Origin of the sequence: Pseudomonas syringae, assembly GCF_021606685.1 — a bacterium.
In the GTDB taxonomy this organism is placed as follows: Bacteria; Pseudomonadota; Gammaproteobacteria; order Pseudomonadales; family Pseudomonadaceae; genus Aquipseudomonas; species Aquipseudomonas syringae_R.
This window is the reverse complement of the sequence record NZ_WKCB01000023.1, coordinates 1-53927: the sequence shown is the minus strand read 5'-3', so window position 1 is coordinate 53927 and position 53927 is coordinate 1. Positions and strand designations below refer to the sequence as shown.

Annotated in this window: 62 protein-coding genes, 2 tRNA genes and 1 pseudogene (1 of these 65 running past the window's edge); 31 read left to right on the top strand and 34 right to left on the bottom strand. The window is 59.3% G+C overall.

Going from position 1 to position 53927, the window contains the following annotated elements; translation table 11 throughout:
- From GIW02_RS11750 to GIW02_RS11740, 3 genes are all read left to right on the top strand, one after another.
- Positions 1-169, top strand: partial view of a hypothetical protein gene (locus tag GIW02_RS11750; RefSeq protein WP_236416258.1) — the 3' end only. Its footprint begins 716 nt before the window's first position; 169 of the gene's 885 nt are visible here — the last part of the coding sequence; its start codon lies off the left edge, out of view; it ends in the stop codon at positions 167-169.
- A gap of 228 nt (positions 170-397) precedes the next feature.
- Positions 398-700 carry a type II toxin-antitoxin system HigB family toxin gene (locus GIW02_RS11745; RefSeq protein WP_236416261.1) on the top strand — a complete coding sequence of 101 codons (303 nt, stop codon included), beginning with the start codon at positions 398-400 and terminating at the stop codon, positions 698-700.
- A gap of 3 nt (positions 701-703) precedes the next feature.
- Positions 704-1075 (top strand): transcriptional regulator, encoded by a 372-nt coding sequence (locus GIW02_RS11740; RefSeq protein WP_236416263.1) that lies wholly within the window; start codon positions 704-706, stop codon positions 1073-1075.
- 14 nt (positions 1076-1089) lie between these two features.
- Here GIW02_RS11740 and GIW02_RS11735 read toward each other — a convergent pair whose 3' ends face one another.
- From GIW02_RS11735 to dapA, 9 genes are all read right to left on the bottom strand, one after another.
- Complete coding sequence (locus tag GIW02_RS11735) at positions 1090-2715, bottom strand: methyl-accepting chemotaxis protein (protein ID WP_236416266.1); 1626 nt, start codon at positions 2713-2715, stop codon at positions 1090-1092.
- A 186-nt stretch (positions 2716-2901) separates the two neighbouring features.
- Positions 2902-3150 (bottom strand): hypothetical protein, encoded by a 249-nt coding sequence (locus GIW02_RS11730; RefSeq protein ID WP_236416269.1) that lies wholly within the window; start codon positions 3148-3150, stop codon positions 2902-2904.
- 587 nt (positions 3151-3737) lie between these two features.
- Complete coding sequence (locus tag GIW02_RS11725; protein WP_236416271.1) at positions 3738-4466, bottom strand: DUF4225 domain-containing protein; 729 nt, start codon at positions 4464-4466, stop codon at positions 3738-3740.
- Positions 4466-4951 (bottom strand): Hcp family type VI secretion system effector, encoded by a 486-nt coding sequence (locus GIW02_RS11720; protein ID WP_236416273.1) that lies wholly within the window; start codon positions 4949-4951, stop codon positions 4466-4468. The genes GIW02_RS11725 and GIW02_RS11720 overlap by 1 nt, the downstream gene beginning before the upstream one ends.
- Before the next feature lie 399 nt (positions 4952-5350).
- A tRNA-Ser gene (locus GIW02_RS11715) sits at positions 5351-5440 on the bottom strand.
- Positions 5441-5523: 83 nt separating this feature from the next.
- The gene (gene purC, locus GIW02_RS11710; protein WP_003172493.1) at positions 5524-6237 is read right to left on the bottom strand and encodes a phosphoribosylaminoimidazolesuccinocarboxamide synthase; all 714 of its coding nucleotides are present in this window, start codon (positions 6235-6237) and stop codon (positions 5524-5526) included.
- Between the two features lie 27 nt (positions 6238-6264).
- Complete coding sequence (locus tag GIW02_RS11705; RefSeq protein WP_236416276.1) at positions 6265-7023, bottom strand: MBL fold metallo-hydrolase; 759 nt, start codon at positions 7021-7023, stop codon at positions 6265-6267.
- Between the two features lie 4 nt (positions 7024-7027).
- Entirely contained in the window at positions 7028-8143 is a 1116-nt protein-coding gene (bamC, locus tag GIW02_RS11700) for an outer membrane protein assembly factor BamC (RefSeq protein ID WP_236416278.1), read from the bottom strand.
- Positions 8144-8160: 17 nt separating this feature from the next.
- A complete protein-coding gene (dapA, locus tag GIW02_RS11695; protein WP_122488021.1) occupies positions 8161-9039 on the bottom strand; it encodes a 4-hydroxy-tetrahydrodipicolinate synthase in 879 nt (292 codons plus the stop codon).
- 273 nt (positions 9040-9312) lie between these two features.
- Here dapA and GIW02_RS11690 point away from each other — a divergent pair, with 273 nt between their 5' ends.
- On the top strand, positions 9313-9873 hold the full coding sequence (locus GIW02_RS11690) for a glycine cleavage system protein R (protein WP_003172487.1): 561 nt from the start codon (positions 9313-9315) through the stop codon (positions 9871-9873).
- A 10-nt stretch (positions 9874-9883) separates the two neighbouring features.
- Positions 9884-10357 carry a peroxiredoxin family protein gene (locus GIW02_RS11685; protein ID WP_236416284.1) on the top strand — a complete coding sequence of 158 codons (474 nt, stop codon included), beginning with the start codon at positions 9884-9886 and terminating at the stop codon, positions 10355-10357.
- A 138-nt stretch (positions 10358-10495) separates the two neighbouring features.
- Here the strand turns inward: GIW02_RS11685 and GIW02_RS11680 are convergent, their stop codons facing one another.
- Complete coding sequence (locus tag GIW02_RS11680) at positions 10496-11566, bottom strand: AI-2E family transporter (protein WP_236421872.1); 1071 nt, start codon at positions 11564-11566, stop codon at positions 10496-10498.
- Positions 11567-11597: 31 nt separating this feature from the next.
- A complete protein-coding gene (locus GIW02_RS11675; RefSeq protein WP_010212198.1) occupies positions 11598-11837 on the bottom strand; it encodes a sulfurtransferase TusA family protein in 240 nt (79 codons plus the stop codon).
- A gap of 95 nt (positions 11838-11932) precedes the next feature.
- Here GIW02_RS11675 and GIW02_RS11670 point away from each other — a divergent pair, with 95 nt between their 5' ends.
- Entirely contained in the window at positions 11933-13366 is a 1434-nt protein-coding gene (locus GIW02_RS11670; RefSeq protein ID WP_236412441.1) for a M48 family metalloprotease, read from the top strand.
- A gap of 79 nt (positions 13367-13445) precedes the next feature.
- On the opposite strand, the gene GIW02_RS11665 is transcribed toward GIW02_RS11670, so the two are convergent.
- From GIW02_RS11665 to rpoE, 4 genes are all read right to left on the bottom strand, one after another.
- Positions 13446-14885 (bottom strand): DegQ family serine endoprotease, encoded by a 1440-nt coding sequence (locus GIW02_RS11665; protein WP_236412428.1) that lies wholly within the window; start codon positions 14883-14885, stop codon positions 13446-13448.
- 234 nt (positions 14886-15119) lie between these two features.
- Positions 15120-16082: a MucB/RseB C-terminal domain-containing protein gene (locus tag GIW02_RS11660; RefSeq protein WP_236412425.1), complete on the bottom strand. Its 963-nt coding sequence runs from the start codon at positions 16080-16082 to the stop codon at positions 15120-15122.
- Between the two features lie 16 nt (positions 16083-16098).
- Positions 16099-16686, bottom strand: coding sequence for a sigma-E factor negative regulatory protein (locus tag GIW02_RS11655; protein WP_003172479.1), 588 nt, complete (start codon positions 16684-16686; stop codon positions 16099-16101).
- Positions 16687-16718: 32 nt separating this feature from the next.
- Entirely contained in the window at positions 16719-17300 is a 582-nt protein-coding gene (gene rpoE, locus GIW02_RS11650) for an RNA polymerase sigma factor RpoE (RefSeq protein ID WP_003172477.1), read from the bottom strand.
- Between the two features lie 463 nt (positions 17301-17763).
- On the opposite strand from rpoE, the gene nadB reads away from it, so the two are divergent.
- A complete protein-coding gene (gene nadB / locus GIW02_RS11645) occupies positions 17764-19380 on the top strand; it encodes an L-aspartate oxidase (RefSeq protein WP_236412405.1) in 1617 nt (538 codons plus the stop codon).
- Here the strand turns inward: nadB and GIW02_RS11640 are convergent.
- A complete protein-coding gene (locus GIW02_RS11640) occupies positions 19349-19795 on the bottom strand; it encodes a protein YgfX (protein WP_236412402.1) in 447 nt (148 codons plus the stop codon). The two genes, nadB and GIW02_RS11640, sit on opposite strands and share 32 nt — an antisense overlap.
- Positions 19779-20033, bottom strand: coding sequence for an FAD assembly factor SdhE (locus GIW02_RS11635; RefSeq protein WP_101267568.1), 255 nt, complete (start codon positions 20031-20033; stop codon positions 19779-19781). The genes GIW02_RS11640 and GIW02_RS11635 overlap by 17 nt, the downstream gene beginning before the upstream one ends.
- Before the next feature lie 140 nt (positions 20034-20173).
- Here GIW02_RS11635 and ygfZ point away from each other — a divergent pair, with 140 nt between their 5' ends.
- Entirely contained in the window at positions 20174-21115 is a 942-nt protein-coding gene (gene ygfZ, locus GIW02_RS11630; RefSeq protein WP_236412401.1) for a CAF17-like 4Fe-4S cluster assembly/insertion protein YgfZ, read from the top strand.
- Positions 21116-21151: 36 nt separating this feature from the next.
- Positions 21152-21973 carry an HDOD domain-containing protein gene (locus GIW02_RS11625; RefSeq protein WP_236412392.1) on the top strand — a complete coding sequence of 274 codons (822 nt, stop codon included), beginning with the start codon at positions 21152-21154 and terminating at the stop codon, positions 21971-21973.
- On the opposite strand, the gene GIW02_RS11620 is transcribed toward GIW02_RS11625, so the two are convergent.
- Complete coding sequence (locus GIW02_RS11620) at positions 21974-23359, bottom strand: sensor histidine kinase (RefSeq protein ID WP_236412390.1); 1386 nt, start codon at positions 23357-23359, stop codon at positions 21974-21976. It lies immediately after the preceding gene.
- Positions 23352-24023 (bottom strand): response regulator, encoded by a 672-nt coding sequence (locus tag GIW02_RS11615; protein ID WP_236412388.1) that lies wholly within the window; start codon positions 24021-24023, stop codon positions 23352-23354. The genes GIW02_RS11620 and GIW02_RS11615 overlap by 8 nt, the downstream gene beginning before the upstream one ends.
- Positions 24024-24258: 235 nt before the next feature.
- Here GIW02_RS11615 and GIW02_RS11610 point away from each other — a divergent pair, with 235 nt between their 5' ends.
- The 5 genes from GIW02_RS11610 to GIW02_RS11590 are packed head-to-tail and all read left to right on the top strand — an operon-like array spanning position 24259 to position 29633.
- Positions 24259-25551: an OprD family porin gene (locus GIW02_RS11610; protein WP_236412387.1), complete on the top strand. Its 1293-nt coding sequence runs from the start codon at positions 24259-24261 to the stop codon at positions 25549-25551.
- Positions 25552-25584: 33 nt separating this feature from the next.
- Positions 25585-26568 carry a Bug family tripartite tricarboxylate transporter substrate binding protein gene (locus GIW02_RS11605; protein WP_268935505.1) on the top strand — a complete coding sequence of 328 codons (984 nt, stop codon included), beginning with the start codon at positions 25585-25587 and terminating at the stop codon, positions 26566-26568.
- Between the two features lie 60 nt (positions 26569-26628).
- A complete protein-coding gene (locus GIW02_RS11600) occupies positions 26629-27087 on the top strand; it encodes a tripartite tricarboxylate transporter TctB family protein (RefSeq protein WP_038848178.1) in 459 nt (152 codons plus the stop codon).
- A 1-nt stretch (position 27088) separates the two neighbouring features.
- On the top strand, positions 27089-28603 hold the full coding sequence (locus tag GIW02_RS11595; RefSeq protein ID WP_236412385.1) for a tripartite tricarboxylate transporter permease: 1515 nt from the start codon (positions 27089-27091) through the stop codon (positions 28601-28603).
- Positions 28596-29633 (top strand): AbrB family transcriptional regulator, encoded by a 1038-nt coding sequence (locus GIW02_RS11590; RefSeq protein ID WP_236412383.1) that lies wholly within the window; start codon positions 28596-28598, stop codon positions 29631-29633. The genes GIW02_RS11595 and GIW02_RS11590 overlap by 8 nt, the downstream gene beginning before the upstream one ends.
- Positions 29634-29761: 128 nt before the next feature.
- Here the strand turns inward: GIW02_RS11590 and ung are convergent, their stop codons facing one another.
- Positions 29762-30454, bottom strand: a complete 693-nt coding sequence (ung, locus tag GIW02_RS11585; protein ID WP_236412380.1) for a uracil-DNA glycosylase — start codon at positions 30452-30454, stop codon at positions 29762-29764.
- Between the two features lie 136 nt (positions 30455-30590).
- On the opposite strand from ung, the gene GIW02_RS11580 reads away from it, so the two are divergent.
- Positions 30591-31703 (top strand): enoyl-CoA hydratase/isomerase family protein, encoded by a 1113-nt coding sequence (locus tag GIW02_RS11580; RefSeq protein WP_236412371.1) that lies wholly within the window; start codon positions 30591-30593, stop codon positions 31701-31703.
- A gap of 56 nt (positions 31704-31759) precedes the next feature.
- Here GIW02_RS11580 and GIW02_RS11575 read toward each other — a convergent pair whose 3' ends face one another.
- The gene (locus GIW02_RS11575) at positions 31760-32155 is read right to left on the bottom strand and encodes a hypothetical protein (protein WP_236412360.1); all 396 of its coding nucleotides are present in this window, start codon (positions 32153-32155) and stop codon (positions 31760-31762) included.
- 316 nt (positions 32156-32471) lie between these two features.
- Here GIW02_RS11575 and GIW02_RS11570 point away from each other — a divergent pair, with 316 nt between their 5' ends.
- The 6 genes from GIW02_RS11570 to GIW02_RS11545 all read left to right on the top strand — a co-directional run bounded on the left by GIW02_RS11570 (position 32472) and on the right by GIW02_RS11545 (position 37066).
- Positions 32472-34094, top strand: a complete 1623-nt coding sequence (locus tag GIW02_RS11570; RefSeq protein ID WP_236412358.1) for a HAMP domain-containing methyl-accepting chemotaxis protein — start codon at positions 32472-32474, stop codon at positions 34092-34094.
- A gap of 177 nt (positions 34095-34271) precedes the next feature.
- On the top strand, positions 34272-34484 hold the full coding sequence (locus tag GIW02_RS11565) for a cysteine-rich CWC family protein (protein WP_236412357.1): 213 nt from the start codon (positions 34272-34274) through the stop codon (positions 34482-34484).
- On the top strand, positions 34474-35166 hold the full coding sequence (locus tag GIW02_RS11560) for a pseudouridine synthase (RefSeq protein ID WP_236412355.1): 693 nt from the start codon (positions 34474-34476) through the stop codon (positions 35164-35166). The genes GIW02_RS11565 and GIW02_RS11560 overlap by 11 nt, the downstream gene beginning before the upstream one ends.
- 304 nt (positions 35167-35470) lie before the next feature.
- Positions 35471-36355, top strand: coding sequence for an alpha/beta fold hydrolase (locus GIW02_RS11555; protein ID WP_236412353.1), 885 nt, complete (start codon positions 35471-35473; stop codon positions 36353-36355).
- A 218-nt stretch (positions 36356-36573) separates the two neighbouring features.
- Positions 36574-36647 (top strand) — tRNA-Gly (locus tag GIW02_RS11550).
- 188 nt (positions 36648-36835) lie between these two features.
- Positions 36836-37066, top strand: a complete 231-nt coding sequence (locus GIW02_RS11545) for an Arm DNA-binding domain-containing protein (RefSeq protein WP_236412351.1) — start codon at positions 36836-36838, stop codon at positions 37064-37066.
- A 221-nt stretch (positions 37067-37287) separates the two neighbouring features.
- On the opposite strand, the gene GIW02_RS11540 is transcribed toward GIW02_RS11545, so the two are convergent.
- The 5 genes and pseudogenes from GIW02_RS11540 to GIW02_RS11520 form a co-directional block, all read right to left on the bottom strand.
- Positions 37288-37596, bottom strand: a complete 309-nt coding sequence (locus GIW02_RS11540; protein WP_236421871.1) for a hypothetical protein — start codon at positions 37594-37596, stop codon at positions 37288-37290.
- Positions 37586-38314, bottom strand: coding sequence for a DUF4225 domain-containing protein (locus tag GIW02_RS11535; protein ID WP_236412341.1), 729 nt, complete (start codon positions 38312-38314; stop codon positions 37586-37588). Before GIW02_RS11535 ends, GIW02_RS11540 begins: the two co-directional genes overlap by 11 nt.
- Entirely contained in the window at positions 38314-38799 is a 486-nt protein-coding gene (locus GIW02_RS11530) for an Hcp family type VI secretion system effector (RefSeq protein ID WP_236412339.1), read from the bottom strand. The genes GIW02_RS11535 and GIW02_RS11530 overlap by 1 nt, the downstream gene beginning before the upstream one ends.
- A 108-nt stretch (positions 38800-38907) precedes the next feature.
- Positions 38908-39144, bottom strand: coding sequence for a DUF4035 domain-containing protein (locus GIW02_RS11525; protein WP_236412337.1), 237 nt, complete (start codon positions 39142-39144; stop codon positions 38908-38910).
- A 38-nt stretch (positions 39145-39182) separates the two neighbouring features.
- A pseudogene (locus tag GIW02_RS11520) lies at positions 39183-39378 on the bottom strand (toxin); the annotation flags it as partial.
- A gap of 381 nt (positions 39379-39759) precedes the next feature.
- Between GIW02_RS11520 and GIW02_RS11515 the strand changes: the two are divergent.
- Entirely contained in the window at positions 39760-40284 is a 525-nt protein-coding gene (locus GIW02_RS11515) for a DUF3833 domain-containing protein (RefSeq protein ID WP_236412335.1), read from the top strand.
- A 22-nt stretch (positions 40285-40306) separates the two neighbouring features.
- Positions 40307-40612 carry a DUF6482 family protein gene (locus GIW02_RS11510; protein ID WP_236412333.1) on the top strand — a complete coding sequence of 102 codons (306 nt, stop codon included), beginning with the start codon at positions 40307-40309 and terminating at the stop codon, positions 40610-40612.
- Between the two features lie 92 nt (positions 40613-40704).
- On the opposite strand, the gene GIW02_RS11505 is transcribed toward GIW02_RS11510, so the two are convergent.
- Complete coding sequence (locus GIW02_RS11505) at positions 40705-41913, bottom strand: MFS transporter (RefSeq protein ID WP_236412331.1); 1209 nt, start codon at positions 41911-41913, stop codon at positions 40705-40707.
- Positions 41910-43073 carry an MFS transporter gene (locus tag GIW02_RS11500; protein ID WP_236412329.1) on the bottom strand — a complete coding sequence of 388 codons (1164 nt, stop codon included), beginning with the start codon at positions 43071-43073 and terminating at the stop codon, positions 41910-41912. Before GIW02_RS11500 ends, GIW02_RS11505 begins: the two co-directional genes overlap by 4 nt.
- 95 nt (positions 43074-43168) lie before the next feature.
- On the opposite strand from GIW02_RS11500, the gene GIW02_RS11495 reads away from it, so the two are divergent.
- The 5 genes from GIW02_RS11495 (at position 43169) to GIW02_RS11475 (ending at position 45975) form a co-directional block, all read left to right on the top strand.
- Positions 43169-44065, top strand: coding sequence for a LysR family transcriptional regulator (locus tag GIW02_RS11495; protein ID WP_236421870.1), 897 nt, complete (start codon positions 43169-43171; stop codon positions 44063-44065).
- A gap of 164 nt (positions 44066-44229) precedes the next feature.
- Complete coding sequence (locus GIW02_RS11490; protein WP_017736377.1) at positions 44230-44412, top strand: type II toxin-antitoxin system HicA family toxin; 183 nt, start codon at positions 44230-44232, stop codon at positions 44410-44412.
- A gap of 22 nt (positions 44413-44434) precedes the next feature.
- Positions 44435-44845: a type II toxin-antitoxin system HicB family antitoxin gene (locus tag GIW02_RS11485; protein WP_236412325.1), complete on the top strand. Its 411-nt coding sequence runs from the start codon at positions 44435-44437 to the stop codon at positions 44843-44845.
- A gap of 89 nt (positions 44846-44934) precedes the next feature.
- Positions 44935-45435 (top strand): methylated-DNA--[protein]-cysteine S-methyltransferase, encoded by a 501-nt coding sequence (locus GIW02_RS11480; RefSeq protein ID WP_236412323.1) that lies wholly within the window; start codon positions 44935-44937, stop codon positions 45433-45435.
- Between the two features lie 114 nt (positions 45436-45549).
- The gene (locus tag GIW02_RS11475; RefSeq protein WP_236412321.1) at positions 45550-45975 is read left to right on the top strand and encodes a low affinity iron permease family protein; all 426 of its coding nucleotides are present in this window, start codon (positions 45550-45552) and stop codon (positions 45973-45975) included.
- Positions 45976-46027: 52 nt separating this feature from the next.
- Here the strand turns inward: GIW02_RS11475 and GIW02_RS11470 are convergent, their stop codons facing one another.
- The 4 genes from GIW02_RS11470 to GIW02_RS11455 form a co-directional block, all read right to left on the bottom strand.
- On the bottom strand, positions 46028-46555 hold the full coding sequence (locus GIW02_RS11470) for a DUF4142 domain-containing protein (RefSeq protein WP_005785958.1): 528 nt from the start codon (positions 46553-46555) through the stop codon (positions 46028-46030).
- A 118-nt stretch (positions 46556-46673) separates the two neighbouring features.
- Entirely contained in the window at positions 46674-47315 is a 642-nt protein-coding gene (locus tag GIW02_RS11465; RefSeq protein ID WP_236418660.1) for a LysE family translocator, read from the bottom strand.
- A 55-nt stretch (positions 47316-47370) separates the two neighbouring features.
- Complete coding sequence (gene fos, locus GIW02_RS11460; RefSeq protein ID WP_236418661.1) at positions 47371-47781, bottom strand: fosfomycin resistance glutathione transferase; 411 nt, start codon at positions 47779-47781, stop codon at positions 47371-47373.
- Positions 47782-47806: 25 nt separating this feature from the next.
- A complete protein-coding gene (locus GIW02_RS11455; RefSeq protein ID WP_456361667.1) occupies positions 47807-48712 on the bottom strand; it encodes a LysR family transcriptional regulator in 906 nt (301 codons plus the stop codon).
- Between the two features lie 77 nt (positions 48713-48789).
- Between GIW02_RS11455 and GIW02_RS11450 the strand changes: the two genes are divergently transcribed.
- A complete protein-coding gene (locus GIW02_RS11450) occupies positions 48790-49278 on the top strand; it encodes a DMT family transporter (RefSeq protein WP_236418663.1) in 489 nt (162 codons plus the stop codon).
- Here the strand turns inward: GIW02_RS11450 and GIW02_RS11445 are convergent, their stop codons facing one another.
- Entirely contained in the window at positions 49279-49956 is a 678-nt protein-coding gene (locus GIW02_RS11445; protein ID WP_236421869.1) for an NAD(P)H-binding protein, read from the bottom strand. It lies immediately after the preceding gene.
- A gap of 355 nt (positions 49957-50311) precedes the next feature.
- On the opposite strand from GIW02_RS11445, the gene GIW02_RS11440 reads away from it, so the two are divergent.
- Both GIW02_RS11440 and GIW02_RS11435 read left to right on the top strand, forming a co-directional pair.
- The gene (locus GIW02_RS11440; RefSeq protein ID WP_236418666.1) at positions 50312-51538 is read left to right on the top strand and encodes an aminotransferase class I/II-fold pyridoxal phosphate-dependent enzyme; all 1227 of its coding nucleotides are present in this window, start codon (positions 50312-50314) and stop codon (positions 51536-51538) included.
- Positions 51539-51651: 113 nt separating this feature from the next.
- Positions 51652-52839, top strand: coding sequence for an MFS transporter (locus tag GIW02_RS11435; RefSeq protein ID WP_236418667.1), 1188 nt, complete (start codon positions 51652-51654; stop codon positions 52837-52839).
- On the opposite strand, the gene yiaY is transcribed toward GIW02_RS11435, so the two are convergent.
- The coding region (yiaY, locus tag GIW02_RS11430; RefSeq protein ID WP_236421868.1) for an L-threonine dehydrogenase at positions 52806-53927 on the bottom strand (1122 nt) is incomplete at its 5' end. The genes GIW02_RS11435 and yiaY overlap by 34 nt on opposite strands.

Sequence of the window (53927 nt, the reverse complement as noted above, 5' to 3'; positions counted from 1 at the left end):
GCAAGGGCGCCAACAGACGATTTTGTCGTTCTTGAAGGCGCCCCAGTCGATTGTGCCGACGGCTCGCGGGACTTACCTGGTGGCGGAAGGCGGGCGTGATCGGGTGCTGGAATTAACGCCGCCGGTAGTGCGTTCTGCGGTGGAGGACGAAGGCTCTAAAGAGCACTAATCGCTGCCAGGTCCAACACATTAAGTCATAAATATCAGAAGGTTATTTACGACATCAAGCAGCGCGGTGCCAATGAACAGCAATACTGAGCGTTCGCAAGTATCACGCTCTCAGTAGGTCTGACATGGAAAAAACAGTCATCGCTGCAACGCTGGTCTCCTGCCTCAGGGACTGCAAAATCACTGACACCCGCTTGCATAAGTCCCACTGCGGGACTAGGCTCTTTTCATGAGAATAGTCGCGATCAGTCAACTCAAAACTTTTTGGCAAAAGTACCCAGACTCAAAGCAATCGTTTTTGGCCTGGGTAGACGAGGCAAAAAATGCCGATTGGTCAACGCCAGCTGATATCAAGGAGCAGTTCCGACATGCCAGCGTTCTCAAGAGCCGGAGAGTCGTCTTCAACATAAAAGGTAACGACTACCGGCTGGTGGTCGCCGTGGCCTATCGCTACAGGGCTCTCTCTATCAAATTCGTCGGCACGCATAAGCAGTACGACGCGATTGACGCCGAAACCGTTGAAACGGAGTAACCCATGAAGATCCGACCTATTCACACGGAGCAGGACTACAAGGACGCACTGAAGTCTATTTCCCCGCTGTTTGATAGCGAACCAGAGCCCGGCACGCCAGAAGGTGATTACTTTGATGTGATGATCACCCTGATCGAAGCCTACGAGTTAAAGCATTTTCCGGTCGATCTGCCCAGCCCGGTCGACGCCATCCGTTTCCGAATGGAGCAGTCCGGGCTGTCGGCCGCCGATCTGGTCCCCGCCATTGGCCGCCAGAATCGGGTTTATGAAGTGCTCAATGGAAAACGAGCGCTCACGTTGCCGATGATCTGGAAGCTGCATGAGATGTTCGGAATACCCGCAGAGAGCCTGATCAAACCGCTAAAACACAGCTGATAGCCCGCGCCGCACTACAGCTGAAAGCGTGCGACCGCCTCGTTCAGCGAGACCGCCAATTGAGCTAGCTCACGGCTTGAGCCATTGATCTGCCCCGCGCCGGACGACGATTGGGCCGACAGGTCGCGAATATTGACGATATTGCGGTCCACTTCCTTCGCGACTTGAGCCTGCTCTTCGGCAGCACTGGCGATGACCAGGTTGCGTTGGTGGATCTGGTCGATGGAGTCGGTGATCTGGCTCAATGCCCCACCCGCGCCCTCAGCCAGGGCCAAGGTGTCGGTGGCACGCTGGGTACTCGATTGCATCGAGGTCAGCGCCTGGGTGGAGCCGGTGCGCATCGCGGTCACCATCTGGTCAATCTCAAGGGTCGATTGCTGGGTGCGATGCGCCAGCGCACGCACTTCGTCAGCCACCACCGCAAAGCCACGCCCGGACTCACCGGCCCGCGCCGCCTCGATGGCGGCGTTAAGGGCCAGCAGGTTGGTCTGCTCGGCGATGGAGCGAATCACATCAAGCACCTTGCCGATGTCCCGCGATTGCTCGGCGAGGTTCTGCACCAGGGTCGAGGTTTCGCCGATGTTGGTGCTCAGGGCTTGAATCGCGCTGACCGTTTCGCCCACGCGGTGCTGCCCCTCACGCGCCGTTTCGTTGGACAGGCGTGTGGACTCGGAGGTGGACACGGCATTGCGCGCCACTTCGTCCGCTGCCGAGGTCATCTCGTTGACCGCGGTGGCCGCCTGCTCGATTTCAGCGGTCTGTTTTTGCAGGCTGCGACTGCTTTGATCGGTGATGCCGTTCAGGTCGGTGGCCGATGACGCCATCTGCCCCGCCGACTGGCGGATCAGTTGCAAAGTCCCGCGCAGGTTGGCCTGCATGGTCTTGAGTGCCACCAGCAGGCGGGTCACTTCGTCGTCGCCGCTCACGTCCACCGTTTGGGTCAGGTCACCCTCAGCTACGTTTTCCGCAGCCCGCACCGCGTGGCTCAATGGGCCAACGATGCTGCGCGTGAGCAACCAGGCCAGCAACACCGTACTCAACCCCGCGACGATCACAAAACCGAACACCATCGTGCGCGAACGGCTGTACTGCGACTCGGCCGTCTCGCCCTGCTGGTTGATCTGGGCGTTGTAGTAATCGGCCAGCGCATTGAGCTGGGCACCGGAGCCGTCCACCACGGTTTTCATGTCCACCAGCAACAGCTTGTTAAGCTCGGCGCCCTGCTGCTTGTCGGCGAGCACAAATGACTGGGCCAGCCCCTGCTGGTACTGACGCAGTGAAACCTGGAACTGGTCGTAGAGCGTGCGTACTTGGGGGGTGTCGATCACCGCATCGAGGTCGGCCAGGCGTTTGGTCAAGTCCTGGCTGCGGGTGTCCATCTGGCTACGGTATTGCGGAATGCTCGTGTGGTTCGGGTCCAACGCCATACGCAACGAGATCGTACGAATGCGCAACATGATTTCACGAATGTCCGCCACCAGCCGCATCTTGGGCACCAGGCCACTTTCCACCTGCACCGCGCTCGCACGAATACTGGCCATATTCGACAGCGCGAAAAACCCCAACAGGGCCACGAGCAAAGCAATCAGGGCAAAACCCAAACCCGCACGGCGGGCGATGGACAGGCTGCGAAGGGACATTTCGGGGGGACTCTCTTATAAGAAATATGATGTCGTATAAGAGTTTCGGCCTGCGGGGACAGGACTTTAACGGCACTCAACAAAAGTGCTACACCAGATTTCTACACCCCACTACCCGCAAACAAAAAACCCGTAGCGCGTTCCGCTACGGGGCTTTTTACGCAATGGCGCAGCGCACTCTCAATTTCAGCGTGCTTTATTGGCTTGGGACAGCACCGAGGCCGCCAGGGACTTCGTGTCCTCGCTATATTTACCGCTCTGCAGCGCCTTGCCGGCCTTCTCTTCCATTTCTGCACTGGTTTGCTTGTCGGTACCCGTCTGCGCCAAGGCTGACGCGGCGAGGCTTTTGGCGATGACTGAGGCGTTTGGATTATTGAGGGTTTCTGCGGCCAGGGTGGCCATTTTGTCGGAGGTTTTTTTGGTGTTATTGCTCATGGTGCATTTCCTTTGCAGTTTTGAAGATGACAACGCCGTAAGTGGTGTCGTCGCAACCGAAAGATAATGAGTTGAAGCGCGAGGTACAACGCGTAACTCGTAGGCAATGTTTTGCAAATCTGTAGGAAAAGCGCGAGTGTTTTGTAGGGAGCTAGACGCCAACGACGACGAGAGTTGGGGGATGATCGGTCACACGATATTTCTACTAAATGGAAAGTGCGAACGCATCACCGGTTTTTAATCGAGTCTGTCGGAGTCGGTCGCCAGCCAGCAGCTACTTTCGTGGCAACTATCGCTTGTACGGAGTTTTGCTAGGAATATAAGCCGCCTGTAATAGGACACTGACGAATGCGATCCAGCGCACCCAATAATTGTGCACAAGAAAATCCAAGGGTTGTGTGAAAAACAAAATAGACCCGTTTTTAGACACGCCGTATTGCAACGTCCCCCATAGCAGAAGTCCTGCAAGCGACATCAAAAACCATATTGCTTTGAAATGCTCACTGGAAAAGTACCTAATCAAGGCACGCCAAAACAAGAAACCCAACACAGAAATAACCAAATATATAACGGTGACTAAAAGCTTTTCACCGCCCATCTTCAGCAGTCTCCTTATACATGGAACCCATCGTAAACCCATCAGCGGCCATATCTACCGCAAAGGCCTGTTTAGTAGTATTGATATACGCTCGCTGATAATCACTTCGAACATAACGAAACAGGCGCCAAGAATCAGGCTTCAACACCAATCGGCCCAAACCGTACGCCGACATCAACAAATCTGCGCCTCCGTACGCCATATTCCCCTCAAACTCATCGCCGCCGATCACCTTGGCGACCTCGTGATACCCCTTGCGAACTGGACCTTGAGTATCCGTACGGTCCTCCCATAGATTACGCCCAGCTTCATAAGTGTTATTGGCACCGTGCGCCATCAACGGCGCGCCTGCCACCAGACAAAGCGTGCCGACCGAGCCATAACAAATGCCGGCCCCTGCCGCGAACTGCAGCACACCGGCAACCACTCCGACACCTTTTTGGGCGATTTCCAGCGACTGTCCCAGAAGACTTTTTTGTTCGTCCTCCAGATCTCGAAGACCCTGCTCCGGTGACTTTCTACCCTGCTCCACATCGTGAACGATGCTTCTCGCGTAGTACGCCACTTCACGATTGAATTGCAGCCGCAGCACGCCCTCTTTGATATGTCGTGCGCTGACGGTACAAGCCTGGCTAGCCAGAATACTCCCAGCGCGGCTGACTTGCCAAAAGTCGCAGCCGCTCGGTTCGCTGCCACCGTGCCTATCCCTGTATGGCATCACTCGTTATCCCCCCAAGAGCTGTATCCCGTTGTGCCAGCCAAGTGGTGAGCCCAAGTGATGGTTCGATAACGAATGGCTACATGCTCCTGAGGTTCTGCGTCATTTTGTAAAATGACATGCGGCATATCCAGAGTCAGGTCAGCAATAACACCACCCTCGATTGAGATCGAATAAAATTTCTCCTGCTGCCCAAAGGACGACACGCGGTAAAAGCTGATCGTGCATTCAATCTCTTCTTGACTTGAAAGTGCTTGAGCAAGCAAAGGTGATGACTTATCAACATTTTTCGTGAGCACAATTGGCCGATGTGTTGGCTTATTTATATTCCCGAGGTTTGCCATGTTATGGCTATAGGAAAGCACCATAATTTCGTCGAGGTGCCCTGTCTGACACTTATTGCCTATGGATGCTTGGCTTGAACAGCCTGCTGAAATCAATCCTTGAACCTTACCGGCAATCGACATATATCCAGTGTTCGCCATGGGTGCCTTTCCTTGTATCAAACAATCGGCTGAGCAGGCTATTACAACGCCCCAAAGCGAAGTTGTAGGACGTGTCTGTTTTTCAAGGAAATCTGAAACGCGACATTTCAGAAAGTCAGCGCCGCCATGCCTCGCCGCAACTGTGTCTCGCCAGCTTCAGCGTCCCTATTTGAGGGCCGAGAATCACGGCGGCTACAACATTGCTTGAGTTAGCAGTGGCGAGAGAAAGCAACGCAACAAGGCCCGGTAGCGGGGATCGCATCACCAAATTCTTATGAGTGATAGAAAGGCTGCCAAGCAAACCGGAGAGTTGCCCTAAATCTGCCCTAAACCAAACCCCAACAACGAAAAAGCCCCTGAAATGTTTAACCATTTCAGGGGCTTAGTCGTATTCAATAATGGCGGAGAGATAGGGATTCGAACCCTAGGTACCGGTGAAGGTACAACGGATTTCGAATCCGTCCCATTCGGCCACTCTGGCATCTCTCCAACGGCGCGCATCATAACAGCGTGAATCAGGAAAGCAAAGCGCCGAAGCGATTTTTTTCCGTGCTATCAGATGCTTGCGTCGATTAAAGCGGTACGCCGAGACGATTGGCGACTTCTTCGTAGGCTTCGATGACGTCACCGAGGCCCTGGCGGAAGCGGTCTTTGTCCATCTTCTTCTTGGTGTCCTTGTCCCACAGGCGGCAGCCGTCCGGGCTGAATTCGTCGCCCAAGACGATGGAGCCGTCGTGGAACACGCCGAATTCGAGTTTGAAGTCCACCAGCAGCAGGCCGGCGTCGTCGAACAGCTTGCTCAGCACGTCGTTGACCTTGAGGGACAACTCCTTCATGCGCGCCAGTTGCTCAGCGGTGCCCCAACCGAACGCCACGACGTGGGATTCGTTGATGAACGGGTCGCCCTTGGCGTCGTCCTTGAGGAACAGCTCGAAGGTGTAAGGGTTGAGCTTGAGGCCCTCCTCCACGCCCAGGCGCTTGACCAGGCTGCCGGCGGCGTAGTTACGCACGACGCACTCGACCGGGATCATGTCGAGCTTCTTGACCAGGCACTCGTTGTCGCCCAACAGTTTGTCGAATTGGGTCGGGATACCGGCTTCTTCGAGTTTCTGCATGATGAAGGCGTTGAACTTGTTGTTCACCATGCCTTTGCGATCAAGTTGTTCGATGCGCTTGCCGTCGAACGCCGAGGTGTCGTTGCGAAACAGCAGGATCAGGCGGTTGGCGTCGTCGGTCTTGTAAACCGACTTGGCTTTGCCGCGGTAGAGTTCTTCACGTTTTTCCATGATGGGCTCCGCTTGCTAAATGGTGGGCTAGGCGATGTGTCGCCAGTCGAGCCCTGAATCTTGATCGGCCAGTTGCAGCCAGTCCGGGTCGCACCCGAGGGTGTCGACAAAACATTGCCGGGCCAGCTGCGGCAGGTTGTTCTTGCTGCTCAGGTGGGCCAGGACCAGGTGTTGCAGGTCTTGCCAGCCCAACTCATACACCAGGTATGCCGCCTGGTGGTTGTTCAAATGTCCAAATTGCCCGCCGACCCGCTGCTTGAGAAAGGCCGGGTAATGACCGCGAGCCAACAGATCCCTGCAGTGGTTGGACTCGATCATCAAGGCATCGAGGTCCCGGTAACCGTCCAGCACCTTGGCGCAGTAGGAGCCCAGGTCGGTGAGCACGCCAAAACGCCGCTCCCCATCACTGAATACATACTGCGTCGGCTCCTGAGCGTCGTGCGCCACGGCAATCACATCGATGCTCAGGGCACCGATTTGCAGCTGCTCGCCACCGGCCAGGAAACCTGCGGGTTCAATGGGTTTGCGCATCCCGCGCAAGGTACCGCGACTGAGGTACACCGGAAGATTGTAGCGCCGAGACAGCAAACCCACGCCATGCACGTGGTCGGCATGTTCGTGGGTTACCAGAATCGCGCTCAGCTGCGCGGGGTGAACCCCCAGGCGCAGCAGGCGCCGCTCGGTTTCCCGCAACGAGAAACCACAATCCACCAGCACGTACGTGTCGTCGTGGGCGACCAGCGTACCGTTCCCTTGGCTACCGCTGCCGAGAACGGCAAACCGCACCGGATCAGCCCAGGTTGTCTTGAATCACGCCCAACACTTTGCGCGCTGTTTCAGCGGGCGCAACGGTATTGATGTTCTTCTCGACGGTGACTTGCACGTTTTCGCCAACCTTGCTCAAACGAACCTGATAACGCTCGGCGCGGGTCTCGATTTCTTCCTTGGTCGGCTGGCTGCCGAACAATTTGCCGAAGAAACCTGGCTCGTCGTCTTTGCGCTCGGCCTTTTCAGCCACGTTGATGTAGTAGAGGCCCAGGCTGCGGTTGATGTCCTCAACGCGCCAAGGGCCTTGTTCCAGGGCGCGACCAACGCTGGCCCAGGCACGGTCCAGGTCTTCACCCAGGTTCAGCACCACGTTGCCACTGCCGTCCTCGGTGAGGCTGACGCGGCTCGGGGTGTCGTAATCACGTGCGGCGAGCAGGGAAACCGAACCGCCCTTCTCGGAGATGCGGCTCATGCTGGCCAGCATCTCGTCGACCAGTGCCGAGTCGACGCCGGTGTTGACAGAGCGGTTGGTGAAGTCGACGTTGGCGGTGCTGCCGGCAGGACGCTCGGCGCTGACCACGTAGACTTCACTGGTATTACGCTGCACGCCTGGCTCGATGCGCACACGCACACGGGCTTCGCTGTCAGCGGCTACGCCGCCAGCCTGCAGACGCTTGGCCATGGTGGCGGACAGCTCGCTGCCCTGCTGCCATGCGGTGGTGAATTCACCGGTCTGTGGGCGCTGCTCGTCAATGCGAAAACCGTTGTCCTGGAAGAACTGCACCGCCACCGGCCAGACTTCAGCAGGTGGGCGCTGAGCCATGATCCAGCGCGAATCACCGCTCTTCTGCAGGCTGTAATCGCTGGCGTCCGCCACGGCCGAGATCGGCTGTGGACGTGGCACCACGTACTCACCCTTGGTGGTGTCGTCGGCGACGTTGCGTGGAATCGGCAGCAAAGGGTCAAGGCGCTTGGCGACGTTGACACCCGGCGGCAATTCCATCGGTTTGGTAGGTTGTGCTTCCAGGTAATCGCTGCCGCGGTCACGGAAGTAGCCTTCCGGGCCCCAGATCCAACCGCAGCCACTGGTGCTGGAGATAATCAAGGCAAGTGCGGAAAGTCCGGCCAATCGCTTCATGCGTAGTGCTTCCTCAATTAAACCAGGACGCCGGACTGGCGCAGGGCCTGTCGCAGCGGTTCGTGACAGGCTTCGCTGAGGCGGGTGAGCGGCAGACGGATACCGTCCGGCATCAGGCCCATCTCAAACAGCGCCCATTTCACGGGGATAGGGTTGGATTCGATAAACAGTGTCTTGTTGAGCGGCATCAGCTTTTCGTGGATAGCGCGGGCGGTCACGGCGTCACCGGCGATGGCGGCGGCGCACATGTCGCTCATGGCACGCGGGGCCACGTTGGCGGTCACCGAAATGTTGCCCTTGCCGCCCAGCAGGATCAGCTCGACTGCGGTGGCGTCGTCACCGGAATACAGCAGAAAGTCACTGCTCACGCCGGCCAGGATGTCCTTGGCGCGCTGCAGGTCGCCGGTCGCTTCCTTGATGCCGATGATGTTCGGCACAGTGGACAGGCGGATCACCGTCGCGGCCTGCATGTCGCAAGCGGTACGGCCGGGTACGTTGTAGAGGATCTGCGGGATATCAACGGCTTCGGCAATGGTGCGGAAGTGCTGGTACAGGCCTTCCTGGGTCGGTTTGTTGTAGTACGGGGTCACCAGCAGGCACGCATCGGCGCCAGCCTTCTTGGCGTTTTTGGTCAATTCGATCGCTTCACGCGTCGAGTTGGCGCCCGTACCGGCGATCACGGCAATACGACCCGCGACGCGCTTGACCACGAACTCGATCACCTGAATGTGTTCTTCCACATCGAGGGTGGCCGATTCACCCGTGGTGCCGACCGCCACAATGGCGTTGGTGCCTTCTTGCAGGTGGAAGTCCACCAGTTTGCCCAGGCTGTCCCAGTCGAGATGACCTTGTGCATCCATGGGTGTGACCAGTGCCACCATACTGCCCGCAATCATGCAACCGCTCCTGCCGGAAAAAGAGAGCCGTAATGGTACTGGCGCCAAGATGCTTGTACAAGCGAAGTACCGCCTGACGATGCGTTCTGGATCAACTAAACGACGGGCAATGCCATCATTGGGACAAACCGCAGGTGGGAGCAGGGTAAATTTCGGCCGTTCACACAATGAAAACGCCACCTCCTATCCCTTGGCGGCGCTTTTCGCTACCCTTCATCCTTTGATCGATACAGGCCTCACCGTATCGACCGCTCATCGTTTTAGGAAGGCTGCATGTCCACCCCCACAGTTCGCGAACAATTCCTTGTTATCAGTGCCCTCGGCGCCAACCCCATGGAGCTGACTAACGTCCTGTGCCGCGCCAGCCATGAAAACCGCTGCGCCGTCGTAACCTCCCGCCTGACCCGCCACGGCGAGTGCAGTGCACTGGTGCTACAGATCTCCGGTACGTGGGACGCCCTGGCCCGTCTGGAAACCGGCCTGCCAGGCCTGGCCAAGAAGCACGATTTCACCGTCAATGTGGTGCGCAGCGCCGCCCTGGAGAATCGCCCCCAGGCCCTGCCTTATGTAGCCTATGTCAGCTCGGCCTATCGCTCGGACATCGTCAACGAGCTGTGCCAGTTCTTTATCGACCACAACGTCGAACTGGAGAACCTGACCTGCGACACCTACCAGGCTCCGCAAACCGGCGGCACCATGCTCAATGCCACATTCACCGTGACCTTGCCGGCCGGCGTGCAGATCAGTTGGCTGCGCGACCAGTTCCTGGACTTTGCCGATGCCCTGAACCTCGACGCGCTGATCGAGCCATGGCGCCCACAGAACCCAATGTAAGGAAGTTTTCATGGCGGTCGTCATTGACAAACCCGTAGCCGATTTCGAAGCACAGGCCACCAGCGGCCAGACCTTCAGCCTCGCTGCCCTCAAGGGCAAACAGGTGGTGATCTACTTCTATCCCAAGGACAGCACGCCTGGCTGCACCACTGAAGGCCAGGGCTTTCGTGACCAGCACGCGGCATTCAACGCCGCCAATACCGTGGTGTTTGGCGTGTCGCGGGACAGCGTGAAGTCCCACGAGAACTTCAAGGCCAAGCAGGAATTCCCCTTCGAGCTGATCAGCGACAAGGACGAAGCGGTTTGCCACCTGTTTGATGTGATCAAGTTGAAGAAGCTGTACGGCAAGGAATACCTGGGCGTGGATCGCAGCACTTTCCTCATCGATAGCCAAGGTGTGCTGCGTCAGGAATGGCGCGGTGTGAAAGTGCCGGGGCATGTGGAGGCTGTTCTGGCAGCCGCTCAGGCGCTGAACAAGGGCTGAATTCGCCCTGAAGCGAGCGTGTAGTGGGCTTGTCGTGGCGCGCGAGCTTGCTCGCGCTGGGCTGCGCAGCGGCCCCAAAAAAGAGGGAGCGCTTCGCATTCCAACGGGAGCAAGCTCCCTCGCCACCTGTAACTGCCGCTACAACAACGGCGCCACCACCGGCTCTTGGCGTGGCCACGCATCCAGCACCGCCTTGAACAGCGTCGCCAGGGGAATCGCAAAGAACACCCCCCAGAATCCCCACAGCCCGCCAAACAACAACACCGCGCAGATAATCGCCACCGGGTGCAGGTTGACCGCCTCCGAAAACAGCAACGGCACCAGCACGTTGCCATCCAGGGTCTGGATGATCCCGTACACCGCCATCAGGTAGATGAACTGGTCGCTCCAGCCCCATTGGAACAACGCGATCAACGTCACCGGCACGGTCACCACCACAGCGCCGACATACGGCACCACCACCGAAATGCCCACCAACAACGCCAACAAGGCCGCGTAGTTGAGATCCAGGGCGATAAAGGCGATGTAGGTCACACCCCCACAGATAATGATCTCGATGACCTTGCCACGGATGTAGTTGGCGATCTGGCGGTTCATCTCTTCGGCCACCCGAGTGATCAGCGCTCGCTCACGCGGCAGGTAGCCACGCACCCAGCGGCCGATCATGGCGCGGTCCTTGAGGAAGAAAAACACCAGGATCGGCACCAGCACCAAATAGATCATGATGTTGACCAACAGCGGCAGGCTGGACAGGGAAAAGGTCAGCGCCCATTGCCCGAACTTGCCGATCTCGCCGCGCGCCGCGTCGATGGCCTGTAGTACTTGCTCATCCGATACCAGATGCGGGTACCGCTCCGGCAACAGCAGCAACAACGATTGCCACTTGGCCAGCATGCCCGGCAACTCGTTGAACAAGGTGATGAGTTGGTGCCACAGCAACGGCAACACCACTACGATAAACACCACGAGCACGCCCATGAACAGGGCAAACACCAGCCCCACCGCCACTCCACCCGGCAGACGTAACCGCTCAAGCGTGGTGACCAGGCCCTGCATCAAGTAGGCCAGCACCATCCCTGCGAGCACCGGCGCCAGCATGCCACCCAAGGTAAGTACGGCCGTAAAAGCCAGAAACAGCAGAACCGCCAACACCACGGCTTCTTCATCGGAGAAATAGCGCTGAATCCAGTCTCGTAACACTTTGAACATCAATCAACCTCGGGCGGTAGGGGCGAACGGTTCAGGCCTTGCGCAACCAGTAACGGTACACACCGGCAGCGTCTTCTTCATGCAACAGGGTATGGCCTGCCAGCTTGGCAAAGGTCCGGAAATCACGCTGGGAGCCCGCATCAGTGGCGATGACCTTGAGTACCGCGCCACTGGCCAGTCGATTGAGTTCCAACTTGGCCTTGAGTAAAGGCAACGGGCAATTGAGGCCGCTGGCATCGAGTTCGGCATCAAAGGCTACAGCGTCGGTCATGGTTTTACTCCGGTGACGTGTTCGGGCTGCTTAGAATATCTGGTCCCAAGCTCAGTGTCCGGCTACAGTAAGCTCTTTGTCGAAAGGCTCTGTGCATGACTTTTTTGCGCCCTACCCTGCTGACGCTGGCTTGCCTGCTGGCCTCCCCGGGCTTCGCCGACGACCTGCCGTCACTTGGCGACGCCAGTTCTGCCATTGTCTCGCCACAACAGGAATACCAGTTGGGCCGTGCATGGCTGGCCTACCTGCGCGGCCAGGTTTCGCAGCTCAATGACCCGCAACTCAAGGATTATGTCGAAACCAGCGTGTACAAGCTGGTAGAGACCAGCCAGGTCAACGACCGGCGCCTGGAGTTCATCCTGATCAACAGCCCACAATTGAACGCCTTTGCCGCGCCCGGTGGGATTGTCGGGGTCAACGGCGGGCTGTTCCTCAATGCCCAGACCGAAGGCGAATACGCTTCGGTGCTGGCGCACGAATTGGCTCACCTGTCCCAACGCCACTTCGCCCGAGGCGTTGAAGCGCAGCAACGCATGCAACTGCCGATGATGGCCGCTTTGCTTGGCGGCATTATTGCCGCCGCTGCCGGCGCAGGTGATGCCGGTATTGCCGCCATCGCCGGCACCCAGGCCGCGGCGATCCAGGAACAGCGACGCTTCTCCCGCCAGAATGAACAAGAAGCTGACCGCATCGGCATCCTCAACCTGGAAAAAGCCGGATACGATCCGCGCTCGATGCCGACCATGTTCGAGCGCCTGATGCGTCAGTACCGGTTCGACGCCAAGCCGCCGGAATTTCTGCTGACGCACCCGGTCACCGAGTCGCGAATCGCCGACACCCGCAACCGCGCCGAGCAAGCTAAACCCGGCGGCAAAGAAGACAGCCTGCGCTATCAGCTGATCCGCGCCCGGGTGCAATTGCAATACGAAGACACCCCGGGACTCGCCGCCAAGCGTTTCCAGGCACAACTGGACGAGAACCCGAAAAACGATGTGGCGCGCTATGGCCTGGCCATCGCCCAGATAAAAGGCTCTCTGTTCAAACAGGCACGCGACAACCTACAGCCGTTGCTGGCCAAAGCGCCTAACGACATCACTTACAACCTGGCGCAGATTCAACTGGACATCGACAACAACCACCTGCCAGATGCCCAACAACGCACTGACAGGATGCTGACCCAATACCCCGGCAACTATCCGTTGAATCAAGTGCGGGTGGACCTGCTGCTCAAGCAGAACCGCACCGCCGACGCGGAAAAAGCCCTGGACAGCTTGCTCAAGTCTCGTCCGGACGATCCTGACGTTTGGTACCAAGTTGCCGAAACCCGCGGCCTCTCGGGCAACATCATTGGCCTGCATCAGGCTCGCGCCGAATACTTTGCGTTGGTGGGCGACTTCCAACAGGCCATCCAGCAACTGGATTTTGCCAAGCGCCGCGCCGGTAGCAACTTCCCACTGTCGTCACGCATCGACGCGCGCCAGCGTGAGTTGATCGAACAGGAACGTTTGGTCAAAGGGATGATGAGCTAAACCCATCGCCCACAAAAAAGCCCCGCCTTCGTCAAACGAAAGCGGGGCTTTTCTTTTTATTGCAAAACGAACCGGCGAATTACTCGGCTAGCTTGAACGTGATGAAGCTGGCACGCCCTTGACGCAGCACACGCATCGACACCGAACGATTCTTAGGCAGCGCCTTGGCGATGTCAGTGAACTGCTTGGTGGAGTCAATCGCCTGATTGTTCAGGTGCGTAATCACATCACCTGGCTGCAGGCCGATCAACGATGCTGGACCGTCCTGCACTTCCTTGATCACGACACCGCTCTTGAGGTCGAAGCTCTTCTTCTGCTCATCAGTCAGCTCAGCGACGGCAATGCCCAGGCGGTTGCTGCTGCGCTCTGCACCTGGCTTGGCGTTACCCAAGGCATCCAGCGTCGCCCCCTCTTCGGGAATAGCCCCGACAGTCAGCTCAACGTTCTGGCGCTTGCCTTCACGGATAACTTCAAGCTTGGCTTTGCTGCCCGCCTTGAGCGCACCCACCAAATGCGGAAGGTCGGCCGACATAATGATCGGCTGGCCGTTCATGCTCAGAATTACGTCGCCCACTTGCAAGCCGCCTTTGGCAGCTGGACCGTCGTCCTGGATCTGCGCAACCAGAGCACCGGCCGGCTTGTCGAGGCCGAACGATTCAGCCAGGTCCTTGTTCACTTCCTGGATCACGACGCCCAACCAACCACGGCTGACCTTGCCACCGCTTTTCAGCTGGTTGGAAACATCCATGGCTACATCGATCGGAATCGCAAAAGACACGCCCATAAAACCACCGGAACGGGTGTAGATCTGCGAGTTGATCCCCACTACTTCACCGGCCAGGTTGAACAGCGGGCCGCCAGAGTTACCCGGGTTGATCGGCACGTCAGTCTGGATGAATGGCACATAGTTTTCATTGGGCAGGCTGCGGCCAATGGCGCTGACAATACCCTGGGTCACGGTGTGGTCAAAACCAAACGGCGAACCGATGGCCACAACCCACTGCCCGGCTTTAAGGTCCTGGGATTTACCCAGCTTGAGCACGGGCAGGTCCTTGCCTTCGATCTTGAGCAAAGCCACATCGGAACGTGGGTCAGTGCCCACCAATTTGGCTTTCAGCTCGCTGCGATCAGCCAGGCGCACGAGAATTTCGTCGGCGTCGGCAATCACGTGATTGTTGGTCAGAATGTAGCCGTCCGGCGAGATGATAAAGCCCGACCCCAGGGACTGCGCTTCACGCTGACCACCGCCACCACCGCGGGGTGCGCGCTGCTGCGGCATGCCGCGCTCGAAGAATTCGCGCAGCATCGGCGGCAGGCCTTCCAGATCCGGCATCTGCTGATTGGAGACTTTGCGATCCGGCAGCTTCTGCGTGGTACTGATGTTCACCACGGCAGGCGAGGCCTGCTCGACCAATTGGGTGAAGTCAGGCAACTCGGCTGCTTGCGCAGGCAAGGCCTGACCCAGCACCAACACCGTGGCGACTATGGATAGGTAGGACTTCAAACGTGGTATCGACATACAGCTCCCGTTACGACGAGCAGGGTTGAGCGACAGGGTTCAAGAAACGCCGAAAACTGCGACCGACATCTTTGTTCCGCGAACAAGACAAGGCCAGAGCCGACAAGCCCTGACCTATAAAAAACATGAGAGATTTTTGCAAGTGAAAATGCTGATCCAGACATTTCATGCTCTCGGCAGCCAACCTGGCATGGATGTACAGTGAAAGGGCAGGATGAACATAGGATTAACAGCTCACGGCTTGGCAGCCGGCTTTTTTTCACCGCGTACTGACAGCGCGATACGCTCGGCGGTGCCGATAGGGATTTCACCTACCACCGTGACCATCATTTCACCGTCCACCGTGTTGAGGCGACGCGACACGGCCACTGTCGGGCCCAATTGGGTGCGGGTTTCAGTGACACTGACATCACTGATCGGCTCAAGGAATACCGAGAAACGCGCCAACCCGTCTTCGTACATCAGGCTGTCTACGGTTGCTTTGGTCTGAGTATCTTTGCGAGAGCTGCTGTTAGTCAGCTGAAAACCCGGCGGCAACCAATCCATATGCCAGGTCTCGGTAGAAGCCACCTCTGGCGTATTGCTATTGGCTACCGCGATGGGCGTACAGTCGCTGCTGGGCTGCACATTGCGATCATCTGGGAGAGCCGAAGTGTCCAACCGCGTGAACTGGAAACGCTCCAGCAACTGCCCTTGCTCATTGAGCAGCAGGGACTTGAGAGGCAGCGCGGTTTCACGATCCAGGTGCAGTTCAAAACCGTAACGGTATTGGTCACGCGGCGTGATCGAAATGATCACTGCATTACGACCGGCCACGCGAGATTTGCCGATGATGGCCAGTTCGTAAAATTGATTGAGTTTTTGCGGATCCAGCGCACGCGAAGGGGCATCACGTGAATTGCCAAGGCCTGCCACCAGCGTACCGCTGACGCACTGAGTGCGCCCATCCAACCGCACGACTTCCTGGGCAGATCCATCGAGCTGTAAAAGCCGCTCACGGACTTGACCATTCTGGACACGATGCCAGATGTCATGGGTAGAAAAACTGCCGTTACGCTCGTAGACAAACGTACCTTGAAAGCTTTGCTGCTGCTCTGCACGCCCAAGTCGAGTCAGCCAGTCTTGGGCTTCATCGGCATGGGCGGGAAATACAAACCAACCACTGAGCAAAAGCGTAAGGAGCGGTATGGCGCGCATAGGGCTCCTTAACGGTTTAGCGGTTTTCCAGGCTTGCTGCGCGAGCGTATGGCAGAGCGCTTTCAGTGCCTTTCAAGGCCGATTCCTGTGCGTGTTGGCGCAGGTAGCCTGGAAGACGCTGATCTTGCCAGCCCGATTGCCCTTGCAACACACCGTTGGCCATAGGGCCGGTGGTGTCAGAGCTTTCCTTGTAGCCGGCCAATACCGCTGGGCCTTTGACTTGCGGACCCGCCATTACCGGTTGCTGGGTCTGCTGGGCCAATTCGGCACCGGCGATTTCGTCCTGGTTATACAGGCGAACACCAGCCAATACCGCAACAGTTACCGAGGCAGCCACTGCCAGGCGACCCAGGCTACGCCATGGACCACGTGCAGCTTTTGCCGGAACGGCTTCATCGGCCAGCGCAGCAGAAACAGCCGCAGCAATATCCAGACGAGGGATTAGAAGATCCTTGTGCATCACCGCCCGAGCGACTTGGTAACGAGACCAGGTGTCACGGGTTTCGGCATCATCAAATGCATTGAGCACTCGACGAAGTTCCAGTTCATCCGCTTCGTTATCCATCACTGCGGACAGCGATTCCTGCAGGGCATCACGACTCATGGCGGTTCCTCTCTTGGCTGTCGCCGCTGTCTTTAGTTTTCCTGCAACAACGGTTGCAAGGCTTTATCGATGGCTTCCCGGGCCCGGAAAATCCGTGACCTTACAGTCCCCACCGGACACTGCATGACGCTCGCAATGTCTTCGTAACTCAGACCATCAAATTCACGTAAAGTTAACGCCGTACGTAAATCTTCTGGCAGTTGCTGAATTGTGCGATGAACGGTTCCTTCGATCTCGTCGCGCAGCAATGCACGCTCCGGCGACTCGAGATCTTTGAGGCCGTGATCACCATCGTAAAATTCCGCATCTTCTGAACTAACATCACTATCCGGTGGGCGGCGCCCGCGAGACACCAGATAGTTCTTCGCCGTGTTGATGGCGATGCGGTATAGCCACGTGTAAAACGCACTATCACCGCGGAAGTTGCCTAGTGCACGGTAAGCCTTGATAAAGGCTTCCTGTGCAACGTCCTGCGCTTCATGGGTGTCGTGCACAAACCGCACGATCAACCCGAGAATTTTGTGCTGGTATTTCAGCACTAGCAGATCAAAAGCTCGCTTGTCGCCGCGTTGCACGCGCTCGACCAGCTGCTGATCCTCTTCCTGGGTTAGCATGAACACTCCTCGTAGTACTTGAAGGAGGCTTGCATAACTAAACGATCAGGCTTGCAAACATAGACTCGGACTTTTCGCAAAAGTTCTCCCCCTCCAAGCAAGTTTCCGGCATGCACTGATTTGGCACACACGAAAAACGCAGCACGGGCAACGCCGACTGCGCGAATAATCTTGTCGCCGGTTTTATGACGCGTCCAATGCTCCCGACGGGCCAATAAACTCAACGTTTTCCCAGCTTTCGGGCAACCTGCTATTGAGTCGGGGCTTATGCAAAAAGTTCCCGCTTCAATAACCAGCCGATTTTACCCGAGCTGCGCACCGTAATCTCACATTGCCACGAATGCCCGGCTATTGTGCCGCTCCCCCCCTCTATATACTAGTGGGCCGTGTGACCCTTTGATTCGCCGATCCAGGCGTCCTGTCTGCGCCAGTCCTTCGGATCGCTTTTTGCGGAATCCTTCAAATGAGCCAACAGTTTCAACACGATGTCCTGGTGATCGGTAGCGGCGCAGCCGGCTTGAGCCTTGCGCTGACGCTTCCCAGCCACCTGCGTATTGCGGTTTTGAGTAAAGGCGACCTGGCCAACGGCTCGACATTCTGGGCCCAGGGCGGTGTGGCCGCGGTGCTGGACGACACCGACACGGTGCAATCCCATGTCGAAGACACCCTCAACGCCGGCGGTGGCCTGTGCAATGAAGACGCGGTGCGCTTTACCGTCGAGCATAGCCGCGAGGCGATCCAATGGCTGATCGACCAGGGTGTGCCCTTCACCCGTGACGAACACGCAGGCAGTGACGACGGCGGTTTCGAGTTCCACCTCACGCGTGAAGGCGGCCACAGCCACCGCCGCATCATCCACGCAGCCGACGCCACCGGCGCCGCCATCTTCAAAACACTGCTCGAACAGGCTCGCCAGCGCCCCAATATCGAGTTGCTGGAGCAGCGCGTTGCTGTCGACCTGATCACTGAAAAACGCCTGGGCCTGCCGGGCGAACGCTGCCTCGGCGCCTACGTGCTCAACCGTGGCAGCGGTGAAGTCGACACCTACGGCGCGCGCTTCACCATCCTGGCCTCCGGTGGCGCAGCCAAGGTCTACCTGTATACCAGCAACCCCGATGGGGCCTGCGGTGACGGCATTGCCATGGCCTGGCGTTCGGGCTGCAGGGTGGCCAACCTGGAATTCAACCAGTTCCACCCCACTTGCCTGTATCACCCACAGGCCAAGAGTTTCCTGATCACCGAAGCCCTGCGCGGCGAAGGTGCACACCTGAAGCTGCCGAACGGCGAGCGCTTCATGCAACGCTTCGACCCGCGCGCCGAGCTGGCCCCACGGGATATCGTCGCCCGTGCGATCGACCACGAAATGAAGCGCCTGGGCATCGACTGCGTTTATCTGGATATCAGCCACAAGCCCGAAGCTTTCATCAAAAGCCACTTCCCGACCGTCTACGAACGCTGCCTGGCCTTCAACATCGACATCACCAAAGGCCCGATCCCCGTGGTTCCGGCCGCGCACTACACCTGCGGTGGCGTGATGGTCGACCAGCACGGGCGTACCGACGTACCCGGCCTGTATGCGATTGGCGAAACCAGCTTCACCGGCCTGCACGGCGCCAACCGCATGGCCAGCAACTCGCTGCTCGAATGCTTCGTGTACGCCCGTTCGGCGGCGGCGGATATTCTCGAGCAACTGCCGCGCGTCCCGGTACCGGCCGCCCTGCCCCGCTGGGATGCGAGCCAGGTCACCGACTCGGACGAAGACGTGATCATCGCCCACAACTGGGACGAGCTGCGGCGCTTCATGTGGGACTACGTGGGAATCGTGCGCACCAACAAGCGCCTCGCACGCGCGCAACACCGTGTGCGGTTGCTGTTGGATGAGATTGATGAGTTCTACAGCAACTATAAGGTCAGCCGCGACCTGATCGAATTGCGCAACCTGGCCCAGGTAGCTGAACTGATGATCCGCTCGGCCATGGAACGCAAGGAAAGCCGAGGCCTGCATTACACCCTCGACTACCCGCAGATGCTGCCAGAGGCGCGCGACACTATTCTGGTGCCAACCACCTACGGCGGCTGAACTTGAGGCGTACCCGCAGGCGCCGATGCACATCGGCCGCCTGCGCGTCGTGGGGCACACAGATCGAACGCACCCGCCACTCCCCCGGCACCCGGTAGCGCAGCACCACGGCCAATGGCAGTGCCAGGCTGTCGGGACGTAACTGCACGCTGTGCCAACCGCGCTGCCGACTGAACAGCTGCCAACCCTCTTCGTCACGGCGCAAGCCAGAAATCGACGAACGGTGAGTCAGCAGGACATGGCGCGGCAACACCCAGGCGGCGTGCGCAATGCACAGCAGCACGCCAAGGGAGGCAAGCGGCAGATCGACGATCAGCAGAGCACCCAACGCCAAAAGCTGGGCAAAGAGATACGCCGCCAGCAACAGCCGTGAGGCCTGCCAGCGGCATTCAAAGCGATTACTTGGGCTGGACACGATCCAGGATCATCCGGACCATGCGCTGCAACTCCGGGTCTTCCGACTCGGCCCGCTCCATGAACCAGCCGAACATGTCCTGGTCTTCGCATTCCAGCAGCCGCACATACAAGTCACGATCCACCTGATTGAGGGTGGCGTAGACCTCTTTGACGAATGGCACCAACAACACATCCAGCTCAAGCATGCCACGACGGCTGTGCCAGTAGAGGCGATTGAGTTCTACATTTTCGACCATGGAGCGCTCCTCAAATAGCGCGCAAGTATACAGGCCCGACGGCACCGGAACAGTCGGCTTTGGTCGACCCATACTGAAACTATCCATTTACCGGGCGCCCCTCTATGATGCACCCATGACTTTTTGACCTGCGATGACCCATGGCTGACTCTGCTTTCTTCTGCCCCCTGCCCCACGAAGGCGTTCTCGCCGTCCGCGGCGCCGACGCTGCCAAATTCCTGCAGGGCCAACTGACCTGCAACCTCAATTACCTGAGCGACACCCAGGCCAGCCTTGGCGCGCGCTGCACGCAAAAGGGGCGCATGCAGTCAAGCTTTCGCATTCTGTTGCAAGGGGATGGCGTACTGCTGGCGATGGCCACCGAGCTGCTGGAAACGCAGTTGGCCGACCTGAAAAAATACGCGGTGTTCTCCAAGTCCAAGCTCACCGATGAAAGCGCCGCCTGGGTGCGCTTCGGGGTGATCAACGGCGATCAGGTCCTCAGCAGCCTCGGCCTCGAGCTGCCGGCCGAGACGGACAGCGTCGCCCGCCACGAACAACTGATCGCCATCCGTGTGTCCCCGAGCCGCGCCGAACTCTGGGTGCCGGCCGAGCAAGCCGACACCCTGCGCAGCCAATTGGCCGCACAGCTAACACAAACCGATCTGAATGAATGGCTGCTGGGTCAGATTCGCGCAGGCATCGGCCAAGTAATGCCGCAAACACGCGAGCTGTTCATCCCGCAGATGCTCAACCTGCAAGCCGTGGGCGGCGTGAGTTTCAAAAAAGGCTGCTACACCGGCCAGGAAATCGTCGCGCGCATGCAGTACCTGGGCAAACTCAAGCGTCGCCTGTACCGCTTGCGCCTGGATGCGGCTGAAATGCCCGAGCCCGGCACCCCGCTGTTTTCTCCCAGCCACAACAGCTCGATCGGCGAAGTGGTGCTTGCAGCAAAAGCCGACCAGGCCATTGAACTTCTGGCGGTATTGCAAGCCGAAGCAGCCGATAGTGGCGATGTGCACATAGGCACACTGGAAGGCCCCGGTTTGCAGCTGCTTGACCTGCCTTACACGCTCGACCGCGATCGAGAGATCCAGCGTTAGTCGCCGTACCTTATTGCAACACCCTAGAGATCATGAATGAACAAGCTGGCGGAAAAAGTCCAACAGGCTTTGATTACGGCCATCGACAACGATGACCTGGTTCTGCCGACATTACCGGAAGTGGCCCTGAATATCCGTCAGGCCGCCGAAAACCCGGATATCAGCATCAGCCACTTGAGCAAAGTGATCGGTCGAGACACGGCGTTGTCCGCGCGCCTGATCAAAGTGGTGAACAGCCCTTTGTTGCGCGCCACCCAGGAAGTCACCGACCTGCACACCGCCATCACGCGGCTGGGCACCAACTACAGCAGCAACCTGGCCATCGGCCTGGTGATGGAGCAAATCTTCCACGCCCGCTCGGAAGCCGTCGAACAAAAGATGCGTGACGTGTGGCGCCGCAGCCTCGAAGTGGCGGGCGTCAGTTATGCCTTGTGCCGCAGCCACAGCCAGCTCAAGCCCGACCAGGCAGCGCTCGGCGGCCTGGTGCACCAGATCGGCGTACTGCCGATCCTGACCTACGCCGAAGACCACTACGAGTTGCTGTCAGACCCCGTCAGCCTCAACCACGTGATCGACAGCATCCACCCGCTGCTGGGTGACAAACTGCTCGGTGGCTGGGACTTCCCGGAGATGCTGGCGAAACTGCCAGGGCAGTATTTGAACCTGGAACGCGACTCGGCCAGCCTGGACTACATCGACCTGGTGCAGGTTGCCGTGCTGTATTGCCATCGCGGCACCGACCACCCCCTGGCGGACGTGCACGTCGCCAACCTCCCCGCCATCAAGAAGCTGCGGTTCGACCCCTATAGCGAAACCCTGCGCGCCGAGCTGGATGAAGCACGCTCGATGTTCTACTGATCAACCGGCGATAAAACTCACCCGCACCTTCAACCCCGCCTGCGCGCCATCATGCAGACTGATCTGCGCCAGATGCGCCCGGCAGATTTCGCCGACGATCGCCAGGCCCAGGCCGGAGCCCATGCCCTGCTGGCTGCGTCGGTAGAAGCGCTCGAATACCCGATCGCGCTCATCCAGCGGAATGCCCGGGCCGTCATCCTCGACTTCCAGCACCGCCGGCGCCGTGACCCGCAGAATCACGTTACCGCCCGGCGGCGTGTGCGCCAGGGCGTTGTCCACCAGGTTGCTCAACAACTCGTTCAACAGCGTCGGCTCACCGCGCAGCCACACCGGCTCATCGGCCTCCAGCGCCAGCGCCACGCCACGCGCATGGGCGAGGGGCGCCATGGCCATGCCCAGCTCACGCGCCAGTTGGCTGAGGTCGAGCAACTGGGCACCGCCTTCAGCAATCGCCCGGGCGCCGTTTTCGATGCGGGCCAGGGACAACAATTGATTGGCCAAGTGTGTCAGGCGGTCAGTGCCTTGAGCAGCGGTCTCCAATGTACTGCGCCAGATGGCCGGTTCCTCGGCGCGTAAACCCAGCTCCAGGCGCGCCTTGAGTGCCGCAAGCGGCGTGCGTAATTCGTGGGCGGCATCGGCAATGAACTGCGCCTGGCGTTCGAACTGGCCGCGCAGTCGCTCGGTAAAGTGGTTGAGCGACCGCACCAGCGGGCCGAACTCATGCTGCACTTCCACCAGCGGCAGGGGCCGCAGGTCGTCTGGCTGACGCTCTTCCACCGCCGTGCGCAGACGCTCCAGCGGGCGCAATGCAGCGCTGACGGCAAACCACACCAACAGCAAGGCGCCGACTGCAAGCATGCCCAGGCGCAGCAACGTGTCGGCCATCAGGCTGCGGGCCATGCTGACGCGCGCTTCATCGGTCTCAGCCACGCGAATTTCCGCCATGCCGTTCATATTCGGCTCTGAGACCGCCTTGAGCAGGCTCACCACCCGTACGGGCTGGCCCTGGTAAACCGCATCATAAAAGCGTGCCAGCGCCGGGTAATCGTCGGTGCGCGGCGTGCCCGGAGGGGGCCCGGGAAGGTTTTCATAGCCAGAGATCAGCTTCTGATCAATGTCATTGACCTGATAGTAAATGCGCCCGGCGCTGTCGTACGCGAAGGTGTCCAAGGCAACGTAAGGCACATTGGCGCTCAGGGTGCCGTCCACCTGCGTCAACCCGGCGGCGATCGTGCGCGCCGAGGCCAGCAGCGTGCGGTCGTAAGCGGTATCGGCCGCCTCGCGACCGTTCCAGTAGGCACTCATGCCGCTGGCAAACATCAGCAACACCAGCAACACCGCCAGGTTCCACAGCAGGCGCCAGCGCAGGCTGCTGGGCTTATGCATCACGGGCTTCCAACAGGTAGCCGAGGCCCCGGAAAGTCACAATGGCAATGGGCTGGCCGTCGAGTTTCTTGCGCAGACGATGCACGTAGATTTCGATGGCATCCGGGCTGGCTTCCTCGTCCAGGCCGAACACCTGGGACGCGAGCTGCTCCTTGCTCATCACCCGCCCCGGGCGGGCGATCAACGCCTCGAGCACCGCCTGTTCGCGGGAGGTCAACGTCATCAGCTCGCCGCCCACGGTGAAACGGCGGGTGTCGAGGTCATAGACCAGCACACCGCACGCCTGCTGGCGCTCGCCGCCCAGCACACTGCGCCGCAGCAGCGCCTTGACCCGCGCCTCCAGCTCCGTCAGTTCGAAGGGCTTGGCCAGGTAGTCGTCGGCGCCCAGGTTCAGGCCATGCACGCGGTCCTTCACGTCACTGCGCGCAGTCAGCATCAACACAGGCAGATTTTTCCCACGCGCCCGCAGACGCGCCAGCACCTCGAAACCGTCCAGGCGCGGCAGCCCCACATCGAGGATGACCACCGCGTATTCCTCACTGCTCAAGGCCAGGTCCGCAGCCACCCCGTCGTGCAGCACGTCGACGGTCAAACCCGTGCTCTTGAGCGCCTGGGCGACACTTTCGGCGAGTTGCAGATGGTCTTCAACCAGGAGGACACGCATGGATTTCTACCTCATTCAGGGGTGGTCGACGCCACGCTTTGGCGGGCAGTTTACAGGCGCCGCCTGCCCTGTGAAGCCCGAAAACATTGAAAGACAGTTGAAAGGTTAGTGAAAGCTTCGCCCTTTAGCATCCAGCCACGGTGGTCTATGCCCGCCGAGCTGCCCGATCCGTAGCGCCCGAAAAACGCCTCGAAGCGTTTTCGCCAAAATAAGAACAATAACTGGAGTTCCAACGATGCTGCCGACACAGCCCCAGGCTTGCCCGCCTGTTCGTTTTTCTCGCCTTTCCCAGACCGCCCTCGCCAGTGCCACTGCCCTTGCCGGCTTTTCGCCGCTTAGCCAGGCCGCCTTCTTCGAAGACAGTAGCGCGACCCTCGAAACCCGCAACATGTACTTCAACCGCGACTTTCGCGACGGCACCAGCGCGCAACAATCCAAGCGCGACGAATGGGCCCAGGGGTTCATGCTCAACCTGCAGTCGGGCTACACCGACGGCACCGTCGGTTTTGGCGTAGATGCACTGGGCATGCTCGGGGTCAAGCTCGACTCCAGCCCGGACCGCACCGGCACCGGCCTGCTGCCAACGCACGACGATGGCCGGGCCGCCGACGAATACTCCAAACTGGGCCTGACCGGCAAAGTGAAGATCTCCGCCACCGAGCTGAAGATCGGTTCACTGATCCCTGAACTGCCGATCCTCAAGCCCAACGACGGGCGCATCCTGCCGCAAACCTTCAACGGTGGCCTGTTGACCTCCAAGGAGTTCAAGAACCTGGTGTTCACCGGCGGCCGTCTGGACAAGGCCAAGGACCGTGACGACAGCAATTACGAAGACATCGGCCTCAACAACCGCAACAGCCGCTTCGTCAGCGGTGCCACCGGCAAGCATTTCAACTTCGGTGGCGTGGACTACAGGTTCGCCGACAAGATCACCGGCAGTTACCACTTCGCCCAACTCGATGACGTGTACCGCCAGCATTTCCTCGGCCTCGTGGCCTCACGCCCGATGGGCCCCGGCACCTTTGGTGCCGACCTGCGGCTGGCCATCAGCGATGACACCGGCAGCGCCCGTGGCGGCAAGATCGACAACCAATCCCTCAACGGCCTGTTCAGCTATGCGCTCAATGGCCATAAGCTGAGCGCCGGCTACCAGCACATGTCCGGCGATAGCGCGTTTCCCTACGTTGATGGCAGCGACCCGTACCTGGTCAACTTCGTCCAGATCAACGACTTTGCCGGCGCCGACGAACGCTCCTGGCAGGCGCGCTACGACTACGACTTCGCCAAGCTGGGGATTCCCGGCTTGAGTTTCATGAGCCGTTACCTCTCGGGTGGCAATATCAAACTCAATAATGGCGAGACGGGCCGGGAATGGGAACGCAACAGCGAGATCAAGTACGTGGTGCAAAGCGGCACGTTCAAGGACGTGGCCGTGCGCCTGCGCAATGCCACGTACCGCTCCAACTATTCAGCCCGTGATGCGGACGAAATGCGTGTGCTGGTCAGTTACAGCATCGCGCTCTGGTAGTAGCCCCTCATAACAACAAAGACGGAGATCACCATGACCTATTCACTGCGTAAATTGGCCCTCGCCGCCGGCTGTATGCTGTTCGCCGGCCAACTGCTGGCCGCCGACGAACCCAAGCGCCCGGAATGCATCGCCCCGGCCTCGCCCGGCGGTGGTTTTGACCTGACCTGCAAACTGGCGCAAAGCGCGCTGGTCAACGAAAAGCTGCTGAGCAAGCCGATGCGCGTGACCTACATGCCAGGCGGCGTGGGCGCGGTGGCTTACAACGCGGTGGTGGCGCAGCGCCCTGCGGACGCTGGCACGCTGGTGGCCTGGTCCAGCGGTTCGTTGCTGAACCTGGCCCAAGGCAAGTTCGGGCGCTTCGATGAAAGCGCCGTGCGTTGGCTGGCGGCGGTTGGCACCAGCTACGGGGCCATCGCAGTGAAAGCCGATTCGCCCTACAAGACCTTGGACGATCTGGTCAAAGCCTTGAAGAAAGATCCCGGCAGCGTGGTCATCGGTTCCGGCGGCACCGTCGGCAGCCAGGACTGGATGCAAACTGCACTGATCGCCAAGGCCGCCGGGATCAACCCGCGCGAGCTGCGTTATGTAGCCCTCGAAGGCGGCGGTGAAATCGCCACCGCCCTGCTCGGTGGCCACATCCAGGTGGGCAGTACCGACATCTCCGACTCCATGCCGCACATCCTCAGCGGTGACATGCGCCTGTTGGCGGTGTTCTCCGAAGAGCGTCTGGACGAGCCGGAAATGAAGAACATTCCGACCGCCAAAGAGCAAGGCTACGACATCGTGTGGCCGGTCGTGCGTGGCTTCTACCTCGGGCCAAAAGTCAGCGATGCCGACTACGCCTGGTGGAAAGAAGCCTTCGACAAACTGCTGGCCTCCGAGGAGTTCGCCAAGCTGCGTGACCAGCGCGAGCTGTTCCCGTTCGCCATGACCGGCCCGGAGCTGGACACCTACGTGAAGAAACAGGTGGCTGACTACAAAGTGCTGGCCAAAGAGTTTGGCCTGATCCAGTAATCGCCCCTCTTCTTGCTCGGCCACGCCTTGCTAACAGCGGGCGTGGCCCAGGAGTTCCGCATGCTCTTACAACGCATTTTCGCCTCAGTAATGCTGCTGGTCTGCGCGGGTCTCGCGCTGATGGCCTGGCCGTATCAGGCGGCATTTTCCTACGAGCCGGTAGGCCCTCGCGCCTACCCACTGCTGATGCTCGGGCTGATGAGCCTGGGCCTGATCTACATGATCATCCGTCCACAGCCGACTAAACACACCGAAGAAGAACCCGCGCTGGACCGCGAAACCCTGATCAAGATCGGCATTTGTGTCGGCCTGTTGATCGTGTTCGCCGGCACGTTCGAACCGCTGGGTTTCATCCTCAGCAGCATGCTGATCGGCATCCCCATGGCGCGCCTGTATGGCGGCCGCTGGCTGCCCAGCGTGGTGATCGTCAGCCTGATGGCCATCGGTCTTTATCTGCTGTTCGATAAAGCCATGGATGTTCCGCTGCCCCTCGGCCTGCTCGACGTTCTGGAGAACTGATATGGATACTTTTGGCTATTTGGGCCAGGGCTTCGGCGTTGCACTGTCCCCTTACAACCTGGTGACCGCGCTCTGCGGTACCTTGATCGGCACCGTGGTCGGCCTGTTGCCGGGCCTGGGCCCGATCAACGGCGTGGCACTGTTGATCCCCATCGCCTTCGCCCTCGGCCTGCCGCCAGAATCGGCGCTGATCCTGCTGGCAGCCGTGTACCTGGGCTGCGAATACGGCGGCCGGATCAGCTCGATCCTGCTGAACATCCCAGGCGAAGCCTCTACCGTGATGACCACCCTCGACGGCTACCCGATGGCCCGCAAAGGCCTGGCCGGTGTGGCGTTGTCGCTGTCAGCCTGGAGTTCGTTCATCGGCGCGTTTATCGCCACCTGCGGCATGGTGTTGTTTGCACCGCTGCTGGCCAAGTGGGCGATAGCCTTCGGCCCGGCAGAATATTTCGTACTGATGGTGTTCGCGATTGTCTGCCTGGGCGGCATGGCCGGCGACAAACCGCTGAAGACGTTTGTGGCGGCGCTGATCGGTTTGTTCCTGTCGGCCGTAGGCATTGACGCCAACAGCGGCGTGTACCGGTTTACCGGCGATAACATTCACCTCACCGACGGTATCCAGTTTGTGGTGCTGGTGCTCGGTCTGTTCTCCATCAGCGAGATTCTGTTGCTGCTGGAAAAAACCCACCGTGGCCAAGAAGCGGTAAAAGCCACCGGACGGATGATGTTCAACTTGAAGGAAGCTGGCGCGGTGTTCGTGGTGAACATCCGTTGCGGCCTGCTCGGTTTCATCATGGGCGTGCTGCCGGGCGCTGGTGCGACACTGGCATCAGCCGTTGCCTACATGACCGAGAAACGAATCGCTGGCGCCAGCGGCAAATTCGGCCAGGGCGACATGCGCGGCCTTGCGGCACCGGAAACCGCGATCGGCGCATCCGCCTGCGGTGCCCTGGTACCGATGCTGACCCTCGGCGTACCCGGCTCGGGCACCACGGCGGTGATGATCGGCGCACTGTCGCTGTACAACATCACCCCCGGCCCGCTGCTGTTCCAACAGCAGCCGGACATCGTCTGGGGCCTGATCGCCTCGCTGTTTATCGCCAACATCATGCTGGTGATCCTCAACATCCCGATGATCCGCATCTTCACGCGCATCCTCGCCGTGCCGAACTGGGCACTGGTGCCGGTGATCGCGATCATCACCGCGATTGGTGTGTATGCGGTTCACGCCACCACCTTCGACCTGTTCCTGATGGTCGGTATCGGCATCTTCGGTTACATCCTGCGCAAGCTGGACTTCCCGCTGTCGCCGGTGCTGCTGGGCTTTATCCTCGGCGGTTTGATGGAACAGAACCTGCGCCGCGCACTGTCGATCTCCAACGGCGCGCTGGACATCCTCTGGTCCAGCCCGATCACCTTTGGTGTGTGGGTGCTGACCGCGCTGATGTTGATGTTCCCGCTGGTGCGCATCTACCGCAAACGTGCCCTGCAGCGTCGCGCCGTGGCCGATGTCTGAGGTCACCTTTAAACATTGGTGGGGAACACCGCTGGTCGGCCTGGCCGGCGGTTACCTGGCCAGCCTGGTCGGCTGGCCTTTGCCGTATATGGTCGGTTCGTTGCTGGCGATTATCCTGGTGCGTTGCCTTACGCCGTGGCAATTGGCGGAGATTCCCGGCGGGCGCAAATGCGGCCAATGGGTGGTGGGCATCGGCATCGGCCTGCACTTCACGCCAATGGTGATCGAGCAGGTGATGAGCCATTTCGGCCTAATCTTCATGGGCGCGTTGATCACCAGCCTGTCGAGCATCGTCGGCGTGTGGCTGATGCGCCGTAGCGGTGAAGACCGCGCCACCGCGTTTTTCTCCAGCATGCCGGGCGGCTCCGGGGAGATGGTCAACCTCGGCGCACGCAATGGCGCGGTGCTCAGCCGCGTCGCGGCGGGCCAGAGTCTGCGGGTACTGGCGGTGGTGCTGTGTGTACCGGCGATTTTCAAGTACTTGCTGGACGGTGGCGCGCCGCAGTTTCATCCGGCGCCGGTGAGTTGGGCGTGGCTGGCCCTGCTGTTTCCGCTTGGCGCGTTGGTGGCCTGGGGTTGGCAGCGTTTGCGTCAGCCGAACCCGTGGCTGTTCGGGCCGTTGCTGGTGAGTGCCACCGCCAGCGTCGTGTGGGACTTGCACATCGGCCTGCCCGACGGCGGCAGCCAGATCGGCCAATGGCTGATCGGCAGCGGCCTGGGTTGCCACTTCAACCGTCAGTTCTTTCGCCGCGCGCCATCGTTCATGGGCCGCACCTTGATCGGCACAGCCTTGACCATGGCGCTGGCGACATTGGCCGCCGTGGGTTTAAGCGCCCTGACCCATCTGGACCTGCGCTCACTGACCCTCGGCATGATGCCCGGCGGGATTGCCGAGATGAGCCTCACGGCCGAAACCCTGCAACTGTCGGTGCCGCTGGTGACGGCGATGCAGGTGATGCGTTTGCTGTTCGTGTTGTTTTTGGCGGAACCGTTGTTTCGGCACTGGAACCGCAGGCCTGAACAGACTTAGCGCCTGGCACAAATCAAAATGTGGGAGGGGGCTTGCCCCCGATGACGGTGTATCAGCTAGCACATCTGCAGCTGACCCACTGCTATCGGGCGCAAGCCCCCTCCCACATTTTCAATTTGTGTTGGGCTTTAGAGTGGCGGCAAGCGCCACTCGATCGGCGTCTCGCCATTTTGCTCAAGAAACTTGTTGGTGCGGCTGAAATGCCCGCAGCCCAAAAACCCACGGTACGCCGACAACGGCGAGGGGTGCACCGACGTCAGCACCAAGTGCTTGGTTGCATCGATCAGCTTCTGCTTGCCCTGGGCATGGGCGCCCCACAGCAGGAAGACCAAGTGCGGCTGATGTTCGCTGACCACTTCGATAATCCGGTCGGTAAAGAACTGCCAGCCCTTGCCCGCATGGGCGTTGGCGTTGGCGCGCTCCACGGTCATGGTGGTGTTGAGCATCAGCACACCCTGGTCGGCCCAGCTTTGCAGGTAGCCGTGGTTGGGGATGTCGATATTCAGGTCGCGTTTGAGCTCTTTGTAGATGTTGACCAGCGACGGCGGCGCCGGCACGCCCGGTTGCACCGAGAAACACAGCCCGTGGGCCTGGCCGGGGCCGTGGTAAGGGTCCTGGCCGAGGATCACCACCTTGACCTTGTCCAACGGCGTTGAGTTGAGGGCGTTGAAAATCAGCGGACCGGGCGGGTAGATCTCCTTGCCGGCGGCATGCTCCTGACGCAGGAACTCACGCAATTGCGCCATGTACGGCTGCTCGAACTCGTCCCGCAGGGCGTGTTTCCAGCTGGGTTCGAGTTTGATACGGTCGCCTTCGGTCATAGTTGAACTGTCTTGTAGAAAAGAATGAGGCGAACCCTAGGAAAGCCGACCCGGCTTGTCAATTGATCTGACACACCATCGGCACTTTCCCACGAAGCGATCATACTGATCCTTCACTTTCTCGATTGAGGTCACGATGAACCTGCACTTCGAAGAACTGACCGGCAGCGACGGTGCCCGCATCGGCATCGCCAGCCTGGACGCTGAAAAGTCCCTCAATGCCCTCTCCTTACCCATGATTCTGGCCCTGAGCGAGCGCCTGGATGCCTGGGCCAAAGATCCGAGCATCGTCTGCGTACTGTTGCGCGGCAATGGGCCCAAGGCCTTTTGCGCCGGTGGCGAAGTGCGCAGCCTGGCCATGGCTTGCCGCGAAAAACCCGGTGAGGTGCCCGCCCTGGCCGCGCAGTTTTTTGCCGCCGAATACCGCCTCGACTACCGCCTGCACACCTACCCCAAACCATTGCTCTGCTGGGGCCACGGCTATGTGCTGGGTGGCGGCATGGGCCTGTTGCAAAGCGCGGCGGTGCGCATCGTCACACCGAGCAGCCGGTTGGCCATGCCCGAGGTGAGCATCGGCCTGTACCCCGATGTGGGTGCCAGTTGGTTCCTGTCGCGCTTGCCAGGCAAGCTCGGTGTGTTCCTTGGCCTTACCGGCGCGCATATCAATGGGCGTGACGCCCTGGACTTGGGCCTGGCCGACCGCTTCCTGCGGGATGATCAGCAGGACGAACTGATTGATGGCCTGCTGCAATTGAACTGGCAGGAACAAACGCCGATGCAGCTCAACAGCCTGCTTAAAGCGCTGGCCCAGGAAGCCGTCGAGTACCAACCCGAGGCGCAATGGCTGCCGCGCCGGGCGCAGATCGACGAATGGCTCGACGTGGCTGACGTGCGCTCTGCCTGGCGCGCCCTGAGCCAACTGCACGACCACGCCGACCCGCTGTTCAGCCGTGCCGGCAAGACCCTGAGCGAAGGCTGCCCGCTGACGGCGCACCTGGTGTGGGAACAGATCCAGCGCGCGCGCCACCTGTCCCTTGCCCAGGTGTTCCAGATGGAATACACCCTGAGCCTCAATTGCTGTCGCCACCCGGAATTCAGCGAAGGGGTGCGCGCGCGGTTGATCGACAAAGACCAGAAGCCCCACTGGCACTGGCCGGACATCAACACGATCCCGGAAGCAGTGGTGCAGGCGCACTTCACCAAAGTGTGGGAAGGCCGGCATCCGCTGGCGGATCTGTCTGATTACTGAATAAGGTTTCGCCCACAAAAAACGGCGCTTCCTGCGCCGTTTGCATTCATGACCGATCAGCGGTGACCACCGCGGCCGCCTCGATCGCCACCTCGGTCACCACCGCGACCGTCGTGCCCGCGATTGCCCCGGTGATCACCATTGCCCCGGTGATCGCCCCAACCCTGGTTCGGGTAGGGCCGGTAACCCGCCCTTGGCCCCGAGGGGTAGTAGCGCGGTGGCGGCTGGTAATAGCGCGGCGCCGAGTAGTAACGCGGGGCCGGTGCGTAGTAACGCGGTGCAGGGTAGTAATCGCGGCGGTACTGATACGCCGAGCCACCCCCGTAGTAATAAACCGGTGCCGGTGAGGTGTAGACCTCGGATCGATAGTAGCTCTGGCCTCCATCGTAGTAAGGCGCACAGGCAGAAAGGGTAAGACCGAGTAAAGCGCTGAGCAGCAGTCGTCGATACATGGCGGCCTCCTGGACCGCGAAAGAGCACCTCCAGCGACGCTGGAGGGCGGCACCCAGCTTTCGCCGAATGACAAAGTATCGGACATCAAAAACCAAATCTGGTGCGTTTTGGTAACAACTTGATACATGAACGTGGGGCGCCGATATGCCCTCTCCTCGCCTGAGCCGGCATCGCGCCCGCTGGTCAATTCACTTTATCGATTCACTAATTTTTTCTGGTTCGAAACCTTTTCGATTGCGATGATGTCACTATGACATTGCGCAAAGCCAGGGAGGCTCTAGCGTGCGCCCTTCGCTAACATGCCGGATCCGAGCCATGAAAATTTCCACCAAGCTGCTGCTTTCATTTCTACTGTGCGCACTGGTCACCCTCGGGGTCGGCCTACTGGGTATCAAAAGCGTCGTGCGTCTCTCCAACGCATTGGAACTGACGTTCTCCAACAACCTGGTCTCCGTGAGCAACACCGCGGCCACCCTCAATGGCCTGGTCGCCCACAACCGGGGTCTGTACCGCTTACTGGACGCCAGCAAGGGCGACGTCTCGGCCCAGGACCGCGACCGCGTCAGCCAGGACATCGCCAACGAACTCAAACGCAGCCAGACCGCCTACGCCACCTACCGCGCCACGCCGCTGGAAGACGACGAACGGGCAGCCGGCGACAAGCTCGACCAGATCTGGCCGAACTACATCGGCAATTCCGAACGCATTATCGCGATGATGAACAGCGGTCAGCTCGAACAGGCGCGCGCACAGCTCAACAGCACCAATAATGAGCTGTTCCGCCAGGCCCGCGAGCTGATCCGCGTGATGATCGACTCCAACAACCGCCAGATCCAGGAAGGCGCCATCGCCGCCGACGACCTGCGCAGCAGCGCGTTGACCTGGATGATCAGCGGCATCGTGCTGGCCTTCATCATTGCCCTCACCATTGGCATGCTGATCACCCGCCTGATCACCCGCCCCATCGCCCAAGCGGTCGAGAGTGCTCAACGCATTGCCAAGGGCGACCTGACCCAAGCGATCATCACCGACCGCACCGACGAAGCCGGGCACTTGCTGATGGCCCTGGCCGATATGCAGGGCGGCCTGAAAAGCACCCTGGTGGAAATCGCCAATGCCTCCGACCAGCTCGCCTCGGCCGCCGAAGAACTCAGCGCGGTCACCGACGAAAGCAGCCGTGGCCTGACCCGCCAGAATGACGAAATCCAACAAGCCGCCACCGCCGTGAACCAGATGACGGCGGCGGTGGACGAAGTGGCAAGCAACGCGGTGTCGACCTCGGAAGCATCGCGCCAGGCCACCACGGAAGCCGAGGACGGCCGCCAACAAGTGGAACAGGCAGTGTCGGGCATGTCATCGATGGTGGGCGAGATCAACGGTTCCACGCAATCGGTTGCAGACCTTGCCGCCCAAGTGCGCGAGATCGGCAAGGTGATCGACGTGATTCGCGGCATCGCCGACCAGACCAACCTGCTGGCGCTCAACGCGGCCATCGAAGCCGCCCGCGCGGGTGAGCAAGGTCGCGGTTTTGCAGTGGTGGCCGATGAAGTGCGGGCGCTGGCCCATCGCACCCAGACCTCCACGGTCGATATCGAAAAAATGATCGGTGACGTACAGACCGGTGCCGACGACGCAGTGGCCGCGATGAACAAGAGCCTGACCTGGGCCAACAACACCCAGACCCTGGCGCAAAACGCCGGTGAAGCACTGGTGCGCATCACCGCCAGTGTGGCGAAGATCAACGAGCGCAACCTGGTGATCGCGTCGGCGTCCGAAGAACAGGCGCAAGTGGCCCGCGAAGTGGACCGCAACCTGCTCAACATCCAGGACCTGTCGACCCAGACCGCCGCCGGTGCCCACCAGACCAACGCGTCCAGCCAGGACCTGTCGCGTCTGGCGACCTCGTTCAACGTGCTGGTCAGCAAGTTCCAGCTGTAACCGCCGCAGTGCCGTGCGCGACACCGTGTTGGATGCCAGCTGCTTGGTGACTACCTAGTACAACCCGGCCCGCACCTGGACCGCCGAGAACTCGGTGGGCAGCGGGTCGCTGGGCTGGAACGGGACTGACCAGCGCTGTATCGTGCAGGGACTTCCAAGGCCCTGCACGACCACCCCATGACCACGCCCACCCTTTGCCCTGCCTGCGGCGCCCGCAACGACTGTACCCTGGCCGACCCACGCACCGCCGACCAGGCCTGCTGGTGCTACAGCGTCACCATCGACCCGGCAGTGCTTGCAGCGCTGCCCGACGAACTGCGCAACACCGCCTGCCTGTGCCCACGCTGTGCCCAGGTCGACGAACAGTTGAGTCGCCGCGATGCGCGTTGATCGCTTCCTCAGCAACCTGCCGCGCTTCAACCGTCAGCAAGTGCGTGTGTTGCTAGTGGAGCGGCGGGTGACGGTCGATGGCATGGCGGTCTGCGACCCTCACCATGAGGTGCGCGAATTCAACCGCGTGTGCGTGGACGGCGAGGTGCTGCAAGCCGGTAAACCAGCGCGTTATTTCATGCTGCACAAACCCCGGGGTTGCGTGAGCGCCACCACGGACCCGCAGCACCCGACAGTCCTGGATTGGCTGGATGAGCCGGACAAAGACGAGTTGCATATCGCCGGTCGCCTGGATCTCAACACCACCGGGTTGATGCTGATCACCAACGACGGCCAGTGGTCGCGACGCCTGACGCAACCGAGCACCAAACTGCCCAAGGTCTACCGCGTGCAGACCGAGCAGGACATCGGCCCCGAGTACGCGGCGACGTTTGCAGCGGGCCTGTATTTTGCGTTTGAAGACCTGACCACTCAACCAGCCGACCTGGTGTTGATCGGCCCGCGATTGGCGCGTTTGAGCATCATCGAGGGGCGCTATCACCAGGTGAAGCGCATGTTCGGGCATTTCAACAACAAGGTGATTGGCCTGCATCGCGAACGCATGGGGCCGCTTGAGTTGGACAGTGCGTTGGCATCCGGTGAATATCGGGCGTTGACCTGGGACGAAATCCGACAGGTCTGACGACCGTTCAGCCGGTGATGGCAAAAACCTATTTCTGCGCCTTGCACCATCCCGAGTCTGTGCTTGAATCAAGCTCACCAGTTCAAATATGACTGGCGAGTCGCCTATAACCTCCAAGAAACACATTGCCGCGCCCGCGCCGTATCCACGGGCCCTCTAGGCAAACTGCCCGCCATAACAACACCCGTCGGCCAGCCGTCATCGGATCGACATGGGCCTCCCTTTTCCAGGCGTATGCCTACCTGTCACAAAGCTCGTGCAGAGTGATCTGCGCGCCCTACCCGCTTGCCAGGAGTCTTACGACATGAGGCCAGAAATCGCTGTGTTGGATATACAGGGTCAGTATCGGGTTTACACGGAGTTCTATCGCGCGGATGCTGCGGCAAAGACCATCATCCTGGTCAATGGCTCCATGGCCACTACGGCCTCTTTCGCCCAAACCGTGAAAAGCCTGCACCCGCAATTCAATGTGGTTTTGTACGACCAGCCCTACGCCGGTCGCTCCAAAATCCATAACCGCCATGAGCACATGCTGACGAAGGAAGTCGAAGGCCAGATCCTCCTGGAATTGATCGACCATTTCGCCGCCGAACACGTGCTGTCGTTCTCCTGGGGTGGCGCCGCCACCCTGGTCGCTCTCGCCCACCGCCCGCGCCGCGTGGAAAAAGCGGTGATCAGCTCGTTCTCCCCAGTGATCAACGCGCCCATGCGCGATTACCTCGAACGCGGCGTCGACTACCTCGGCAACCTCGACCGCGACCGCGTCGGCCACCTGGTCAACAACACCATCGGCAAGCATCTGCCATCGCTGTTCAAGCGTTTCAACTACAAGCACGTCAGCAGCCTGGCCGAGCACGAATACGGGCAGATGCACTTTCACATCAGCCAAGTGCTGCACAGCGACCGGCTGTGCTACCTCCAGGCGGCGCGAAAAATCGACGTGCCCGTGCTGTTTGTGAACGGCGAATGGGACGAATACACCAGCGCCCAGGATGCCCGGCAGTTCGCTCAATATGTGGCGAAAAGCAGCTTCAGCACCATCCAGGCGACCGGGCATTTTCTGGATATGGAACACAAGGCGGCGTGCAAGGACAGCCGGGACGCGGTGGTGGGTTTTCTGAAACCGCAGCAGCAGGTCAGCCGATTGCGTTATCACCAGGGTCAGGCACAGCATGCGTTTGCGATTTGAGGTAAGCGCTTATGTGGGAGTCGGGCCTGCCTGCGATGCAGACGCCGCGGTGTGGCAGTCACACTCAGGTGGGGCTATCGCAGGCAAGCCCGCTCTCACATAAGCTTGCGCCTGCATTGCGCCTGTTCATCGGTTGGCTTGATGAACGCAACCCACACATTTTTCGAAGAAAAACTTCAAATCCGGGCGAACATCTGGTACAAAGTCAGCCGCTCTGAGCGGGTATAGTTTAGTGGCAAAACGAAAGCTTCCCAAGCTTTAGTTGAGGGTTCGATTCCCTCTACCCGCTCCACTTCTGCTTTTCCCTCGTTTTTCCGCATCATCCCCCACGCGTTCACATCAGCGACCAGCCCAGCTAATACGGGGCTTTCAGCGACTCCACACGTTCCCTCGCACTCCGCCGTTTGTCTTCTCAGTCTGGAATTTTTTGTATAGCGGTTTGTACAGTGGAGTTAGATCGAACCACGCTATACAAACTCCATGAAACCTACTGATATCAAGCGCCTGCCCCTGGCCGACACGGTGTTGGCTGCATTCGCGCCTGAGGCGAAGGACTACTACCAAAACTACGGGGCTGACCGCCTCTACTTCCTTGTGACCAGTGCTGGTCGTGAGCGCTGGGTGCCGCGATATAAGAAGCCCAATGGGAAATGGGGCTGGCATGGATTGGGGACCTATCCTGATGTCAGCGCCAAATGCGCCCTAGAATAAGCACGGGCCGCATTGAAGCTTAATGCTGATGGCGTCGACCCAAAGACAACGGTGGCGAGCGACAACTGTAGACCCATGCAGATGAATGAACGCGTGATGATCAGTTGCACGTTATTTCTCCCAGATGGAAAAGTGCGAACGTACCACCGGTTTTCAATCGAGTCTGTCGGCTCAGTCTGTCAGACAGCGGTTATTTTTTGACAACTCAAACTTACCGAGCGTTAATTTTTCCGAAGTGTTTTTTTGGGAATACATGTCGCTTGAAGCAGCGCACTGATGAAAGCGACCCATCGAACCCAATCGTTATTCACCAGAAACTCCAAGGGGGAGGAAAAAAGCAAAATTGAGCCGTAACGGGCGACACTAAACTGAGCCTCCCCCCAAAGCAGAACACCTACCAAGCACACCCAGAACCACTTGTCGCTAAAGTTGTCACCCGAAAGCTTTCTACTTATCAAGCGACAGACTAAAAATACCGAAAGAGACATCACAAAATAAATTACGGTTAAAAAAAACTGGTCAGCGTCCATTATTCTTGGACTCTTTATATAAGGCATCGACCGTGGCTAAATCAGCAATCGCATCAATACCCAAGGTAACTGCCCCAGCCTCGACATACCCACGCTGATAATCGCTACGAATGTAACGAAACAATCGCCAAGAATCAGGCTTTAATACCAACCGACCTACGCCATAGGCGGACATCAACAAATCTGCGCCGCCATACGCCATATTTCCATCAATTTCGTCGCCGCCCATCGCTTTGGAAATTTCGTGATAACCCTTGCGCACAGGCCCTTGGGTATCCGTGCGGTCCTCCCAAAGATTGCGTGCACCTTCATAAGTGTTATTGGCACCGTGCGCCATCAATGGTGCACCTGCTACTAGACATAGCGTGCCGACAGAGGCATAGCAAATTCCGGCCCCCGTCGCGAACTGCAATACACCGGCAACCACCCCCACACCCTTTTTAGCAATCTCTATCGACTGCTCAAGCAGGCTTTTTTGCTCGTCCTCCAAGTCGCGAAGACCCTGCTCCGGTGATTTTCTACCCTGCTCCACATCGTGGACGATACTTCTCGCGTAGTACGCCACTTCACGATTGAATTGCAGACGTAACACACCATCTTGGATATGGCGGGCGCTCAAGGTACAAGCTTGGTTAGCAAGGATGCTTCCAGCGCGGCTGACTTGCCAAAAGTCGCAGCTGCTTGGGTCGTCCCCGCCATTCTTATCTCTGAACGGCATCACTCGTCACCACCCCAAGAACTGTACCCGGTCGTTCCAGCAAGGTGGTGGACCCAAGTGATGCTCCGATAACGAATAGCAACATGCTCCTGGGGTTCAGCGTCATTTTGTAAAATGACATGCGGCATATCCAGAGTCAGGTCCGAAATGACGCCGCCCTCAATTGATATAGAATAGAACTTCTCCTGTTGCCCGAAAGAAGACACACGATAAAAATTAATCGTGCATTGAATTTCCTCTCGACTTGAAAGGGCTTGCGCCAGCAACGGTGAAGACTTATCGACATTTTTTGTTAGGACAATTGGCCGATGCGTCGGCTTATCGACATTCCCGAGATTTGCCATGTTATGGCTGTAGGAAAGTACCATGATCTCATCGAGATGCCCTGGCTGGCATTTATTACCTATCGAGCTCTGACCTGAACATCCTACCGAAATCAATCCTTGAATCTTACCAGTGATCGACATATATCCAGTGTTCGCCATGGGAGCCTTTCCTTGTAATAAACCAATCGGCTGAGCAGGCTATTACAGCGACCCAAAGCGAAGTTGTAGGACACTTCTGTATTTCAAAGAAATCTGAAACTCGAAGTTTCAAACTGTCTGCATCGCCAAGTATTTACGCAGTTGTGTTTCGTCCTCTTCCGCATCCAGATTCGAGGGTTCAGCGTTGCGCTGCCATTTCGGCAATAGCTCCAACGCCGTAACCTTCGCACCTTGAGCCTGGAAAACCGCTGCTGCGAGGATCTCCGTTTGCACGTCACCTCTCACATCACTGATAGGCGACTCACGGTTGAAGGCTTGCCACAGGAAAAGCCCTTCGGCACTCATTTGCTGGATCAGCTCACGTAAGGTCTTGCCTAGCCAAGCAGCCCACCACGCTTTCCCTTGCCACGGCGAGCGTCTGCCAGCGGAGCTTTCTGAAGCCTCCGGTACGTGGCATCACATCACCTGCTTCAGGGTTCGCCTGCATTTCGGCCTGAAGCTGCCGATACTCATCGTCAGCTTCAGGTAGTCACCGACAGTGGCGGTGAAGCTTGTGGTTTCGAAGAAGGCCGTTTTCATAGATAAAAGTATAGGCAAGCTGGTTACACTTAAAATAACTCATCCATCCCAGGCGCGTAACGTCATGACAGACGGCGCGGGGTCAGCCGACCTGGTAATTCTTGTATAGCGGCTTGTATAGCGAACCGAAAAAAGCCATGAAACCCGTGCACCACGTGGCCCATTCGACCCCCTCTACCCGCTCCACTCAGATCAGGTCTTGCGTCAGAATGTTTTGGACGCAAGATGCATAAAAAACCGGCCCTCTTGGCCGGTTTTTTTATGGGCGGGATGTGAGGGATGCGGCATTCTTTTCGCGCAAACCTGTACAAACCAATAATTTTGTACAAGTATCAACCCAAAGCGAGGGTACTGCGCCGCGCACGATAGAGGAGCCAGGCCATGACGCGTCTATGGGTTTCATTGTTGCTGGTGTTGAGTTTGAGCAGTTGCGGCAACGTCGGGGTCGAGCACTATGCCGACCAGCAGCCGCAGTTGGACCTCAAGCGTTTCTTCAGCAAGCCCGTCAAGGCCTGGGGCATCTTCCAGAAGCGTTCGGGGGAAGTGGCCAAGCGCTTTGAGGTGGCTATTTCCAGTCGAGAAGAAGGCAACGCGCTGATCCTCGACGAACGGTTCCTGTACAGCGATGGCACCCGCCAGCAACGGGTCTGGACGCTTACGCCGGACGGTCCTGGACGCTGGCGTGGGCGCGCCGGGGATGTGGTGGGCGAGGCCATCGGCGAAGTGGCGGGCAATGCACTGCGTTGGCGCTACCGACTCAACCTCCCGGTGGATGACTCTGTGTACGAAGTCAGCTTTGACGACTGGATGTTCCTGATGGATGACGACACGCTGATCAACCGTTCGAGCATGTCTAAATTCGGCGTTGAGTGGGGCCAGGTCACGTTGTTCTTTCGTCGCCAATGAACGAGCTGAAGTGAGGGTGAACATGAACCTGCAAAGGCTGACCGAACTGGCCATGAAGGGCGAAATACACGAGCTGGAATTGCTCTCTCTGGAGGGCGGTTTCTACCTCGCGCGCATCAGCCTTGGTCACTCGCAAACAACCCTGATGAATGATGATGGCAAGCCATTGCGCATTGGTTCCACCACCCATTTGCGCGACCTGTTGCAGCGGGTGCCACCGTTTCCCTGTGTGCTGGTGCAGCACTGCGTCCACGATGAAATGTGTGGTGTGCGTGAAGGGCCGATCGGTGCGTTGCGTATTCCGTTTTCACTGACGTCGCCGCTTTAAGGTGCTGCGTATTTCTTCGACTTCCCTGTTCCTTTGTAGCGGCGGCTGGTCCACGCGGTCCTGTGCCGCCTCGAGCAGCAGCCGCCGCTCGATTATTTGTTGACTGGCCAGGGGTTAAACCTCATCCCCCGCTCCACCGCCCATGCCAACGGCAACGTCAGCAACAACATCCCCGCCAGCACCATCACCGCCATCGGCACGCCCAGCGCATCCCCTACCCCGCCAAACACCACAGGCGCGACTGCACCGCCGCCAATCGTGCCGGTGTAGAACAGCGCAAATGCCTGATCCCGCTTACCCGCACCGGCCAGGTCCGGCACCGCGCCGTAGAGCACCGAAGACGTGCCGTTCAGCACCAACCCCAGCATCGGCAACATCACCATCAACCCGGTCAGCGGTAAGTACACGGCGGCGACGATCAGCACTGCCGTGCTGGTTTCGGTGATCCACACCGTCTTCATCATGCCGATGTGCGCGCCCAGATACCCGCAGAGCAATTTGCCGAACGCGCCGCCAACAAACAACAGGGTCAAGGCCAGGCCGATGCCGGCCGTACCGGCCCCTTTGGCTTGCAGCAGGAAGGGCAGGAAGGTGAGAAAGCCCATACGCACGGCGCTGTCGAGCGTGCCAGTGACGATCAGCGCGCGCAGGCCCGTGGCAGAGCCGCTCCCGCTGAGAGGTTTGGCTTTTTTAATGACGGCGGACTCGCATGACTGAGCAGGAATAAGCCACCACAACAGCCCCGCCGCCGCCAGACCGAGCAGCCCCAACAGCGTAGCGCTGGCCCGCCAACTGATCACGGTGAGCAACAACCCGACCAGCCCCGGAATCAGGGTTTTACCCATGTCGCCGGAGAAGTTGTATTGGGACAGCGCCTGCTTTACGCCACCACCGTCTTCATAGGCATCGGTAATCATTGAGGAGGCCAGCGGGTGCTGGGTACTGGCGCCCAGGCCACCGAACACCAACGCCAGCAGCAACAGGCTCAGCCCGGTTGCCTGCCCCACCAACAGGTAGGCAATACCGGCCAGCGCGGTGCCACCCACCAGCATTGGCTGGCGCCCCCAATATTTGGCGGCGCGACTGGCCAGGAGTTGGAACACGGCCATCATCCCGGAATAGGCACCGCGTAAAAGGCCGATCTGGGCGTAGGACAAGGCGAACTGGGCCTGCCAGATAGGCAGCAACACGTAGATCACATCCGTGAGCCCATCGTGCACGGCATGCGCGCTGCACCCGGCGAACAGGGCGCGACGGCGCGTAGTAGTTTCGGAGGCAGGCACAGCGACGGTGTCGTTCATGGCGTAGGAATCAGCTTGGGTTCAGGGGCCTTCCAGCCGGTCAAGGCAATCAGCAGGGTCAGCAGTTGGAAACCGACAATCAGCGCCACACACCCGGCCCAGCCCCAGCGCTCCCAGATCAGCGCCGGGACGATGGCCCCGCAACTGCCGCCCAGGTAATAACAGGTCAGGTAAACGCCCACGGCGCCCGCCTTGTTGTCACCAGCAGTGGCGGTCGTGAAGGCATTGGCGGCGGCCTGGGCGAGGAACACCCCGGTAGAACTCAGCGCCAGGCCCGCCACAATGCACCACAAGGACGGCACCAGGGTCAGCGCCGAGCCGCTCACGCCGAGCACAGCGGCGACACTCAGCAACTCGGCGTGGGGCCGAGCTTTGCTGAGCCGGCCAGCGATGGGAATCACGATCAGCGCCAACAGGAACACCGTGTACAGCGTGCCCAAGGCGGCAGGCCCGAGGTTGAAAGGCGGTAGGCTGAGGTACAAACCCGCGTAGGTAAACGCCGCGACTTGGGAAAACAGCACGCAAAAACCTACGCCGTATGCCGCCAACAACGGTGTGCGAAAGATGCCCGATGAAGGCGCTTTACCCGGCACCGCACGTGGCCGATTGGCGGGCAACAGAAACTGGATAAACCCGCCGACCATCAGACTCAACACCGCCAGCAGTTCAAAGGCTTCACGCCAGCCCACGTATTCGGTCATCACGCCGATCACGAAACGCCCCGCAAACCCGCCCAATACGGTGCCCGCGACATACAGGCTGGTCACCTCGGTGACGGTGCCGCCCGTCCAGCGATCGCCGATATAGGCCACGCTGGTGGCAAATACCACCGGAATCAACATGCCCTCGACAAAGCGCCACACCAGCACTTGGGCAAAACTGTCGGCATAGGCCGTCATCAGCGCCGGCACCGCCAGCAGCAGCGCGGCGGTGGCGATCACCGTACGTTGATCGAAACGCCCGGTAAGGCGGCTGACAAAAGGCGCCGTGATCGCCACGGCCAGGGTGGTGACCGTGATGCTCCAACCCGCTGCCTTGGCGCTGATATGAAAATGCGCGGCAAAGGTCTGAAGGATGCTCTGGGTCGCATAGAGGTTGAGAAACGCCGCACAGCCACACAGGAACAGGGCAAGGCGGGCACAATGCAGGCGCAGTTTCATGAAACCTCTCGTTTTATTTTGAAAGGTCTTTATAGAATGGCTGGCAGGCCTTAAACCAATACCGAATTCCGACCGATTGATACCCAAGGACCAGGATGCTCGACCTACGCAAGCTGCGTTACTTTCTGACGGTCGCCGAGGAATTGCACTTCGGCCGCGCGGCCCTGCGCCTGCACCTGGCCCAGCCGCCGTTGACCCGGCAGATTTCAGCGCTGGAAACAGAGCTGGGGTTCAAGCTGTTCGATCGTACCACTCGCACAGTGACGCTCACTGCCCAGGGCCGCTCGTTCCTGCCCTATGCCCGTGGCGTGTTGGAACAGGTGGCGTTGGCGCAGGTGATTGCGCGCAAATTGGCGGCGGGCACCGCCGGCCAGCTGGCATTGGGGTACGTCAGTTCGATCGCCCTGTCGGACCTGTTTAGCCAGGCCATCCAGGCCTTCGCGCAGCGCTTTCCCGATGTGCAGTTGACCCTGGTGGAGTGCGCCTCGGGCAGCCTGGGTGCGCAGATCGCGGACGGGCGGCTGGATATCGGCTTGAGCCGGCTGCTGCCGCACAGCGCCCAGGTGCAGGCGCTATCGTTGGGCGAGGAACGGCTGGTGGCGGCGGTGTCCACCGACAACCCGTTGGCCCGCCAGGCGCAGGTCAGCGTGGCTCAGCTCGGTGTTTACCCGTTGATTCTGTTTCCGTCCGACTACGGCTCGGGGCTCAACCAGTCCATCGAGCAGCTTTACCGCCACCACGGGGTAGCGCTTCAGCCCGGGCCGACCGGGCGGCAGATCACCTCGATCATTGCGCTGGTGGCCGCCGGGCAAGGGGTGGCACTGGTGCCGGCCTGTACGCAGAGCTTGATGAACAAGGGCGTGACCTATCGACCGTTGGTGGAAGCAGATGCCTGTGCGCAGCTGTTGGTGCTGACCCCTACCGCACGACAGAGTGCATTGATTGACGCCTTTCTGGCCGTGATCGAAGAGGTTTTACCCATCCGGCAATAACCTGAAAAAAACCGCAATACCTCCGCGCAGCGCCATTCCCACACGCTCATACACTCCATTCACCACCTGCCGAAATACCGGTCATCGAAGATCGGTAGGTAGAGTGTTGATAATTTATTTTCAGTGGTTATAGTCACCACCAACACACACCACAAGGAGGTGCTGTGGATAGCCGATATTTGATAGGACACATCGTTGCCGATGGTTGGTACCTGGTACGCACCAGGGGCAGCCACCATCATTTCAAGCACCCTACAAAGCCGGGGCTGGTAACGATTCCCCATCCAAAAAAGGACCTGTTGGACAAGACCGCCAAGAGCATTCTGAAACAGGCTCTGCTGAGTTAACCGTCCCTGGAGGACAACGAACATGCTCTACCCCATCGCAATTTCAACCGGCGACCAGGACCATGCCTGGGGCGTGGAAGTGCCGGATATTCCAGGCTGCTACTCTGCCGGTGACGACCTGGACGACGCCATGGCCATGGCCCGTGAAGCCATCGAAGGGCACTTCGAGATTCTTGCCGAAGACGGCGCGCCGATTCCCAGCGCCCAGAAAGTCACCGTGCATGCGGCCAATCCCCAGTACGCAGGCTGTACGTGGGCAGTGGTGGATATCGATGTCACCAAGTACCTGGGCAAGGCGCAGAAGCTCAATATCACCTTGCCGGGTTATCTGTTGAACCGGATCGATGAATACGTACTGCACCATCCCGAGGAAAAAAGCCGCTCGGGGTTCCTCGCGTCGGCAGCGCTCAAGGTGCTGCAACAGGACCACTGACCAACGCGAATTCAATCGCAAGAAACGAAGTTTTCAATGAAGCGGGTAGCCGTAGAGTGAAGTAACGCCACCCGCCCAGGAGCCTGCCTATGCCCTACGAATTCACACTCATGCCCTCCCCCGTGGGCGAACTCACGCTGGTAGCGCGTGATGGCAAACTCAGCGCCGTGCTGTGGGAAACGGAACGCGCCAACCGAGTGCGCCTGGGTGAATTGATCGAAGCCAACGACAGCCCGATGCTGCTGGAAACCGAGCGCCAGTTGAAAGAGTACTTCGCAGGGGCGCGCAACCAATTCGAACTGGAACTGGACTTCACCGGCACCGACTTCCAGAAGCAGGTCTGGCAAGCGCTGTTGACCATTCCCTTTGGCGAAACCCGCAGCTATAGCGAGATTGCCCAGCAGATAGGCAACCCGAAAGCGGTACGGGCCGTGGGGGCTGCCAACGGGCGTAATCCTATTTCGATCATCGCGCCCTGCCATCGGGTAATCGGCGCGTCGGGCGGCTTGACCGGGTTCGCGGGAGGGCTTGAAGCCAAGCAGTATTTGCTCGCACTGGAGGGCGGCGGCCAGGCGGTACTGGCGTTTTAAGAGCACCCCAGCAAACCGTATCACTTTGTTCACTTACTGATTTGTAAAAAGAAATTTCAGCGCGCCACTGCGGTCCATCCTTTCATCACCCCCTTTCATTCAAGGAACACGGTCATGAAATTCTCCGCAGTCTCGCAATCCCTGTCGCGCTGGGCAGGCAGCCCCCGTACGTTCTACGCAGCGTTGGCGTTGATTCTGGCGTGGAGCCTGAGCGGGCCGTATTTCCACTACAACGACACCTGGCAACTGATCATCAACACCTCCACCACCATCATCACCTTCCTGATGGTGTTCCTGATTCAGAACACGCAAAACCGCGACAACGACATCCTGCATATCAAGATCGATGAGCTGCTGCGGGTGTCCAAGGACGCGCAGAATGCCGTGCTGAGCCTGGATGGCCTGGACCGCAAAGAGCTGGAGAAACTGCGCCAGGAATACCGCAGCATCGGCAACACCGGCACTGTCAGCTTGAACAGCAGTTGCGGCGCGGCTGCCGATGATGCGGCGCCGATCAAGACGGACCTGAACCAGGCATAAAAAAACGGCGGTTGGAATACTCCAACCGCCGTTTTCAGTTCAAGTGCCGAGATCAACCGTCGCCCTGATGGCCTTTGCCATAGGTCGACGCCAGGGCACGGGCTTTTTGCAGACGCTCTTCCAGCTTGGGCAGCGTCTCATCCACCAGCGCTTTTATTTCTGGCACATCCGACGCTGCACCTTCCTTTTTGAACAAGGCGATGGCGTCTTCGTTTTCCTTGACCTGCTGCGCGGTGTAGGCGGCGTCGAACGAGTCGCCGTCCTTGAGTTCGGGCATCAGGGTTTCAGCCTTGTCGACAATCTTCTCGCGCGGCGCCACGGGCAGGTCGAGCTTCTTGGCGATGGCTGCCAAGTGCTGGTTGGCCAGGGTGCGCTCGTTGATCACCTCAATGGTGTAATCCTTGATTTCCTGGGACGAGGTCTTGGCGTGGGCCATGCGACTGGTTTCGATATCGGCCATGCCTTTGGCCGAGGCCTGCTCGATGAATTCAGCCGGCGACTGGGCGAAAGCATTGCTGGCGCCGAGGCCCAGCAGCATCGCGAAACTGGCGGTGCGTAACCGGATAGCCATGCGGCTCATGATGGGTTCCTCCAGGGCAAAAATAAATGCAGGGAATACACCCCGCCCTGAATTCGAATTTTATGCGCGGCAAAGGTTTAGAAAAAACTCGCCAGTGCGACGAACGGTCATCCTCGACTTAGCCCGGTTTGCTGCCAAACAGGCCCGGTAGCGCGTGGGCCAGAGCATTAATGGCGAAGCCGATGAACATCACGCCGCAGAGTCTGGTGATGAGAATTTCATGGCGCTGATACACCGTGCGCACCCGTTGGGCGCCAACCACGCCGATCAAAATCGCATAGGCAACCAGCCCCCCGACAAAGCTCAGCAAGATCAACGAAGGCAGCATCGCCCAGGTCAGCAACTCGGCCCGGCTGGACAGCAACGCGGTGAAGGTCGCCACGGCCACCGGATAGGCCTTGGGGTTGGTGAGACCGAACAGGATGCCGTGCCAGAACGGATGCCGCGCGGCGCCCTGGGGCGCATCACTGCTGCGGCGCTGGGTGCGGATCGCTCGCCAGCCGAGCCAGAACAGGTACAGACCGCTGAGCACGCCCAGCACATCAAAGGCACTGCTGCCGACTTCCTTTGCGCCGACAATCGCGATCAGCGCCGTACTGCACCACACCACATCGCCCAGCAAATGCCCGCACAGGAAACCCGCTCCGGCACGCCGGCCACGGGCGGCGCCGATGCCGAACACGGCCAATACCCCAGGCCCGGGCGTAATCCCGTAGATAAAGCCCGATGCGAGGACGGCGAACAGCAAGGATGGGGTCATGGGGCGCGACTCTGACAGACGATTAAGCGGTGCGGCGATTCTGCACGTTCTGGCGTTAGCGGTAAAACTTCATTCCCGCGTAGGGCTTGTCGCGGCACGCTTGCAGGCGCGAGGCCAGGTCACCGACGTGGGCTTCCAGCTTGTGCCCATCGGGGTCGAGAAAGTAGAACGAGGCGCCTTCGCTACGGTTGTCGCGCCACTCGCGCACAGCGGCGGCCCGCAGGCGGTCGACCACCCCACTGAACTGCGCCGCTGCGACGGTAAATGCATAGTGGGTGTAATCGGCGGCAGGCGCCGGGTCACGCAGTGGATCGAGTGACAAACACACCCATAATCCAGGCAGTGAAAGGTAGGCACCGTTGTCCCAGGTGGCGTCGAGTTCAAGCTGCAACAGCTCGTGGTAGAAGCGGATACTGCGCGGCAAATCGGTGACCGCCAGGGTCAGGTGGTTGAGGCCTGAAAGCATGTGGGTTTTCCTCTTATCGACGACTTCAGGACAATACACCCCGCACCCGCCCAATCAACCACTGCAAGCCCGAATCCCCACCTCGCCGCGCATGCCAGGCCAGCTCGAAGGCAAACGAGGGAATATGAAACGGTGGCGGTACGGCCAGCAAATACTGCTGGTCGATGTTGAGCAAGCCCCTGGATGACACCGTCAGAATCAGGTCCGTGCCCTGGATCAACTGCGGCGCCACGCCCCAGTGCGGCAAGCTGATCGCCACATGCCGACGCTCGCGAATCGCCGTCAACGCTCGCTCGATCTCCGGGGTGCCGCTGCCGCGCATTTCCAGCAACACATGGGGCCTCGACAGGTACGTGGGCAGGTCCAGCACAGCGCTTTCCGGCAGGCTGCTGCGGTCTACCAGGCAGGTGTAATGCTCGTCGAACAGCGGCGTGGTGCGCAGTTCGGCGGGCATGTCGGGAAACACCCCGGCGGCCAGGTCGAGATCGCCATTGAGCACGCCCTCGACCATGCCTTCGCGGCTGGCCTGGATGATTTGCAGGTCGATACCCGGCGCTTCATGCCGTAATACGCGAACCAAACCCGGCAGGAAAATCGCCGCGCCGTAGTCAGACATCGCCACACGAAACCGGCGTTTGGCCGACGCCGGGTCAAACCGATTCGGCGCCAGCAGCGCTTGCACCTGGGCCAGGGCTTCGGCCAATGGCACCGCCAGTTCCAGAGCGCGGGCGGTGGGCACCAACGTGCCGCCCCGACGCTCCAGCAGCGGGTCGTTCAGCAGGTCACGCAAGCGTGCCAGCGCATGGCTGACCGCCGGCTGGCTGAGGTGTAAACGTTCGGCCGCACGGGTCACGTGTTGCTCGCTGAGCAAAGCGTCGAGAATCACCAACAGGTTGAGGTCGATGCGGCGTAGATCATTCATCAGCTGCATGCTCAGCATAAGAACTTGGAATTTAAATTTGCGCGACGAATAGCCTAGAGTCCAGCAAAACCTCTGGGAGATTCGCGATGACAACGTTGCACTGGATGGGATTGTTGGCGCTGGCCGTGATCGCGGGCGCGGTGGTGCCGTTTCAAAGTGCGATCAATGCCAACCTCGGGCGCGGGCTCGGTCATCCGTTATGGGCCACCCTGGCGTCGCTGCTGGTGAGCATTATCGTGCTGCTGCCGGTGATAATTGCATTGCGCCTGCCGCTGCCGAGCCTGGGGTTTGTCACCCAGGCGCCGCTATGGATGTGGGCCGGTGGCGCGTTTGGGGTGTGTTTTATTTCCTTGGCGTTGATGCTGTTGCCCACGCTGGGCGCGTCGGGGTTTATCGCCCTGGCCATGGCCGGGCAGATACTCGCCTCCTTGCTGCTCGACCACTTTGGCCTGTTCGGTCTGGTGGAACGCCCACTGACAATGCCCCGCGTGCTGGGGGCGTTGTTGCTGATGGGCGGCGTGGTATTGATTCAGTTCAGCGCCACGCCGGCCCGAGCATTGGCGACTGCAGGCTGATCAGTGACGGCGTTCGGCGGCCAGGCGATTGATCTCGGCCTGCTCCACCACAGGTTGAGGCGCACCGTGGCTTACGGCCTGCAACATCGCCCGACCGACGGTTTCGGTGCTCACCACCCAGGCCGGTTTTACCCGCCGCGCAAACGAGAGCAGCGGCCCCAGCACCGAATAGAACGCCTGGTACAGCGGCGTCTTCGAACGCACCCCATGCAACGGCTGGATGACCCCCGGCCGAAACACATAGACCGCCTTGAACGGTAGGCGCAGCAAGGCGTTCTCGGTCTTGCCCTTGACCCGCGCCCACATCGACTTGCCCGCCTCGGAGCTGTCGGTGCCAGCACCGGACACATAGATAAACGTCATCTGCGGGTTGAGCCGCGCCAGGGTACTGGCGGCGACGAGGGTGAGGTCATAAGTGAGGTGGGTGTACGTGGTTTCATTCATGCCCGCCGACGAGACGCCGAGGCAGAAGAAACACGCATCAAAGCCCTGCAGCAGGTTTTCCAGAGGCTGGAAATCCAGCATGTCGCTGTGCAACACCTGGTGCAGCTTGCCGTGCTCCTGGGTCAGGGCCGTGCGGCCTACGGCGACCACTTCCTGAACATCCGCAGCCAGCAGGCACTCGCGTAGCACGCCCTGGCCGACCATGCCGGTGGCGCCGAATAACAGAACTCTCATCAAATACTCCTTCATCCCGCTAGTTTGACTAGCCTACAGACGAGCTTTTTGAATGCTATCGGCACATCTGCCCTGCACGCTGACACCTTACTCAATCCAGTGACGCGCAGCCTCACTAAATCGTATTCCACTTTGAAAAAACATCGCATACGGAACGACCTATTCGAATTCTCCACTGCCAGGCCAAAGCCTTGAAGGTAACGATTGGCGTAGCGTTTATTTTACATCGAAAAAATCAGGAAACTACCCACACACATAAATCCATCTGGATTATTTCGTATGGGAAACGTCTGACTTATCGAATTAAAGTCTTCACGCTATTGTTTTCCATCATTCCCCAAGGACGAGTTAAAAAATGGAAAACACATCATTCAAAAACAAATTTTCAAACTATAAAAAACTGATCGAATTGGCTGAAACGGATTGGCACTCCGCAAAGTCAGGACGGATATGCGAACTCAATGTCACCGTCAAAGACAACAATTTCCTCACAGACCAACACGGGAGAGACCTCCATCATTTCTGCACGACATCCTATCTTGGCCTTGATTATCATCCAGCTATAATTGAGGGCGCCATCCTTGGAATAAAGGAGGCTAAAACGCTTCGAGTCGCAAATTCAAAAAACCGATGCAAGCTTGAAATGCTCGAAAGATACGAGCTGGAGCTGTCGGCTCACTTTGATTCGACCTGCTTGAGCACATTGTCTTGCAGCGCTGCCAGTGCCGGGTTACTGCCCCTGCTCGCCAGTGGAGCGTTTACTAATAACTGTCCGCCCACGATGCTGTTTGACAAACAATCGCACTACTCAATGAATCATGTCAAAGCCTCATGCGCTGATGAAACTGAAGTACAAACCGCTCCCCATAATGACCTCTCTTTCATTGAGCACTTATGTAAAAACCGCAAAAAGGTCGCATACATTGCCGACGGTGTATATAGCATGGGTGGCCTTGCGGACATTGAAGGCCTGCTCTACCTGAAGGCACGATATGGGCTATTTCTTTACATGGATGACTCGCATGCCCTCTCCGCATTCGGAGAGAGAGGGAGAGGTTTTATTCGCTCGTACCTGCAGGCGCTGGACGATCAAACTTTGATTGTGGCCTCTCTAGGTAAATCCTTCGGTGCCAGTGGGGGTTTGATAATGTTTGGCAGTGAACAACAAAAAAGCTTGATGTACCGATATGGAGGCCCTAGCAATTGGTCACAGAGTCTAAACTCAGCAGCAATTGGTGCAGGATTAGCCTCGCTCAAAATACATCAGACGAAAGAGCTGAATTCACTTCAAGACAGGCTCCAATTCAACATCAAACTATTTGACAATCTTATACGTACCGAGCAATACGGCACTGCTACGGCAATCCGTCTGATCAACTGCGGCGAGGCTGAAAAGGCCAATGCAATCTCCACGCATCTTGCGCAACAAGGCTTTTTTACGTCCGCTGTATTTTTCCCTGTCGTGCCAAGAGGAAAAGCTGCAGTACGCGTAACACTTCGAGCAGACATGGACCACACCACTATAAAAACCTTTTGCTCCCTTATGACATCTCTAATGGATAGATACGAAGTCACCCGCTAGCCTTTATCCAGCTACAGATTATAGATCCAACTATTAACACGGATGGAAAACTATGCAAATCATATCTGAATCGCAACGGATATCTTCAGACTTAGATTGAAGGACGACCTTTATTGAAAAATACCACCACCCTCACCCTCGCCTGCAGCGCCGCCTTCCTCAGCCAGGTCGGTATCAGCAGCTACTTGCCGGCCGTCCCGGCCATCGCCCAGGCCCTGCCCGCTGCTGAAGACCACGTGGCGCTGGCACTGGCGGTGTACCTGGTGGGCATGGCGCTGCCGATGTTGCTGTGGGGTAGCCTGGGTGAACGCTGGGGTCGAAAGCCAGTGTTGCTGGCGGCGCTAGCGCTTTATGCGTTGGCGAGTGCGGCGATTCCGTCGGCGTTCAATATCGAATCGTTCCTGGCGTTGCGACTGCTCCAGGGCTTGGGCGCGGGCGGTGTTTCGGTGATGGCGCGGGTGTTGGTGCGGGACAGTTTCAGCGGTGCGCTGTTGGCCAAGGGCCTGTCGTGGCTGGGCATGACCTTCGTGATCGCGCTGGGTATCGGCCAGTTTGCGGGGTCTGTGTTGCAGGTAGTGTTTGGCTGGGAAGCGATTTTTTATGCGCTGGCAATCGGTGCTGTTGCCTTGATGGCCGTGTTGCAGCGGGTGATATTTCCCACACGGGTGAAGAACGATTCTGCGCTCCCTGCCCGGCGCATTTACGCCACGATTCTGCGCCACCCGCCCTTCCTGTACGCAGCCTTGGCCGGTGGGCTGGGCTATGGGGTAATCATTGCGTTCAACACCTGCGCGCCACTGATACTGCAGGGGCGTTTCGAGTGGAGCGCGGCGCAGTATGGCTGGCTGGGGTGGCCGATCAGCGCGGCGTATCTGGCGGGGGCGTTGATGGTCAACCGGTTCGTCGCACGCACGGGCCGCTTGACGATGTTGAGTTGGGGCGTGGCCCTGGTGTTGCTGGGCAGCGCGGTGATGCTGTTGGGCAGTGTATTTGCCAGCGGGCTGGCGATGTTGCTGTGGCTTCCGTATTGCCTGGCAGTGCTGGGGCAGTCGATGAGTTATCCGATCAGTTTGTCCTTGGCCAACGATGCGTCCCCAGTCAACGGCGCCTATGCCATGGCCTTGAGCGGTTTTATGCATCAGTTGATGGCTGCTCTAATCGGCGGCGGGGCGAGCCTGCTGGTTAGCCAGCAGGCATGGCCATTGTCACTGTTATGCGTGGCGTTGGCGGGCGGCGCATGCCTGTGCGTCGCCCGATGCAGGAAGGATCAGAACGCGTTGCGAAAGATCTCCTCGATCTGACGCTGATCCGCGCGCCGTGGATTGGTCAGCCCACACGCATCCTTCAACGCATTGGTGGCCAGCAGCGGAATATCCTGCAACTTCGCGCCCAGTTCGCGCAGACCGGCGGGGATCTCAACGTCGTGGGACAGCGCACGGATCGCCGCAATGGCCGCCTGGGCGCCCTCCTCTTCGGTGACGCCCTTGATGTCGGCGCCCAACGCACGGCCCACGTCGCCCAGACGTTTGGCGCTGACGCTGGCGTTGAAGCTTTGCACGTGGGGCAGCAACACGGCGTTGCACACACCGTGGGGCAAGTCATACAAGCCGCCCAACTGGTGGGCCATGGCGTGCACAAACCCCAGCGAAGCATTGTTGAACGCCATCCCGGCGAGGAACTGCGCATACGCCATGTTTTCCCGCGCGGCCTTGTCGCTGCCGTCGCGCACGGCGAGGCGCAGATTGGCGCTGATCAGTTCGATGGCCTTGATCGCGCAGGCGTCGGTAATCGGCGTGGCGGCCGTGGAAACGTAGGCCTCGATCGCATGGGTCAAGGCATCCATGCCGGTGGCGGCGGTGAGGCCCTTGGGCATGCCGACCATCAGCGCCGGGTCGTTGACCGACAGTAGCGGCGTGACGTTGCGGTCGACGATGGCCATTTTTACGTGGCGGGTTTCGTCGGTGATGATGCAGAAGCGGGTCATCTCGCTGGCGGTGCCGGCGGTGGTGTTGATGGCCACCAGCGGCAGCTGCGGCTTGGCCGATTGATCGACGCCTTCGTAGTCGCCGATATGCCCGCCGTTGGTGGCACACAGGGCTATGCCCTTGGCGCAGTCATGGGGCGAACCACCGCCCAGCGACACCACGAAATCGCAGGCGCTTTGCTGCAGCAACGCGAGGCCTTTCTCGACGTTTTCCACATTCGGGTTGGGTTTTGCGCCGTCGTAGATCACCGAGTCGATGTCCTGCATCGCCAGCTTCTCGGCGATCATGCTGGCCACACCGGCCTTGGCCAAGCCAGCGTCGGTGACGATCAACGCCTTGCGAAAACCGTAGTTGCGAATGGCGGTCATGGCTTCGTCGAGGCAGTCGGTGCCCATGATGTTGAC

What these genes read in the sequence shown, in the direction of transcription:
- GIW02_RS11745 (WP_236416261.1), top strand. Translation starts at nt 398, where the DNA reads ATGAGAATAGTCGCGATCAGTCAACTCAAAACTTTTTGGCAAAAGTAC.
- GIW02_RS11740 (WP_236416263.1), top strand. Translation starts at nt 704, where the DNA reads ATGAAGATCCGACCTATTCACACGGAGCAGGACTACAAGGACGCACTG.
- GIW02_RS11735 (WP_236416266.1), bottom strand. Translation starts at nt 2,715, where the DNA reads ATGTCCCTTCGCAGCCTGTCCATCGCCCGCCGTGCGGGTTTGGGTTTT.
- GIW02_RS11730 (WP_236416269.1), bottom strand. Translation starts at nt 3,150, where the DNA reads ATGAGCAATAACACCAAAAAAACCTCCGACAAAATGGCCACCCTGGCC.
- GIW02_RS11725 (WP_236416271.1), bottom strand. Translation starts at nt 4,466, where the DNA reads ATGCCATACAGGGATAGGCACGGTGGCAGCGAACCGAGCGGCTGCGAC.
- GIW02_RS11720 (WP_236416273.1), bottom strand. Translation starts at nt 4,951, where the DNA reads ATGGCGAACACTGGATATATGTCGATTGCCGGTAAGGTTCAAGGATTG.
- purC (WP_003172493.1), bottom strand. Translation starts at nt 6,237, where the DNA reads ATGGAAAAACGTGAAGAACTCTACCGCGGCAAAGCCAAGTCGGTTTAC.
- bamC (WP_236416278.1), bottom strand. Translation starts at nt 8,143, where the DNA reads ATGAAGCGATTGGCCGGACTTTCCGCACTTGCCTTGATTATCTCCAGC.
- dapA (WP_122488021.1), bottom strand. Translation starts at nt 9,039, where the DNA reads ATGATTGCGGGCAGTATGGTGGCACTGGTCACACCCATGGATGCACAA.
- GIW02_RS11690 (WP_003172487.1), top strand. Translation starts at nt 9,313, where the DNA reads ATGTCCACCCCCACAGTTCGCGAACAATTCCTTGTTATCAGTGCCCTC.
- GIW02_RS11685 (WP_236416284.1), top strand. Translation starts at nt 9,884, where the DNA reads ATGGCGGTCGTCATTGACAAACCCGTAGCCGATTTCGAAGCACAGGCC.
- GIW02_RS11680 (WP_236421872.1), bottom strand. Translation starts at nt 11,566, where the DNA reads ATGTTCAAAGTGTTACGAGACTGGATTCAGCGCTATTTCTCCGATGAA.
- GIW02_RS11675 (WP_010212198.1), bottom strand. Translation starts at nt 11,837, where the DNA reads ATGACCGACGCTGTAGCCTTTGATGCCGAACTCGATGCCAGCGGCCTC.
- GIW02_RS11670 (WP_236412441.1), top strand. Translation starts at nt 11,933, where the DNA reads ATGACTTTTTTGCGCCCTACCCTGCTGACGCTGGCTTGCCTGCTGGCC.
- GIW02_RS11665 (WP_236412428.1), bottom strand. Translation starts at nt 14,885, where the DNA reads ATGTCGATACCACGTTTGAAGTCCTACCTATCCATAGTCGCCACGGTG.
- GIW02_RS11660 (WP_236412425.1), bottom strand. Translation starts at nt 16,082, where the DNA reads ATGCGCGCCATACCGCTCCTTACGCTTTTGCTCAGTGGTTGGTTTGTA.
- GIW02_RS11655 (WP_003172479.1), bottom strand. Translation starts at nt 16,686, where the DNA reads ATGAGTCGTGATGCCCTGCAGGAATCGCTGTCCGCAGTGATGGATAAC.
- rpoE (WP_003172477.1), bottom strand. Translation starts at nt 17,300, where the DNA reads ATGCTAACCCAGGAAGAGGATCAGCAGCTGGTCGAGCGCGTGCAACGC.
- nadB (WP_236412405.1), top strand. Translation starts at nt 17,764, where the DNA reads ATGAGCCAACAGTTTCAACACGATGTCCTGGTGATCGGTAGCGGCGCA.
- GIW02_RS11635 (WP_101267568.1), bottom strand. Translation starts at nt 20,033, where the DNA reads ATGGTCGAAAATGTAGAACTCAATCGCCTCTACTGGCACAGCCGTCGT.
- ygfZ (WP_236412401.1), top strand. Translation starts at nt 20,174, where the DNA reads ATGGCTGACTCTGCTTTCTTCTGCCCCCTGCCCCACGAAGGCGTTCTC.
- GIW02_RS11625 (WP_236412392.1), top strand. Translation starts at nt 21,152, where the DNA reads ATGAACAAGCTGGCGGAAAAAGTCCAACAGGCTTTGATTACGGCCATC.
- GIW02_RS11620 (WP_236412390.1), bottom strand. Translation starts at nt 23,359, where the DNA reads ATGCATAAGCCCAGCAGCCTGCGCTGGCGCCTGCTGTGGAACCTGGCG.
- GIW02_RS11615 (WP_236412388.1), bottom strand. Translation starts at nt 24,023, where the DNA reads ATGCGTGTCCTCCTGGTTGAAGACCATCTGCAACTCGCCGAAAGTGTC.
- GIW02_RS11610 (WP_236412387.1), top strand. Translation starts at nt 24,259, where the DNA reads ATGCTGCCGACACAGCCCCAGGCTTGCCCGCCTGTTCGTTTTTCTCGC.
- GIW02_RS11605 (WP_268935505.1), top strand. Translation starts at nt 25,585, where the DNA reads ATGACCTATTCACTGCGTAAATTGGCCCTCGCCGCCGGCTGTATGCTG.
- GIW02_RS11600 (WP_038848178.1), top strand. Translation starts at nt 26,629, where the DNA reads ATGCTCTTACAACGCATTTTCGCCTCAGTAATGCTGCTGGTCTGCGCG.
- GIW02_RS11595 (WP_236412385.1), top strand. Translation starts at nt 27,089, where the DNA reads ATGGATACTTTTGGCTATTTGGGCCAGGGCTTCGGCGTTGCACTGTCC.
- GIW02_RS11590 (WP_236412383.1), top strand. Translation starts at nt 28,596, where the DNA reads ATGTCTGAGGTCACCTTTAAACATTGGTGGGGAACACCGCTGGTCGGC.
- ung (WP_236412380.1), bottom strand. Translation starts at nt 30,454, where the DNA reads ATGACCGAAGGCGACCGTATCAAACTCGAACCCAGCTGGAAACACGCC.
- GIW02_RS11580 (WP_236412371.1), top strand. Translation starts at nt 30,591, where the DNA reads ATGAACCTGCACTTCGAAGAACTGACCGGCAGCGACGGTGCCCGCATC.
- GIW02_RS11575 (WP_236412360.1), bottom strand. Translation starts at nt 32,155, where the DNA reads ATGTATCGACGACTGCTGCTCAGCGCTTTACTCGGTCTTACCCTTTCT.
- GIW02_RS11570 (WP_236412358.1), top strand. Translation starts at nt 32,472, where the DNA reads ATGAAAATTTCCACCAAGCTGCTGCTTTCATTTCTACTGTGCGCACTG.
- GIW02_RS11565 (WP_236412357.1), top strand. Translation starts at nt 34,272, where the DNA reads ATGACCACGCCCACCCTTTGCCCTGCCTGCGGCGCCCGCAACGACTGT.
- GIW02_RS11560 (WP_236412355.1), top strand. Translation starts at nt 34,474, where the DNA reads ATGCGCGTTGATCGCTTCCTCAGCAACCTGCCGCGCTTCAACCGTCAG.
- GIW02_RS11555 (WP_236412353.1), top strand. Translation starts at nt 35,471, where the DNA reads ATGAGGCCAGAAATCGCTGTGTTGGATATACAGGGTCAGTATCGGGTT.
- GIW02_RS11545 (WP_236412351.1), top strand. Translation starts at nt 36,836, where the DNA reads ATGAAACCTACTGATATCAAGCGCCTGCCCCTGGCCGACACGGTGTTG.
- GIW02_RS11540 (WP_236421871.1), bottom strand. Translation starts at nt 37,596, where the DNA reads ATGGACGCTGACCAGTTTTTTTTAACCGTAATTTATTTTGTGATGTCT.
- GIW02_RS11535 (WP_236412341.1), bottom strand. Translation starts at nt 38,314, where the DNA reads ATGCCGTTCAGAGATAAGAATGGCGGGGACGACCCAAGCAGCTGCGAC.
- GIW02_RS11530 (WP_236412339.1), bottom strand. Translation starts at nt 38,799, where the DNA reads ATGGCGAACACTGGATATATGTCGATCACTGGTAAGATTCAAGGATTG.
- GIW02_RS11525 (WP_236412337.1), bottom strand. Translation starts at nt 39,144, where the DNA reads ATGAGTGCCGAAGGGCTTTTCCTGTGGCAAGCCTTCAACCGTGAGTCG.
- GIW02_RS11515 (WP_236412335.1), top strand. Translation starts at nt 39,760, where the DNA reads ATGACGCGTCTATGGGTTTCATTGTTGCTGGTGTTGAGTTTGAGCAGT.
- GIW02_RS11510 (WP_236412333.1), top strand. Translation starts at nt 40,307, where the DNA reads ATGAACCTGCAAAGGCTGACCGAACTGGCCATGAAGGGCGAAATACAC.
- GIW02_RS11505 (WP_236412331.1), bottom strand. Translation starts at nt 41,913, where the DNA reads ATGAACGACACCGTCGCTGTGCCTGCCTCCGAAACTACTACGCGCCGT.
- GIW02_RS11500 (WP_236412329.1), bottom strand. Translation starts at nt 43,073, where the DNA reads ATGAAACTGCGCCTGCATTGTGCCCGCCTTGCCCTGTTCCTGTGTGGC.
- GIW02_RS11495 (WP_236421870.1), top strand. Translation starts at nt 43,169, where the DNA reads ATGCTCGACCTACGCAAGCTGCGTTACTTTCTGACGGTCGCCGAGGAA.
- GIW02_RS11485 (WP_236412325.1), top strand. Translation starts at nt 44,435, where the DNA reads ATGCTCTACCCCATCGCAATTTCAACCGGCGACCAGGACCATGCCTGG.
- GIW02_RS11480 (WP_236412323.1), top strand. Translation starts at nt 44,935, where the DNA reads ATGCCCTACGAATTCACACTCATGCCCTCCCCCGTGGGCGAACTCACG.
- GIW02_RS11475 (WP_236412321.1), top strand. Translation starts at nt 45,550, where the DNA reads ATGAAATTCTCCGCAGTCTCGCAATCCCTGTCGCGCTGGGCAGGCAGC.
- GIW02_RS11470 (WP_005785958.1), bottom strand. Translation starts at nt 46,555, where the DNA reads ATGAGCCGCATGGCTATCCGGTTACGCACCGCCAGTTTCGCGATGCTG.
- GIW02_RS11465 (WP_236418660.1), bottom strand. Translation starts at nt 47,315, where the DNA reads ATGACCCCATCCTTGCTGTTCGCCGTCCTCGCATCGGGCTTTATCTAC.
- fos (WP_236418661.1), bottom strand. Translation starts at nt 47,781, where the DNA reads ATGCTTTCAGGCCTCAACCACCTGACCCTGGCGGTCACCGATTTGCCG.
- GIW02_RS11455 (WP_456361667.1), bottom strand. Translation starts at nt 48,712, where the DNA reads ATGCAGCTGATGAATGATCTACGCCGCATCGACCTCAACCTGTTGGTG.
- GIW02_RS11450 (WP_236418663.1), top strand. Translation starts at nt 48,790, where the DNA reads ATGACAACGTTGCACTGGATGGGATTGTTGGCGCTGGCCGTGATCGCG.
- GIW02_RS11445 (WP_236421869.1), bottom strand. Translation starts at nt 49,956, where the DNA reads ATGAGAGTTCTGTTATTCGGCGCCACCGGCATGGTCGGCCAGGGCGTG.
- GIW02_RS11440 (WP_236418666.1), top strand. Translation starts at nt 50,312, where the DNA reads ATGGAAAACACATCATTCAAAAACAAATTTTCAAACTATAAAAAACTG.